Source organism: Streptomyces lydicus, assembly GCF_000717345.1.
Classification (GTDB): domain Bacteria; phylum Actinomycetota; class Actinomycetes; order Streptomycetales; family Streptomycetaceae; genus Streptomyces; species Streptomyces lydicus.
This window is the reverse complement of sequence record NZ_JNZA01000012.1, coordinates 166,717-224,387: the sequence shown is the minus strand read 5'-3', so window position 1 is coordinate 224,387 and position 57,671 is coordinate 166,717. Positions and strand designations below refer to the sequence as shown.

43 protein-coding genes, 1 tRNA gene and 3 pseudogenes (2 of these 47 only partly in view) are annotated in these 57,671 nt (G+C 72.5%); 28 read left to right on the top strand and 19 right to left on the bottom strand.

Features of this window, described 5'->3' with window-relative positions:
* Together OO62_RS36450 and OO62_RS13545 are read right to left on the bottom strand one after the other, a co-directional pair.
* Positions 1-607 (bottom strand): annotated as a pseudogene (locus tag OO62_RS36450) (sigma-70 family RNA polymerase sigma factor) (it extends 25 nt beyond the left edge of the window).
* Positions 608-718: 111 nt separating this feature from the next.
* Positions 719-1,090, bottom strand: a complete 372-nt coding sequence (locus OO62_RS13545) for an ATP-binding protein (protein WP_063739007.1) — start codon at positions 1,088-1,090, stop codon at positions 719-721.
* A gap of 601 nt (positions 1,091-1,691) precedes the next feature.
* Between OO62_RS13545 and OO62_RS13540 the strand changes: the two genes are divergently transcribed.
* Both OO62_RS13540 and OO62_RS13535 read left to right on the top strand, forming a co-directional pair.
* Complete coding sequence (locus OO62_RS13540; protein WP_157850140.1) at positions 1,692-2,192, top strand: RICIN domain-containing protein; 501 nt, start codon at positions 1,692-1,694, stop codon at positions 2,190-2,192.
* A gap of 167 nt (positions 2,193-2,359) precedes the next feature.
* The gene (locus tag OO62_RS13535) at positions 2,360-3,364 is read left to right on the top strand and encodes a YdcF family protein (RefSeq protein WP_033267582.1); all 1,005 of its coding nucleotides are present in this window, start codon (positions 2,360-2,362) and stop codon (positions 3,362-3,364) included.
* Positions 3,365-3,415: 51 nt separating this feature from the next.
* On the opposite strand, the gene OO62_RS13530 is transcribed toward OO62_RS13535, so the two are convergent.
* Positions 3,416-3,712 carry a cupin domain-containing protein gene (locus tag OO62_RS13530; RefSeq protein WP_033267581.1) on the bottom strand — a complete coding sequence of 99 codons (297 nt, stop codon included), beginning with the start codon at positions 3,710-3,712 and terminating at the stop codon, positions 3,416-3,418.
* A gap of 273 nt (positions 3,713-3,985) precedes the next feature.
* Between OO62_RS13530 and OO62_RS13525 the strand changes: the two genes are divergently transcribed.
* Complete coding sequence (locus OO62_RS13525; RefSeq protein ID WP_078617154.1) at positions 3,986-5,491, top strand: sugar transferase; 1,506 nt, start codon at positions 3,986-3,988, stop codon at positions 5,489-5,491.
* A 76-nt stretch (positions 5,492-5,567) separates the two neighbouring features.
* On the opposite strand, the gene OO62_RS13520 is transcribed toward OO62_RS13525, so the two are convergent.
* Complete coding sequence (locus OO62_RS13520; protein ID WP_033267580.1) at positions 5,568-6,512, bottom strand: GDP-L-fucose synthase family protein; 945 nt, start codon at positions 6,510-6,512, stop codon at positions 5,568-5,570.
* Between the two features lie 183 nt (positions 6,513-6,695).
* Here OO62_RS13520 and gmd point away from each other — a divergent pair, with 183 nt between their 5' ends.
* The 3 genes from gmd to OO62_RS13505 are packed head-to-tail and all read left to right on the top strand — an operon-like array spanning position 6,696 to position 9,390.
* Positions 6,696-7,709, top strand: coding sequence for a GDP-mannose 4,6-dehydratase (gene gmd / locus OO62_RS13515; RefSeq protein WP_033267579.1), 1,014 nt, complete (start codon positions 6,696-6,698; stop codon positions 7,707-7,709).
* Positions 7,706-8,275 (top strand): LbetaH domain-containing protein, encoded by a 570-nt coding sequence (locus OO62_RS13510; protein ID WP_033267578.1) that lies wholly within the window; start codon positions 7,706-7,708, stop codon positions 8,273-8,275. Before gmd ends, OO62_RS13510 begins: the two co-directional genes overlap by 4 nt.
* Positions 8,272-9,390, top strand: coding sequence for a glycosyltransferase (locus OO62_RS13505; protein ID WP_033267577.1), 1,119 nt, complete (start codon positions 8,272-8,274; stop codon positions 9,388-9,390). Before OO62_RS13510 ends, OO62_RS13505 begins: the two co-directional genes overlap by 4 nt.
* Positions 9,391-9,425: 35 nt before the next feature.
* Here OO62_RS13505 and OO62_RS13500 read toward each other — a convergent pair whose 3' ends face one another.
* The gene (locus OO62_RS13500; RefSeq protein WP_078617153.1) at positions 9,426-10,694 is read right to left on the bottom strand and encodes a glycosyltransferase; all 1,269 of its coding nucleotides are present in this window, start codon (positions 10,692-10,694) and stop codon (positions 9,426-9,428) included.
* Positions 10,695-10,823: 129 nt separating this feature from the next.
* Here OO62_RS13500 and OO62_RS13495 point away from each other — a divergent pair, with 129 nt between their 5' ends.
* From OO62_RS13495 to OO62_RS13475, 5 genes are all read left to right on the top strand, one after another.
* The gene (locus tag OO62_RS13495) at positions 10,824-12,317 is read left to right on the top strand and encodes a hypothetical protein (protein ID WP_051733115.1); all 1,494 of its coding nucleotides are present in this window, start codon (positions 10,824-10,826) and stop codon (positions 12,315-12,317) included.
* Positions 12,314-13,993, top strand: coding sequence for a polysaccharide biosynthesis tyrosine autokinase (locus OO62_RS13490; protein ID WP_033267576.1), 1,680 nt, complete (start codon positions 12,314-12,316; stop codon positions 13,991-13,993). The genes OO62_RS13495 and OO62_RS13490 overlap by 4 nt, the downstream gene beginning before the upstream one ends.
* The gene (locus OO62_RS13485; RefSeq protein WP_033267575.1) at positions 13,990-15,561 is read left to right on the top strand and encodes an oligosaccharide flippase family protein; all 1,572 of its coding nucleotides are present in this window, start codon (positions 13,990-13,992) and stop codon (positions 15,559-15,561) included. Before OO62_RS13490 ends, OO62_RS13485 begins: the two co-directional genes overlap by 4 nt.
* Positions 15,562-15,680: 119 nt before the next feature.
* Entirely contained in the window at positions 15,681-17,189 is a 1,509-nt protein-coding gene (locus OO62_RS13480) for a PQQ-binding-like beta-propeller repeat protein (RefSeq protein ID WP_099870433.1), read from the top strand.
* Between the two features lie 47 nt (positions 17,190-17,236).
* The gene (locus OO62_RS13475; RefSeq protein ID WP_033267573.1) at positions 17,237-17,665 is read left to right on the top strand and encodes an FAD synthase family protein; all 429 of its coding nucleotides are present in this window, start codon (positions 17,237-17,239) and stop codon (positions 17,663-17,665) included.
* A 58-nt stretch (positions 17,666-17,723) separates the two neighbouring features.
* Here OO62_RS13475 and OO62_RS13470 read toward each other — a convergent pair whose 3' ends face one another.
* Complete coding sequence (locus OO62_RS13470) at positions 17,724-18,452, bottom strand: CDP-alcohol phosphatidyltransferase family protein (protein WP_033267572.1); 729 nt, start codon at positions 18,450-18,452, stop codon at positions 17,724-17,726.
* Between the two features lie 38 nt (positions 18,453-18,490).
* Here OO62_RS13470 and OO62_RS13465 point away from each other — a divergent pair, with 38 nt between their 5' ends.
* Positions 18,491-19,792 (top strand): glycosyl hydrolase family 28-related protein, encoded by a 1,302-nt coding sequence (locus tag OO62_RS13465; protein ID WP_051733112.1) that lies wholly within the window; start codon positions 18,491-18,493, stop codon positions 19,790-19,792.
* Positions 19,793-19,912: 120 nt separating this feature from the next.
* On the opposite strand, the gene OO62_RS13460 is transcribed toward OO62_RS13465, so the two are convergent.
* The 3 genes from OO62_RS13460 to OO62_RS13450 all read right to left on the bottom strand — a co-directional run bounded on the left by OO62_RS13460 (position 19,913) and on the right by OO62_RS13450 (position 22,715).
* Positions 19,913-21,679, bottom strand: coding sequence for a M28 family peptidase (locus OO62_RS13460; RefSeq protein ID WP_033267571.1), 1,767 nt, complete (start codon positions 21,677-21,679; stop codon positions 19,913-19,915).
* A gap of 266 nt (positions 21,680-21,945) precedes the next feature.
* On the bottom strand, positions 21,946-22,272 hold the full coding sequence (locus OO62_RS13455; RefSeq protein ID WP_234386247.1) for a hypothetical protein: 327 nt from the start codon (positions 22,270-22,272) through the stop codon (positions 21,946-21,948).
* A gap of 170 nt (positions 22,273-22,442) precedes the next feature.
* Positions 22,443-22,715, bottom strand: coding sequence for a hypothetical protein (locus tag OO62_RS13450; protein WP_033267569.1), 273 nt, complete (start codon positions 22,713-22,715; stop codon positions 22,443-22,445).
* A 379-nt stretch (positions 22,716-23,094) separates the two neighbouring features.
* Here OO62_RS13450 and OO62_RS13445 point away from each other — a divergent pair, with 379 nt between their 5' ends.
* The 6 genes from OO62_RS13445 to OO62_RS13420 all read left to right on the top strand — a co-directional run bounded on the left by OO62_RS13445 (position 23,095) and on the right by OO62_RS13420 (position 36,166).
* A complete protein-coding gene (locus OO62_RS13445; RefSeq protein WP_078617151.1) occupies positions 23,095-24,486 on the top strand; it encodes an MFS transporter in 1,392 nt (463 codons plus the stop codon).
* Positions 24,487-24,693: 207 nt separating this feature from the next.
* On the top strand, positions 24,694-26,052 hold the full coding sequence (locus tag OO62_RS13440; RefSeq protein WP_033267568.1) for a condensation domain-containing protein: 1,359 nt from the start codon (positions 24,694-24,696) through the stop codon (positions 26,050-26,052).
* Between the two features lie 195 nt (positions 26,053-26,247).
* The gene (locus OO62_RS13435) at positions 26,248-29,430 is read left to right on the top strand and encodes a non-ribosomal peptide synthetase (RefSeq protein ID WP_033267567.1); all 3,183 of its coding nucleotides are present in this window, start codon (positions 26,248-26,250) and stop codon (positions 29,428-29,430) included.
* Positions 29,430-31,358: an amino acid adenylation domain-containing protein gene (locus tag OO62_RS13430; RefSeq protein WP_033267566.1), complete on the top strand. Its 1,929-nt coding sequence runs from the start codon at positions 29,430-29,432 to the stop codon at positions 31,356-31,358. The genes OO62_RS13435 and OO62_RS13430 overlap by 1 nt, the downstream gene beginning before the upstream one ends.
* 1 nt (position 31,359) lies before the next feature.
* Positions 31,360-33,315: a non-ribosomal peptide synthetase gene (locus OO62_RS13425; protein ID WP_051733109.1), complete on the top strand. Its 1,956-nt coding sequence runs from the start codon at positions 31,360-31,362 to the stop codon at positions 33,313-33,315.
* Complete coding sequence (locus OO62_RS13420) at positions 33,305-36,166, top strand: condensation domain-containing protein (RefSeq protein ID WP_033267565.1); 2,862 nt, start codon at positions 33,305-33,307, stop codon at positions 36,164-36,166. The genes OO62_RS13425 and OO62_RS13420 overlap by 11 nt, the downstream gene beginning before the upstream one ends.
* 53 nt (positions 36,167-36,219) lie before the next feature.
* On the opposite strand, the gene OO62_RS13415 is transcribed toward OO62_RS13420, so the two are convergent.
* Positions 36,220-37,437, bottom strand: coding sequence for an AI-2E family transporter (locus OO62_RS13415; RefSeq protein ID WP_078617150.1), 1,218 nt, complete (start codon positions 37,435-37,437; stop codon positions 36,220-36,222).
* Positions 37,438-37,893: 456 nt separating this feature from the next.
* Between OO62_RS13415 and OO62_RS13410 the strand changes: the two genes are divergently transcribed.
* Both OO62_RS13410 and OO62_RS41710 read left to right on the top strand, forming a co-directional pair.
* Positions 37,894-38,355, top strand: a complete 462-nt coding sequence (locus OO62_RS13410) for an ATP-binding protein (RefSeq protein WP_234386246.1) — start codon at positions 37,894-37,896, stop codon at positions 38,353-38,355.
* Positions 38,289-39,062 (top strand): annotated as a pseudogene (locus tag OO62_RS41710) (HIT family protein); the annotation flags it as partial. The gene OO62_RS13410 and the pseudogene OO62_RS41710, both read left to right, overlap by 67 nt.
* A gap of 124 nt (positions 39,063-39,186) precedes the next feature.
* On the opposite strand, the gene OO62_RS13400 reads toward OO62_RS41710, so the two are convergent.
* The 5 genes from OO62_RS13400 to OO62_RS13380 form a co-directional block, all read right to left on the bottom strand.
* Positions 39,187-39,262: transfer RNA gene (locus OO62_RS13400), tRNA-Trp, on the bottom strand.
* Between the two features lie 57 nt (positions 39,263-39,319).
* Positions 39,320-40,060 carry a VOC family protein gene (locus OO62_RS13395; RefSeq protein ID WP_033267562.1) on the bottom strand — a complete coding sequence of 247 codons (741 nt, stop codon included), beginning with the start codon at positions 40,058-40,060 and terminating at the stop codon, positions 39,320-39,322.
* Between the two features lie 474 nt (positions 40,061-40,534).
* Positions 40,535-41,092: a telomere-protecting terminal protein Tpg gene (gene tpg / locus OO62_RS13390; RefSeq protein WP_033267561.1), complete on the bottom strand. Its 558-nt coding sequence runs from the start codon at positions 41,090-41,092 to the stop codon at positions 40,535-40,537.
* An 8-nt stretch (positions 41,093-41,100) separates the two neighbouring features.
* Entirely contained in the window at positions 41,101-43,158 is a 2,058-nt protein-coding gene (gene tap / locus OO62_RS13385) for a telomere-associated protein Tap (protein WP_051733107.1), read from the bottom strand.
* Between the two features lie 173 nt (positions 43,159-43,331).
* Entirely contained in the window at positions 43,332-44,540 is a 1,209-nt protein-coding gene (locus OO62_RS13380) for a carboxylate-amine ligase (protein WP_051733105.1), read from the bottom strand.
* A gap of 428 nt (positions 44,541-44,968) precedes the next feature.
* Between OO62_RS13380 and rox the strand changes: the two genes are divergently transcribed.
* The 5 genes and pseudogenes from rox (at position 44,969) to OO62_RS13355 (ending at position 50,334) form a co-directional block, all read left to right on the top strand.
* On the top strand, positions 44,969-46,414 hold the full coding sequence (gene rox / locus OO62_RS13375) for a rifampin monooxygenase (RefSeq protein ID WP_033267560.1): 1,446 nt from the start codon (positions 44,969-44,971) through the stop codon (positions 46,412-46,414).
* Positions 46,415-46,560: 146 nt separating this feature from the next.
* Positions 46,561-47,107, top strand: a pseudogene (locus tag OO62_RS36445) (GNAT family N-acetyltransferase).
* 150 nt (positions 47,108-47,257) lie between these two features.
* Complete coding sequence (locus tag OO62_RS13365; RefSeq protein WP_033267559.1) at positions 47,258-48,208, top strand: SDR family NAD(P)-dependent oxidoreductase; 951 nt, start codon at positions 47,258-47,260, stop codon at positions 48,206-48,208.
* Between the two features lie 126 nt (positions 48,209-48,334).
* Positions 48,335-49,003, top strand: coding sequence for a winged helix-turn-helix domain-containing protein (locus tag OO62_RS13360; RefSeq protein WP_033267720.1), 669 nt, complete (start codon positions 48,335-48,337; stop codon positions 49,001-49,003).
* Positions 49,004-49,011: 8 nt separating this feature from the next.
* Complete coding sequence (locus tag OO62_RS13355) at positions 49,012-50,334, top strand: MFS transporter (protein ID WP_051733179.1); 1,323 nt, start codon at positions 49,012-49,014, stop codon at positions 50,332-50,334.
* 53 nt (positions 50,335-50,387) lie between these two features.
* Here OO62_RS13355 and putP read toward each other — a convergent pair whose 3' ends face one another.
* Positions 50,388-51,935, bottom strand: a complete 1,548-nt coding sequence (putP, locus tag OO62_RS13350) for a sodium/proline symporter PutP (protein WP_051733103.1) — start codon at positions 51,933-51,935, stop codon at positions 50,388-50,390.
* A gap of 776 nt (positions 51,936-52,711) precedes the next feature.
* Positions 52,712-53,680, bottom strand: coding sequence for a trypsin-like serine peptidase (locus OO62_RS13340; protein WP_051733100.1), 969 nt, complete (start codon positions 53,678-53,680; stop codon positions 52,712-52,714).
* Positions 53,681-54,036: 356 nt separating this feature from the next.
* Here OO62_RS13340 and OO62_RS13335 point away from each other — a divergent pair, with 356 nt between their 5' ends.
* Both OO62_RS13335 and OO62_RS13330 read left to right on the top strand, forming a co-directional pair.
* Entirely contained in the window at positions 54,037-54,396 is a 360-nt protein-coding gene (locus OO62_RS13335) for a hypothetical protein (RefSeq protein ID WP_033267557.1), read from the top strand.
* A gap of 359 nt (positions 54,397-54,755) precedes the next feature.
* Positions 54,756-55,013, top strand: coding sequence for a WhiB family transcriptional regulator (locus OO62_RS13330; RefSeq protein ID WP_033267556.1), 258 nt, complete (start codon positions 54,756-54,758; stop codon positions 55,011-55,013).
* 39 nt (positions 55,014-55,052) lie between these two features.
* Here the strand turns inward: OO62_RS13330 and OO62_RS13325 are convergent, their stop codons facing one another.
* Positions 55,053-56,042, bottom strand: coding sequence for an ornithine cyclodeaminase family protein (locus OO62_RS13325; RefSeq protein WP_033267555.1), 990 nt, complete (start codon positions 56,040-56,042; stop codon positions 55,053-55,055).
* 328 nt (positions 56,043-56,370) lie between these two features.
* Here OO62_RS13325 and OO62_RS13320 point away from each other — a divergent pair, with 328 nt between their 5' ends.
* On the top strand, positions 56,371-57,030 hold the full coding sequence (locus OO62_RS13320) for an NADPH-dependent FMN reductase (protein WP_033267554.1): 660 nt from the start codon (positions 56,371-56,373) through the stop codon (positions 57,028-57,030).
* Between the two features lie 31 nt (positions 57,031-57,061).
* Here the strand turns inward: OO62_RS13320 and OO62_RS13315 are convergent, their stop codons facing one another.
* A protein-coding gene (locus OO62_RS13315; RefSeq protein WP_033267553.1) for an SDR family oxidoreductase crosses the window boundary here: on the bottom strand, positions 57,062-57,671 show its 3' portion. Its footprint extends 128 nt past the window's final position; the window shows 610 of its 738 coding nt (coding positions 129-738); its start codon lies beyond the right edge, outside the window; it ends in the stop codon at positions 57,062-57,064.

Sequence of the window (57,671 nt, the reverse complement as noted above, 5' to 3'; positions counted from 1 at the left end):
CGGAGCTTGGAGAGGGTGCGGCTGAGCAGGCGGGAGACGTGCATCTGGGAGACGCCGAGTTCCGCGCCGATCTGCGACTGCGTCATCTCCTGCCCGTAGCGCAGCTCGATCAGCTGGCGTTCCCGCTCGTCGAGCTTGCGCAGCAGGGGCGCCAGGGTGTGCAGGTCCTCGACCGTTTCCATGCCCGGGTCGTCCTCGCCCAGCACGTCGGCGAGGGCGCGGCCCTGGTCGGAGGGGTCGGGGTCGGTGGGGGTGTCGAGCGAGCCGGCGGTGTAGCCGTTGGCCGCGACGATGCCCTCGATGACCTCGTCCTCCGACAGGTTCAGATGGGCGGCGAGTTCACGGACGGTGGGGTCACGGTCGAGCTGGATGTGCAGCTGTTCCTTGGCCTTCGCCAGCTCGCCGACATGTTCATCTCGATGAGGGTGTTGCGCGCGTACTGGTACTCATGGGTGCCCTCTTCGAGGTCCCGCAGCCGGTCGAAGAACTGCTTGGACAGCTCACGCGCATCGGCCGGCGCCACCGCGCTGGGGCACCGTACTTCTGGCAGCTCTGTCGGTGCTGCGACCTGCGGTGCGGTCACGGTGTCGGTCACGACGGTGGTCATCACGCCTCCCTGCCCGCCCGACCCACGCGGGCGCGACAGCGCGCGCTTACCCAGTACCGGCACAGTCATGCCGGCATGTTGATCAAAAATTTCGCGTGCGCCCGCGGCGGGTCAGCGCAGTTGGAGGACCACGGTGATGGCCTTGCCCTGGCTGGTGGGTGCGATGTCGATGGAGGTGGCGAGCTGACACACCATCGGCCAGCCGTAGCCACCGATGTCGCCGGGGCTGTTGCGTGACGTGTTGGCCGGGTGGCGCGGGCTCGGGTCCTCGACCCGGATCTCCAGTCGGTTCCCCGTGATGCGCGTGGCGAAAGCGGTCACACCGCCGGCGTGACGCCGGGCATTGGTGACCAATTCCGAGGTGATCAGCAGCGCATCGATCAGCATCACCTCGTCGAGAGGCTCGGGATGAGCATGCAGGAGGTCATGGACGCGATTCCGCGCCTCGGCCGCCGTGGCAGGTATCTCCGGCGCCTGTGTCACCGTTTCCCACCTCCCCCCTACGGGTTCGTTCGTTGGCTTCAACCTTTCGACTACCCGGCATCTCCGGGAGTTTGCACGGCGATTCCCGCTTCGCTCTCCTCGCCCCACAGCTCCCCTCCGCCCCGCAGCCGCGGCCCTGCGTGATTCCGGCCAGCCGCCCGCTCCCCGCGGTCCGCCGACAGGGGTGCGGAACGAGACGCCGGGGATGGCTTGATACCACGAAACGCCCCGTCCGGGGCCGCGGGCGGCGTGCCGGGCGCGGCCTTTCCGTATCCCGCCGGCCCCGCGGCCCTTATCGGTGCGCGGTCGCCCCCGCCTACTGACGTCCGGGTAGTGGCCGGAAGTTCCGGGCCTTCGGCCGAACCGACGTCACCGGAAACAGCCATGGCACAAACGGTCCGAATGCCCCCTTGTCCGGGAAAGCCTTTTACGGGAATGCAAGACATTGAACCCGCAACGTCCCGTTCCGTCCCGGGCGTCCGGAATACACCTTCCTGCGGTCCCTTGCCCCCCGTAGATTCCTTCGCGAGGCACATGCCTCGGGTACGTGCACACTCAACCTTTCGCGTGGCTTTCAGAAGCCACAAAGTCAGGAGGAGAAGTGGCAAGTCGCAAGGTCATCGCTGCTGTGGTATCCGCATCGACGCTGCTGAGCGTGGGGCTGCTGACCGCCGGCAACGCCCAGGCAGCGACGCCCTCAACGTTCCGGCCGGACGTGCGCTACACGTTCCAGAATGTCGGAAGCGACCGGAACCTCGACGCCTACGGTAATGACACCGTCAAGGCGTGGTCGGCCGACGCGTCGGGAACGCAGGACTTCTATCTGAGAGTCGGCCGATTCCAGGGTTACCAGCTGGAGAGCGCGCACCACGCAGGCCGGTGCGTCACCGCCAAGGGCATCGGCCAGGCGGTGACGCTGGAGAACTGCAACACCGCGATACAGGCCCAGTACTGGGATTACGCGAACCGGGACGAGGGCTCGACATTCATCAGCCGTAAGTTCTCCCGCGGCTGCATCGCCGACGAAGGCGAGTTCAACACGGTGGCGCTCAAGCCGTGCACCGGATCCGACGAGCAGCGGTGGATCCCGCTGATCGGCTGAGGACGATCTGAGGGGGTGGCGGGCCCTGCGAGCCCCGGCCGGGCCCGCCACCCCCGACCGGCCGGTCCCGAGGAGTGGCCGGCGCGCGAAGTCCGGCGCGGGGGCGACGAGATGGCCGGGTGCCGATCGTGTGAAGAGCACACGATCAATGTGTCTACGATGCAGCCATGCTGGCCTATGTCCCCGCGATTCTCTTCTTCGCCCTCTTCGGCCTCGGCGTGCTGCGCGACCGCCGCAGGTTCGGCAACGCCATCCATCTGGGGCTCGCCGTCACCTTCGCGTTGCTCGCGCTGATCGGCAAACTCGGCCGGTCGCACGCCCTGTTGGGGGAGATCGCGGCCGTCGCGCTCCTGGCGCTGCCGACGGTGGGAACCGTCGTCCTCGCCTGCTTCCTGATCTCCAACGGCGTGAAAATGGTACGCAAGGAGGGCAGGCGCCCCGCCAATCTGCTGTCGCTGCTGGCCGGGCTCGGCATCTTCTCGGTCCTCGGGCTGCTGATCGCGGCGGTGGTCCTGCGGTCGCGCACCCTGCTCGTGATCGGGGGGACCGCCGTCGGGCTGGTCGGCTACGTCTCGTTCCTCTTCCTGTGCTTCGTGGGGTACGCCTTCCTCTACGGACGGCTGCCGGTCCGCCGCGACGCCGACTACGTGGTCGTCCTCGGCTCCGGGCTGATCGGCGGGACCAAGGTGCCGCCGCTGCTGGCCAGCCGGCTGGAGCGGGGCCGCGCGGTGTACGAGCGGATGGCCGCCCGGGGCTCCGCGCCCCTGCTGCTGACCTCCGGCGGGCAGGGGCCCGACGAGCAGCTCCCGGAGTCCCATGCAATGGCGGACTACCTCATCGAGCGCGGGTTCCCCGCGGACCGGATCGTGCGGGAGGACCGCTCCCGGACCACCGAGGAGAACCTCCGCTTCAGCCGGGCGATCATGGAGGCGGCGAAGCCGGACTACCGGTGCGTGGTGGTCACGAACAACTACCACGCCTTCCGGGCCGCCCTGATGGCCCGGAAGACCGAGGTCCGGGGTCACGTCGTGGGCTCCCCCACCGCCGCGTACTTCTGGCCCAGCGCGACGATCCGTGAATTCGCCGCGGTGTTCCTGGCCCACAAGGTGGTCAACCTCGGTGTCTGCCTGCTGCTGGTGCTGGGCGGTTTCGTCATCTGGTGGAACCGCTGAGCGGGGCGGTCATCAGGGGCGCGTGCGGTGGCACGCGCCCCTCTGCGCGCCCTACCCCCGGGATTCCTTGAGTTCGATCTCGACGAACGCCAGCCACCTGTCGCCGGCGTTGACCACTTCGTGCTCGGCCCCGGCCGGGCGCGCGTACGACTCGCCCGCCCGCAGCTCCGACTCGGACACCTCTCCCCCGGGTGTGCGGACGCTGATCCGACCGTCGGTCACCGGCACCACGACGTAGTCGTACGCGTGCACATGGCGGCCGGTGCCGGTCCCCGGCTCGAAGTCCCAGCGGGTGACCCGCACCCGCTCGTCCTCGTGCTGCACGGTCGCCCGGGCCTTCGTCGTCATCGTCTGCTCCTTGCCGTCCGGTCGCCGGTGCGCACGACCTCGTGGGGCGGGCCGCAGGCCCGTCTTCCTTCCGCCGGCCATCATCGCCGCCGGTGGCCGAAGCTGGAGCATGGCTTAGTCGCGCTGTAAACAATGGAACACAAGAACACTCAAAATAGGTAAACCACAGCAGTCGGTTGCCACGTGCTCTAGCGTTCACCCCCAACACGGAGGCGGTTGTGCGCCGGGGGTCCCGACCGCGCCGGAAGTGAGGGGACGACCAAGTGGGGGGCCATGGGGTTGTTCGAAGCTGCCGCATCACGGGGGATCTCATCACCCTCCGCGACGGCAGAACTCGATCGTCGTACGTCGCGACCGCACAGGGAAGGCAGGCACAGAACCGCCGAACGGCGACTCTTACACGGGGTACTGCTCGCGGATCTGCTCGGCATACTCGCGCCGGTAGCCGCCGTCTGTGCCGCGGTGGGACAGCCGCAGCCGTTGCTCGTCGCGGCCCTGGCAGCCGCTTCCTGGCTTGTCGTGAGCGCGGCAAAGAATCGTTACAGCAGGGATGAACTCGGCGCCAGCGGCGCCGTGATGCCGGTCGTACGGGACTGGCTGACCATGCTCGGCGTGCTGGCCGTCATCTGCGTCGTGGCACGGATCGAGGTCGCCACCGCGGTCTGTGTGCTCGCGCTGGTGCCGTGCCTGGCGCTGACCGTGCTCCGTCGCAAGCTCGTGCACCGCTATGTGCTGGCCGTGCGGCGCCGCGCACAGGCGCTGCGCCGGGTGCTGATCGTCGGGGAGGCCGGCGCCGTCGACGTGGTGCTGGCGGAGCTGGCGCACCGCACCGACCACGAGTACGTCGTCGTGGGCAGCTGCCTCATAGGGGACGAGGCCATCGACGCGGCGGTTCCCGTTCCCGCGCGGCTCGCCTCCGACGGCGACGCCCTCGAAGGGGAACTCGACGGGGAGACCGTCCTGCGGTGTGCGGCCGAGCTCGATGCCGATCTGGTCTTCGTGGCGCCCGGCCGCCAGATGTCCGCCGCGCGGGTGCGCCGGCTGGCCTGGGCCGTGCACGACGAGGGGCGGGATCTGGCCATACTTCCGGGGCTGCTCGACGTCTCCCGGCACCGCGTCCGCCTCGCCAAGGCGGCGGGCCTGACGGTGCTGCACATCGCCCCGGCGGCCCGGCGGGGGCTTCCGGTGCTGCTGAAGGAGGCCACCGACCGGGTGGGGGCGCTGCTCCTGCTGGTGCTGCTCGCCCCGGTCTTCGTGCTGGTGGCGGCCGCGATCAGGCTCACCTCCGCCGGTCCGGTGTTCTACTGGCAGACCCGGGTCGGCCGGGACCTGATGCCGTTCCGGATGTGGAAGTTCCGCACCATGGTCGTCACCGCCGACCGGATGCGGGCCGAGCTGGATGCGGCGAACGAGCACGACGGGGCGATGTTCAAGATCCGGCAGGACCCTCGGGTGACCCGGGCGGGCCGGGTGCTGCGCCGCTTCTCCCTCGACGAACTGCCCCAGCTGTTCAACGTGCTGGCCGGGCACATGTCGCTGGTCGGGCCGCGGCCACCGCTGCCCGAGGAGGTCGAGCGGTACGACGGCACGGAGCTGCGCAGGCTGACCGTCAAGCCGGGGCTGACCGGGTTGTGGCAGGTCAGCGGGCGGTCCGATCTCTCGTGGGACGAGACCGTCGCGCTGGATCTGAGCTATGTGGACAACTGGTCCTACGCCCGCGACATCGATGTGCTGGTCCGTACCCTGCGCGCGGTGGTGGACGGGCGCGGTGCGTACTGAGCGGGGCGGGCCCCGGCGAGCGGGCGGCGGCGCCTCGACGAGGGGCGGCCGCCCGCACACCGCGAGCCCGGCGGCGTCAGGCCGGTGCGGGCTGCGACCGCCACGCCCGGTAGGTCTGCGCGATGCCCTCGGCCAGCGGGATGGTCGGCTCCCAGCCCAGGGCGCGCATGGCGGTGATGTCGAGGAGCTTGCGCGGGGTGCCGTCGGGGCGGGACGGGTCGAAGGAGATCCGGCCCTCGTAGCCCACGGCGGCGGCCACGCAGGAGGCGAGCTCGGCGATGGTCAGGTCCTCGCCGCAGCCCACGTTGACCGGGTCGTCGCCGTCGTGGCGGCGCAGCAGCACCTCGCAGGCCGCGGCCAGGTCGTCGACGTGCAGGAACTCGCGGCGTGGGGTGCCGGTGCCCCAGAGGGTGAGGTCGGTCAGGCCGTTCTCCTTCGCCTCGTGGAAGCGGCGGATCAGTGCCGGCAGGACGTGCGAGGTCTCCAGGTCGAAGTTGTCGCCGGGACCGTAGAGGTTGGTCGGCATGGCGGAGACGAACGAGGAGCCGTACTGCCGGCGGTAGGAGCGGATCTGGACCAGGCCGGCGATCTTGGCTATCGCGTATGCCTCGTTGGTGGGCTCCAGCGGCCCGCTGAGCAGGGCGTCCTCCGTGATGGGCTGGGGGGCGTGCCGGGGGTAGATGCAACTCGACCCGAGGAACAGCAGCCGTCGCACGCCCGCCTGGCGCGCGCCGGCGATGACGCTGAGCTGGATGCTCAGGTTGTCCTCCAGGAACTGCACCGGGCTGGTGCTGTTGGCCATGATCCCGCCGACCTTGGCGGCCGCCAGGACGACCGCGTCCGGGTGGGTCTTGCGCAGGTAGGCGGCGGTGGCGGCGGCGTCCCGCAGGTCGAGTTCGGCGCGGGTGCGGGTCAGCACGTCGTAGCCCCGGGCGGACAGCCGCCGGGCTACGGCGGAGCCGACCAGGCCGCGGTGGCCGGCGACGAAGACGCGGGCGGGTGGGGGCAGCAAGTCATTCATGTGCCGGATTGTGGCAGTGAACCCGATACACCCACCGGCTATTTCCGGAAATATCTGCCGCTCTTCGCTCTCGACCCTCGATCACCGAGCGGGTAGCGTCCACGCCCCGCGCCCCGTCTGTCCACGGCACGTGGGGAATTGACCATTCGATCCGAAACACCATCACTTCTCATGGGGGAAGCCATGCCCAAAACCGCCGTGATCACCGGTATCACCGGCCAGGACGGTTCGTATCTGGCAGAGTTGCTGTTGAGCAAGGGCTATGAAGTGCACGGGCTGATGAGACGCTCGTCGAGCTTCAACACCGAGCGCATAGACCACATCTACCAGGACCCGCACACCCCCGACCGGCGGCTGCTGCTGCACCACGTCGACCTGTCGGACGGGGTGGCGCTGGTGAATCTGCTGCGCGACGTGCAGCCCGACGAGGTCTACAACCTCGGCGCCCAGTCCCATGTCCGGGTCTCCTTCGACGCGCCGCTCTACACCGGCGACGTGACCGGTCTGGGCGCGGTGCGGCTGCTGGAGGCCATCCGCGCCAGCGGCATCCGGACCCGGCTCTACCAGGCGTCGTCGTCGGAGATGTTCGGCGCCACCCCGCCGCCGCAGAACGAGGGGACGCCGTTCCACCCGCGCAGCCCGTACGGCTGCGCCAAGGTCATGGCGTACTGGTCGACGGTCAACTACCGCGAGGCGTACGGGCTGTTCGGCGTGAATGGCATCCTCTTCAACCACGAGAGCCCGCGGCGCGGCGAGACCTTCGTGACCCGCAAGATCACCCGCGCGGTGGCCCGCATACAGGCGGGCCTGCAGGACCACCTCTACCTCGGCAACCTCGACGCCGTCCGGGACTGGGGGTACGCCCCGGAGTACGTGGAGGCCATGTGGCTGATGCTCCAGCAGGACGAGCCGGACGACTACGTGGTGGCGACCGGGGTGGCCGCCACCGTACGGGACTTCCTGCAGGCCGCGTTCGAGACCGTCGGGCTGGACTGGGAGCGCAGTGTGCGCTTCGACCCGAAGTACGAACGGCCCAGTGAGGTGGACGCGCTGATCGGCGATCCGTCCAAGGCCAGGAGCCTGCTGGACTGGTCGGCGAAGGTGCAGTTCGACGAACTGGCGCGGATCATGGTCGAGTCGGACGTACGGCAGCTGGAGGACGAGCTCTCCGGCCACCGGGTGCGGGTGGACCGATGAGTCGTTCCGCTGTTCCCCCGGTCCCTTCCGCTCCGTCCGCCGTCACGGCCCGGCGGCTGCGCGGCTTCACCGGCGCCGGCTACGACAAGGGCCGCGGGCTGCTGACCCAGGTCGCCTGGTTCGCCGTCCTGAACGTGGTGTTCGTGAAGTGGTGGTGCCCGCCGCGGCTGCGACCGGCGCTGCTGCGCGCCTTCGGCGCCCGGGTCGGTGACCGGGTGCTCATCCGGCACCGGGTCCGGGTGCAGTGGCCGTGGAAGCTGACGATCGGCGACGACGTCTGGGTCGGCGAGGACGCCTGGCTGATCACTCTGGAGCCGATCAGCATCGCCAGTGACGTCTGCGTGTCGCAGGGCGCGGTGCTGTGCACCGGAAGCCACCAACGCCGCTCGCCCACCTTCGAGTTCGACAACGGGCCGATCCGGCTGGAGCCGGGAGCCTGGGTGGCCGCCCGCGCCATGGTGCTGCGCGGGGTGACCGTCGGCGCGGGCGCGGTGGTCGGCGCGGGGGCGGTCGCCCACCGGGACGTCCCCGCGGGGACCGTGCACACCACCGGAGGCACGCGGTGAGGATCACCCATGTCGTCACCCTGGTCAGCGACGACGGGGCGTACGGCGGTCCGGTGAGCGTGGCGACCGGGCAGCTGGGCGAGCTGGCCGCGCGGGGCCACGACGTCGAACTGGTCTCGCTGTGGCGGGGGCGGCGCGCCGCCCCGCGCGCCGTGGACGGGGTGCCGCTGCGCTCCCGGCGCGCCCGCACGTTCGTCCCGGGGCAAGGGTTCCTCGGCCTGTTCCATCCCGGGCTGCCGTGGCTGCTGTGGCGCCGGACGGGCCGGGCCGACGTCCTTCAGCTGCACGCCGGGCGGGATCTGGTTTCGCTGGCCGCACTCGCGATCGCGGTGCTGCGCCGGCGGCCGTTCCTGGTGCAGACGCACGGCATGGTCCAGCCCCGCCGCGGCGCCGTCGCCCGGGTCTTCGACCGGGTCTACGTCCCGCTGCTGCGCCGGGCGGCCGCCGCGTTGGTGCTGACCGACGAGGAGGAGGTCGGGCTGCGTCGGGTCCTGGGACCGCGCGGGCCGCGGCTGGTGCGGCTCAACAACGGGGTGCGCGCCCGGACGGCCGAGGCGGAGCGCGAGGCGGCCGATGTGCTCTTCCTCGCCCGGCTGCAGGCCCGTAAACGGCCCGAGGCGTTCGTGCGGATGGCGGCGCTGGTGCACCGCAAGCGGCCCGATGCGACGTTCACCGTGCACGGTTCGGACGAGGGGCGGCTCGCCGAGGTGCGGCGGCTGATCGCCGAGGAGGGGCTCGGCGAGGTGGTGACGTACGGCGGCGCCCTGGAGCACGACGCGGCGGTGCGCCGGACCGCGCGGGCCACCGTGTACGTCCTGCCCAGCGTCGACGAGCCGTTCCCGATGAGCGTGCTGGAGTCGCTGGCGGTGGGCACACCGGTGGTCTGCACGGACAGCTGCGGTATCGCCGGCACGCTCCGGCGCCGGGAGGCCGCCGTGGTGACCGACGGCTCCCCCGAGCAGCTGGCCGATGCGGTGCTGCGGCTCCTGGAGGACGACGCGTTGCGCGAGCGGGTGGCGCGGGCGGGCCGGGCGGCCGTCGACGCGGAGTTCTCGCTCACGGCCGTGGCCGACCGGCTGGAGGAGTACTACCGGTCCGTCACGGGAGCCTGGTGAGGAGGGCGGCGGGGGCCCGGCCCCGCCGCCCGGTCCTACCGGCCGGCCGTGGCGAGGCGGAGCAGTCCGGTGATCCGCTCCAGGCCCGCCCGGCTGCTGAGCCGCTCCTCGACGTAGTGCGGGCCGCGGGCACCGAGCCGGGCGGCCCGCGCGGGGTCGTCGGCGAGCGCGCGCACCTCCGCCAGCAGCGCCTTCGGATCTTCCGGGGCGATCACCGTCCCGGCGCCCGAGCGCAGCACCTCCTGGGCGGTGCCTCCCTCGGCGGCCACCGAGGCGATCACCGGCCGTCCCGTCATGAAGTACGACGTCAGTTTGGACGGCAGGCTCATGTCGAGCACGGTGGCCTTCTGGGTCACCGCGAGGACGTCCGCGGCGGCGAGCATGTCGGGGAACTCGCCGGCGCCGGCCGGCGGCAGGAAGGACAGCGCGGAGACGCCGGCGGCGAGCTGCTGCAGGTGCGCGCGCTGGTTGCCGTCGCCCATGAGCACGATCCGTACGGGCGCGGCGTCCTGGTCGGCGAGCCTGGCGGCCTCGACGAGGACCTCCAGTCCCTGCTTGAGGCCCATGTTCCCGGCGTGCAGCAGCACGGTCTCCCCGGGCTGCCAGCCCAGCCGGGCCCGGGTCCGCTCCCGGTCGCCGCTCGGGCCCTGCACATGCGTCCAGTTGGGCACCACGTGCACCCGGGACCGGGGCACTCCCATCGCCGCGACCCGGTCCACGAACGACTCGTGCACCACGCCGACGACCGCGGCGCCGCGCAGGATCCTGCCCTCGACCGCCGCGGCCTGGGCGGCGGCCCGGCCACCGCCCCGGATGCCGCTCTGTTCCGCGGCCGCGCCCATCAGGTCCTGGACGACCACGACGTGCGGGGCGCCGGCCCGCCGGGCCAGCCGCCCGCCCAGCACTCCCCCGGCCAGGGTGGGCATCTGGGTGAGCACCACGTCGGGCCGGATGCGCGGGGGCGCCAGGGCACCGTGCGCGAGGATGCTCGCCTCGAACAGCGCGCGGTGCGCGGCGGTTTGGCGCGGCGGGACGGTGTGCCGGCGACGGTGCACGGTCACCCCGCCGCGCCGCTCCCGCAGCCGCCACCGGCCGCGGTAGCCCTGCGCCACCTCCCACGCCGGGTAGTGCGGCATGCCCGCGAGGACATGTGTGTCGGCGCCCGACGCGGCGAGATGCTCGGCTATCTGCGTCGAGTACGGCCCTATGCCGGTGTGTTCGGGTGCGTAGTTGGTCGAGACCACGAGCACACACCGGCCGGCGAACGAGTCTTCCACGGTTGCTCCCTCTGGCTGTGCCGTCATCGTAGAAGCGGCCTGCCCGGGAGAACTGTGAATTGGGTTGCGATTGTGTCCCGAAGACGACCTTGTTATCGGATGTCCCTTAGATTGTGCTCTCCGATGGGGAGTTGGGGTCTGGGGGGAGGTGGACCGATGGTGCCCGGAAGGCGGTCGGGGGCCGCGCCGCCCCCGCGTGCGGTCGCCGCGCTGTGCTGCTGGGTGCTGGTGCTGGTGGTGCTCCTGCCGTTGCTGGTGCTGCGGTCGCTGGATGCCCGCTTCGGCGCCGCGCTCGCCGTCCAGTGCGTGGTGGTGGTGCACACCGGCGCGGCGCTGGCCCGCGTGCTGACGGGCGTCCGGGCGCGGGTGATCGCGTTCGGCTTCTGGCTCTTCTCCTATGTGTGGCTGGGCCTCGCGCCGCTGGCCATGCTCGCGACGGACGCCTACCCGCGCGGTTTCCTCGTCGACGCGGACACCGCCTTTGTCACAACTGTCCTGGTGGAGACGGGACTTGTGGCCTACAGCGCGGGGTCGGCGCTGGCGTCGTGGCGGTCCTCCCGTTCCTCCGTCGTCCTCGAACCGCTGCTGGCGCGGCGGCTGGCGCCGGGGCGGGTGCTGCTGCTGTGCGGCGTGGCGCTGCTGCTGGCGGTGGTGCTGATCCCCGGTCAGGGCGGGCTCTCGGCGTTCTTCCTCAGCCGCCAGGCCGCCAACGAGGCGGCGGCGCAGGCCGAGCCGTCGGGGTCGGCGGGCCGGGCGATGGCGGCGTGGCTGCTGTCGGTGCCGGCGTTCTGGGCGCTGGTTGCGCTGGTGCACGTGCCGCGGTTCAAGGAGGGCGACCGGGTCCTGCGCGGTTTGCGGTGGCTGCTGCTGCCGCTGCTGCTCGCGGTGAACGCGGTCGTCAACAATCCCATCAGCCAGCCGCGTTTCTGGGCCGGGACGGTGGTGCTGGCGGTGGCGTTCGGGGCGTCGTGGCTGCGGGGGCCGCGGGCGTTCCGGGTCGGTGCGGCGGGCGTGGCGGCCGTGGTGCTGGTGGTCTTCCCGTACAGCGACTACTTCCGCTACGACAAGCGGGAGCCGGTCCGTGTCGTGTCGCTCGCCGAGCAGTTCACCTCCAACGGCGACTACGACGCGTTCCAGCAGATGGAGACGGGTGTGGACTACGTCCGTACCCATGGCTTCTCCCCGTCGGCCGCGCTGGGGCCACCGCTGTTCTTCGTGCCGCGCTCGGCATGGCCGGGCAAGCCGGACGACGCGGGGATCCTGCTCGCCCGGCACGCGGGCTACACCTTCTCGAACCTCTCCGCGCCGCTGTGGATCGAGTCGTACATGTGGGCGGGCTTCCCTTCGGTGATCGCCGTCTTCGGTCTGATCGGCGCGGTGGGGCGGCGCGTCGACGACCTCCGGCACCGGCTGCGGCGGCGTCCGGGCACGCTCGCGGCGCTGCTGGTACCGGCGTTCGGCTTCTACCAGTTGGTGCTGCTGCGCGGCAGCCTCATGGCGATCGTCGGCCCGCTCGCCCTGCTGGTGTGCATCCCGCTGCTGATCACCCGTAAGTCCCGGCGCCCGTCGGCGCCGTCGGTGCAGGAGGCCGTGTACGCGCCGGAGCGCGCGGCCCCCTCGCCCATACCCACAGAAGGAGCACGTACGTGAGCGTCTTCGACGAGCCCGTGGAGGAGCCGGACCAGATCCGCGATCAGCTGCGCCAGCTCTTCCGCTACCGGGCCTTCATCGTGCTCGGGCTGGTGCTGGGCATGCTCGGCGGCGCCGCCGTGTCACTGCTGGGGGGCTCCACCTACACCGCCACCGGCGAGGTCGTGGTGCATGCGATCAGCACCGCGCCCTTCCAGGCCGGCGGCGTCTCGGTGGACAAGCAGATCAGCATGGGCACCGAGCGGCAGATCGCGCAGAGCGCCTCGGTCGCGGCCGGCGCGGCGAAGGCGCTCGGTGAGCGGACCGCCCCGGCCGTCCTCCAGCGGGATCTGCGGGTGAGCAATCCGCCCGAGACCCAGACGCTGATGTTCGAGTACAGCGCGGACTCCCCCGAGCGGGCGGCCGCGCTGGTCAACGCCTTCGTGCACGCGTATCTCGACTACCGGGAGAACGCGGCGAGCCACCGGATCGACACGACGGTCAGCAAGCTCAGTGCCGAACTGAAGCCCCTGCTGGAGCAGCGCAAGGTGCTGGACCAGCGGATCGCGGAGGCGAACGCCGGGTCGGGGAAGACCTCCGACCAGTCCGAGCGCGGCAATCTGGTGACCGAGATCGCGGATCTGCAGGGCCGGATCTCCAGCCTGAAGTCCCTCGACACCACGCCCGGCGACATCGTCCGCAAGGGCGATCCGCCGGCCTTCCCGTCCAGCCCCGGTCTGGCGATGCTGCTGCTCACCGGTGCGGTGGCCGGTCTGGCCCTGGGCATCCTGGCGGCCTGGGTCCGGTCGGTGCTGGAGCCGCGGGTCCGGTCCGTGGCGGACGTCCAGGACAATCTGCGCGCACCGGTGCTGGGCATCCTGCCGCGGCGGCGGGGTGGTGAGCGGCTGCTGGAGGTCGGCAGGTCCGGCCACGGCAACCGCGCGGAGGCGTACCGCACGATCGCCTTCCGGCTGGTGCACGACCGGCGGTTCGCCGGACGGGGCAGCCTGCTGATCGTCGCGCCGCGGGAGAACGCGGACGCCGTGTCGGTGGCGGTCAACCTCGCCGGTGCGTTCGCCGAGATCGGCAACGACATCCTGCTGGTCGAGGCGAATCTGCGGACGCCCGAGCTCGCCCAGCGGCTCCCGTTGCACCCCGGGCACGGGCGGCCGTTGCCGGGCAGCTGGGCGGAGGGCGAGCGGCTCGCGGTGGACGCGGGCGTCGACGGGCGCTTCGACCTGCTGCCGGGCCGGGAGGTGCCCAACCCGGCCCGCGCCCTGACCTCGCCGCAGTTCGCCCGGCTGCTGAACGCGCCGTCGGGCCCTGACGAGCACGTGGTGGTGGTCACCGGGCCGCTGCTCACGCACGCGGACGGGCTGGCGGTGGCCAAGCAGGCGGCGGGTGTGGTGGTGGTCTGCGACCTCAACGAGGTGCGCCGGGACGACCTGGACCGGGTGTGGGAGCTGATCACCGGGGCGGGCGGGCACATCCTCGGAGCGGTCCTGGACAAGGGCAGCCGGGGACGGTCGCTGCGCGGGCTCACGGACAGCGGCCCGGCGCCGCGCAAGCGTGGTCGCAGCCGGCGTGCGCGGGGTGCCGTGGTGGTGCCGCCGGCCAGATCCGGCCCGCCGCCCTCCGGCACGGGCCCGGCGGCCGGAGCGCCCGTCGGCACTGACGCGTCCTCGCTGCGCGGGTGACGGCCATCCACCCGGCGGGCTCCGGGGGCGGGCCGCCCGCGCCGGCGCCCGCCCGGGCCGCGGACGGCGGGCGCGGCGTCGCCTCGACCGCGCGCGGCAGCCTGTTCGCGCTGGCCGGCTCGGCCGCGAACGCGCTCTTCGGGTTCGCCCTGGTCGCCGTGGTCACCCATGGGCTGGGGGCCCGCGGGGCCGGTGCGGTCTTCACCGGCGTCGCGGCCTTCACCATCGTCAGCAACGCCCTGAAGCTGGGCGCCGACACCGCCCTGGTCCGGTTCGTCTCGCGGGATCTGGAGCGCACCGGTGGCGCCGGGGTGCCGGGGCTGTTGCGGACCGCCGTCCTGCCGACGCTGCTGGCGAGCGCCGCCGGGGCGGCCGTGGTGCTGTTCTCCCCCGGTCTCGCCGGCCGGCTGCTGCCGGACCTGGCCACCGGACAGGCGGTGGCGCTGCTGCGGCTGTTCGCGGTGTTCCTGCCGGTGACGACGGTCGCGCTGGTGCTGCTCGGCGCGACCCGGGGGTACGGCTCGGTGGTGCCGTTCGTGGGCGTGGAACAGATCGGGAAGCCGGTGTTGCGGGTCCTGCTCGCGGTGCCGCTGGTGCTGCTCGTGCCGACGGTGACGGCGCTGTCCGCGGCGTGGCTGGTGCCGGGCGTGCTGGGGGCGGTGGCCGCGTACGTGTCGCTGCGCGGGTCGCTGCGCAGGCACCCCGGCACCGGCCGACCCCCGCCGCAGGCACGGGAGTTCTGGGCGTTCGCGGGTCCGCGGGCGGTGTCCTCGGTCTTCGACATCACCGCCGTGTGGCTCGGCGTGATCCTGCTGTCGGTGCTGGGCACCAGCGCCCAGGCGGGGGTGTACACGGCGATCGGGCGGCTGGTCACCGCCGGGACGCTGCTCCAGCTGGCCGTCCGGCTGGCGGTGGCCCCGCAGATCAGCCGGCTGACGGCGGGCGGCGACACGCACGGGGCACACCATCTGCACCGGTTGTCGACGCGCTGGATCGCCCTGTTCTCCTGGCCGGTGTTCGTGCTCCTGGCGGCCTTCCCGCACACCGTGCTGTCGCTGTTCGGCTCGGGGTTCGCCGGTGGTGCGCCGGGGCTGGTGGCGCTGGCCGTGGCCTGTCTGGTCAACGTCGGCGTCGGCAACGCGCAGACGGTGATCCTGATGGCCGGGCGGAGCGTGTGGAACCTCGTGGTGGCCGGCGTGGCGTTCGCGGTCCAACTGGGCAGCGGAATATGGCTGGTTCCGCGCTACGGAGTGCTGGGGGCCGCGGTCTCCTGGGGGCTGGCGATCGTCGTGGACAACGGCGCCTCGGCCTGGCTCGCCCGCCGCCGACTGGGATTCCGGACCGTGGACCACGGCTATCTGCTGGCCGCACTGCTCGGCATCGGGGCGGTGGCGCCCGTGGCGTTCGTTATGCGGACGCTATTCGGCGACAGCGTTACGGGTGCTCTCTTGGGAATGGTTTTGTCAATTGGGGCTTTCGGCGCGCTCGTCTGGCGCTATCGTTTGCCGCTGGGGGTAGGGGAGTTCTTCGGGGTGCTGCGCAAGCGCGGTTCGGATAACCCTCGATGAACGCTGAACTCAATTCTGCACAAAACTCATCTCGTTCAGACTTCCGCTCCCGATAATTCCGATCGCATCAATGCATCCAGGGGGGACCTGTGCGCCAAAGAAGCAGACCCGTCCATCTCTTGCTCGCAGCCGCGGTGCTGGGCACCGCCTCGACGGCCCTCGCCGCCGGGCCTGCCCAGGCCACCGGCGAAGCCACACTCACCGCCGATCCGCTGGCCACCTGGCAGACCGACGGCATCGTGTGGTCCCTGGCGTACGCCAAGGGCATCGTCTACGTGGGAGGCACCTTCGAGCACATCCGGCCGCCCGGCGCGGCCCCCGGCAGCGGTGAGCTCGCCCGGAAGAACTTCGCGGCCTTCGACGCCAAAACCGGCCAACCGCTGCCGTGCGCCCCGGCGTTCAGCGGCGGCTCGGGCACCGTACGGGCCCTGAAGCCGTCGCCCGACGGCTCGCTGCTCTACATCGGCGGCTCGTTCGGCAAGGCGGGCCCGGTGGGGCGCTCCAACACCGCCGCGCTCAACACCGCCGACTGCACGATCGGCGCGGCCTGGCAGCCGACGGTCAGCTCGACCGTGCGGGCCATCGACGTGACCGACGACGCGGTCTACATCGGCGGCGGCTTCGACACGGTCCAGGGCCAGACCCGGGAGCGGATCGCCGCGCTGCGGCCCAACGGCGCCCTGCTGCCCTTCAAGGCGACGGTGCGCGGCTCGTCGATCCCCAACGACCCCACCCCGGGCGTCAACGCCATCACGGTGGCGCCGAAGCTCAACAAGGTCATCATCGGCGGCCGGTTCACCTCGGTGAACGGCAGCCTGTTCGGCGTGCACGCGCTGGCCGGCCTGGACGCGACCACCGGCAAGGTCGTGAACTCCTTCAGCGGCTGGATCCCCCAGCGGTCGGCGGTCAAGACGCTCGTCAACGACGGCACCAACTTCTACCTGGGCGCCGAGGGCACCGGCGGCGGCGTCTTCGACGGACGGGCCGCCGGCCGGCTGTCGGACGGCTCGCAGATCTGGAAGGACACCTGCCTCGGCGCCACGCAGGCCGTGCTGCCCTACAAGGGCGTGCTCTACAGCGGCTCGCACGCGCACAACTGCGGCAGCACCCCGGGCGGCTTCCCGGACATCGGCAACCGTCAGCACTTCCTGGCGCAGTCGATCTCCGACAAGACGATCCTGCCGTGGTTCCCGGACACCAACGACGGGATCGGCGAGCAGATCGGTCCGCGCGCGCTGACCATGGCGGACGGGGTCCTGTGGGCGGGCGGCGAGTTCACCACCGTCAACGACGCGCCGCAGCAGGGTCTGACCCGGTTCGCGGCGGCGCCGGACACCGGCGCTCCGCAGGTGCCGCTGCTCAGCGGTGCGAGCACGGCGCGGGGCAAGATCACGCTGCAGTGGAAGGCGTCGTGGGACCGGGACAACGGCGTGCTGACCTACAAGATCTACCGGGACGGTGAGTATCTGACCTCGCTGACCAAGGACTCGCGCTACTGGGACCGGCCCGACATGAGCTTCACGGACACCGTGCAGCCGGGCGCGCAGCACCGTTACTCCCTGGAGGTCACCGACGGCACCAACGTCTCGGGCCGCAACGGTCCGGTCTACGTGACCGCCAGGAACTGACCGCAGCCCGGACCGGCTGACCAGCGGGGGTGAACAGTGGGGGGTAAATGACGCACCGAGTAGGTTATGCACCCGGGGTCTACGACCTCTTCCACGTGGGGCATCTGAACATTCTCCGGCACGCCAGGAGTCAGTGCGACTACTTGGTGGCCGGTGTCGTCTCGGACGAAATGGCCCTGCAGGCGAAAGGCAAGGCGCCGGTCATTCCGCTCACCGAGCGGCTGGAGATCGTACGCAGTGTCCGCTTCGTGGACGCGGCGTTCGTGGAGACGGTGCCCGACAAATTGGAAACCTGGCAGCAGGTGCGGTTCGACGTCATCTTCAAGGGCGACGACTGGCGGGGAACAAGTAAGGGCGACAAGCTCGAACGGGATTTCGCGACGGTCGGCGTAGAGGTGATCTATTTCCCGTACACCGTGCACACGTCGAGCACCCTGCTGCGTCAGGCGCTCGACGGGCTGGCGAATTCGGCGTGATCCGCGGCGGCCCCGGTGGAATTCCGGGGCCGCCGCGGCCGCGCCCCGTTCCCGGCCCTCAGCGGCCGGGGCCGGACAGCTCGCGGTACCACTTGACGAGAAAAGCCACCATGAAAAGGACGTGGGCGGCGAGCAGGACGCAGTACAGCACCACGAAGAGGTCGCGGCTGCCGAACAGCAGGAACACCGCGCAGAACACCCCGTAGTCGACCGGCAGCAGGGCCACCGAGCGCAGCGTGGAGACCCCGGCGGACGCCGGGCCGGTTTCCCCGTTCCGCAGCCGTTCGGCCCGCTTGAGCTGTTCGGTGAGGATGCCGCCGAAGAAGACCATCACCGCGGCGAATTGGAAGGCGACGGGGACGAACAGCAGGACGGGGTCGGAGAATCCGAAGTGGCGGTGGAACGAGACGAGTACGGCCATGTGGATCGCCAGCATCTTCGCGCAGTCGACCACGTGGTCCAGCCACTCCCCCGCGGCGCTGCCGGTGCCGGTCAGCCGGGCGAGTTGTCCGTCGGCCGAGTCGAGGGCGAATCCGATGACCAGCGCCGCGAAAATGCCCAGCGCCGCGGCGGGTGTGGGTCGCAGCGCGGCAATCATCGCCACACCGGCGAAGGTGAACGCCGCACTGATCAGCGTGATGTGATTGGGCCTCAGTTTGGCGGTGTAGCCGGCGGCGGCCAGCACCCGGCCGGCCGGACGATTCACATACCGCGAGTACAGGGACACTCCCTTCGCGGATTTCTGGGCCGCCGAGAGTTCTCTGATCGCATATCCGAACTGGCTCATATCCCCCACCTGTGAACGGCCCCCGAAGGAGCAACATCATGGCAGGCAGGATCTCTCCGTCAAACGGCGCCGCCACCCGCCGGTCGGTCGTGGCGGGAGCGGCAGCCGCCCTGGCGACGGCGCTCACCGGTTGCGAGTCCGCGTCGCCCGCCGGAGCCGGCGGGACGTCCGACGACGCGAAGGCTCCGGTGGTCTCCGGGCACAAGCCCAAGGGCAAGGACGTCATCGACGTGGTGGCGGACTGCGGCGCCAAGGGGGACGGCCGGACCGACGACAGCCGCGCGTTCGCCCGCGCCTACGCGCGCGCCGCCGGCCGGGTGTGGGACCACGTGGGCCGCACGGTGATCGACATACCGGCCGGCACCTACCTCATCAAGCAGCCGCACGCCCTGCTCGACGCTCCCGGTGGCAAGCTCAAGGCGAACGGCCTGCGGTTCCGCGGGGCCGGCAAGCGCATGACGCAGCTGATCTTCGCCCCGTCCCACGCCGAGGACGCCTATCTGTGCCGCAACGAGGACAGCTGGGCGAATGTGATGTTCGAGCAGATGGCCTTCGCGGCGGGTACGCCCGGTGCCTCGTTCTTCTACTCGTACTCGACCGGTCAGGCGCAGGACTACCGCTTCACCGCGTGCGAGTGGACCGGCGAGTGGACGTACGGGCTCGCCCTGGACGGCAGCAACACCAACTCGGAGATGCGCTGGGACGCCTGCCGGGTCGGCGGGGCGTACCGCAAGGCGTTCCTGTACTCGGGGCTGTCGGAGAAGTCCGCCGACCGGCCGCAGCAGGACCAGTTCCTCAACTACTGGTTCAACGACATGAAGGTCGAATACGCCTGGGGGAACTTCCTGGAGTTCCCCTACGGGGGTTCCATCACCTGCCGCGGGGGTTCGTACATCGTCACCGGCCGGCGCCCGGAGGACACCGATGACTATGGGCGCACCAGCACCTTCTTCCGCTTCCCGCGCGGTCCGCACCACGACTCCGTACAGCGTTTCCATGCCGAGGACATCCGCTTCGAGGTGCGCGACCCGGACACCGTGGTGATCGACTGCGCCTGGGACAGCGGAACGGTGCACTTCAACGACTGCGACGACACGGCGCACGCCTTCAAGTCGTTCGCGGCGGACACCCGTCCGCACCGCTACCGCATCGGGGCCCGGGGGCCGCTGGTGCGCTACGACTCGTGTCAGCTGTCCGGGCAGCACCACTACGAGAGGGACGGCGACGGTACCGGCCCGCGCGCCCGCTACGACATGTGCCTGCTGCGCAACCACTCCCCGCGGGACTTCATCGACGGGGCGGGCGACCGGGTGAGGTTCGTCGACTGTCTGGGGTCCTGACGGGCGGGGAGGGCGTTGCGTGGGATGCCGGACGCTGTGGCGGCGGACTCCAGGGACGGGCGCGGGGAGAACCGGAGGGACGGGCTCGTGGTGTACGCGTCCGTCCCTCCGGTCCTCGGGTCAGTTCACCTGGAGGGCGGCGTCATCGAGGACGAAGCTGGTCTGGAGACCGGAGTCCTCGGTGGCGGTGAAGGTCAGGGCGATGCGCTGTCCGATGTAGGGGGTCAGGTCAAGGGTGCGCTGGACGTAGCCGCTTGCGGCGTCGGTGTTGGACAGGGTGGTCAGCGTGGTGCTGCCCGCCTTGACCTTGAAGGTGTCGTACGCGACGCGGTCCGTCTCGTCCGTGTCGATGTGCAGCCAGTAGGTCAAGGTGGCCTTGGCGCAGCCGGCGGGCACGGTCACGGTCTGGGCGATCGAGTCGGTGGCGGAGTAGCCGTAGCCGCCGAGCCAGGCGAATCGGCTGCCGCTGTGCGCCGACTGGCCGGCATGGGAGCCGATGGCGCCGGTGTCGCCCGTCCAGGGCGAGGTGCCGGTCTCGAAACCGCCGTTGGTGAGCAGTTGCTGACCGCTGCAGCTGCCGGTACCCCGGACCGTCAGGGTGTAGGTGGCGGTGTGGGTGACGGAGCCGGTGCCCGTCACGGTGAGCGGGTAGCTGCCGGGGGCCGTGCCCGCGGCGGTGGCGACCGTCATGGTCGAGCTGTTGCCGGAGGTCACCGAGCCGGGGCTGAAGGAGACCGTCACGCCCGCCGGGGCGCCCGACGCCGACAGCTGCACGGTCTGGGCGGACCCGCTGGTGGTGGCCGTGGCGATCGTGGTGGTGGCCGAGGTGCCCGGGTCGACGGTGCCGCCGGCGGGACTGGCGCTCAGCGAGAAGTCGTTGGCCGGTGTGGAGTCGGTGACGGCGAGCTTCCACAGGGTGGAGGCGATGCCGTCGACGCTGCGGTTGAGGCCGGTGCTGTTGATGTTGCTGGTGGTGTCACAGGACTGGTGGTAGCAGGAGTCGTACGCACGGTTCGCGGTGCCGCCCCACTTCGCCGCCTGCGCCGCGGTCTTCCGGGCACTGGCGCCCATGGCGTATCCGGAGGTCGGGATCCCGGCCTGCTCGAAGGAGTAGTCGTCCGAGCGGCCGGCGCCCTCGGTGTTCTCCTCCGGCTGGAGGCCGAGCGAATCCCAGTACGCCTTCATGGGCTGGGCGGCGGCGGAGGTGAGGTGGTTGATGAAGTAGCCGCCGTTGGTCGAGGCGATCATGTCGAAGTTGTAGTACGCCTTGATCCTCGTACGCTCGGCGGACGACAGGGAGTTGACGTAGAAGTCCGAGCCGTTGAGGCCCTGTTCCTCGTCCGTCCACCAGCCGAAACGCACCCGGGCCGCCATGGCGGGGTGGTGCTCGGCGAGGGTGAGTGCCGTCTCCAGCAGGGCGGCCGAGCCGGAGCCGTTGTCGTTGATGCCCGGGCCGGCCGCGACGCTGTCGAGGTGCGAGCCGAACATGTAGACCTTGGCGGTGTCGCCCTGCGGCCACTCGGCGATCAGGTTCGGTCCGGCCCCGGTGGCGCAGCCGCTGGTGCAGGGCTGCTCGGTGACGGTGTATCCGGCTGCCTGAAGCTTGTTCTTGACGTAGGCGACGGAGTCCCGGTAGCCCTGTCCGCTGGATTTGCGGGTGCCTCCGTTGCGGCTTGCTACGGCGTTCAGTTCGGTCAGATGCGCCTGGACCTTGGTCACATCGACGTCCGGGGCGTCGGCGGCGGGCGCCGATATCGCGCGTACGAGCGGGCCGGGTGCCGGGGCCGCCTGGGGCGCGGCCGAGGCTGTGGGGGCTGCGGTCAGTCCTGCTGCTCCGAGGGTGGCGACCAGGGATATGCCGGCCACCATGAGTCTTCGTAACACCATGGCTCCTTGAGGGGGTGGCGAATGCTGCCGGTGGAGGTTCTGGTGGAACGCCGGGCCGTGACGGCGTCTTGTGAACGACATGTTCATGACCCGAGCGGCCGTACCCTCACACCCTGATGACCCTGACGTCAACGGATGTCCCTGCATGGCGCGGTGTTTGTCGTAAAGCAGCAGATGGTGCCCGATATCCGGGCACTCGGCCGGCAGCGGGCGGGCCCCCGAGCCGGTGGACGGCTCGGGGGCCCGCGAACTGCCGGCCGGTCAGATCAGTGCTTGCGGCAGACCAGGTGCGCCCGGTGCAGGACCCTGGTCCAGTAACCGGGGTGCCGCTTGCCGTGCCGGTCCTTCCAGGCCGGGTGCCACACGCGGGTCCAGTGCCGGTGCAGCACATGGCACCGCTCTCCCCGGTCAATCTGCTGGGTCGCCACGTTTTCGCCGTCGGGCCGCGGTGCGGCCGAGGTCGTGGCCGCCGCGGAGAAGAGGACACCTCCGGCGAGGGCGACGGCAGCCGCGCCCATCGCCAGGGCGCGGCGGAGTCCGCCAGTGGACGACGCTCCGGTCATCGAGGACTCAGCCATCGACGATGCAGTCATCGAGGTCCTGCCTTTCTGCCTTGTCATTCCCGTCCGGCTCTGAGCCGAACGAAACCGACAATGCACCCCAAAGCGCTGCAAAATCCGCCGACATGAACGGCTTTGCCTCATCCGGACGAACCGGTGAACCATCCATAACCCTGAGGTCACCGGGCGACAGGCGCTGCGACTCAGGAAGAGAGTTCCGACAGGCGGAAGGGGCCGGCGGCGCCGGGGCCGAACATGACGGGGAGGTTGCGTCCCAGCGGAACGACGACGATCGGTTCCTCGCGGTACTCGCGCAGGAAGTTCTCCAGCGGCTCCCAGATGAGGCTCCGGTACCCGGATTCGGTCCGCTGGCGTTCAAAGGAGAGGGTCAGCGCCGACCCCGTCAGGGCCACACTTACCGCGCCCACCTCAAGCCACTCCCCGCCGATCCACGCTTCGAGCCTCACATGTGACATGGCGCAAGGGTGCCCGGTCCGGGGTGGTGGCCGCAATTCGCCACGGGACAGACCGGGCAACAAGGACCAGCCGCCGGCGGGCCGGCGCCGCATCGAACCGCATAGCGGATGAACCGATCCGTTCGGTTCATAAACGGACATCGATGGTTGTTTTCGGTCAGGATGCGGACCGTGACGCTGCGTGCGGTCCGGGGGGATCGTGAGCGGAGACGGGCGGCGGACCTGCCACGCACCGGGGCGCAGCGGGGGTACGTCATCCGGTGGTTGCCAGGATCTGACGGAAAATTTCCGGTCTGTGTGCGCAAATGGTGAAGAAAACCGACCGAAAGTGCCCTCTGGCTTTTGACTGCCGATCGGCCGGTACCGGAATGTCATCGCCATGCCCGTCAGACCCCGCGCCGCGACCAGCGGCCCGCTGCGCATGCGCGATTTCCGCCTCCTGCTCGCCGGAGCCGCCGCCGGACAGCTCGGCGCCCAGGTGACCCTGGTCGCCCTGCCCCTCGTAGCGGTCCTCCAGCTCCACGCCCCCGCCTTTCAGGTGGGGCTGCTCACCGCCGCCGAGACCGCCGCGTTCCTGCTGGTCGGGCTGCCCGCGGGGGCCTGGGTCGACCGCATGCGCAAGCTGCCGCTGCTGATCCGGGCCGATGTGGTGCGGGCCGTGGCGATGGCGAGCATCCCGCTGGCCGCCGTCGCGGACGTTCTGACGATGGCCCAGCTGTACGTCGTCGCCCTGATCACCGGCGTGGCCACGGTCTTCTTCGACGTGGCCCACCAGAGCTTCCTGCCGCAGCTGCTGCCGAAGGAGCAACTGGTCGCCGGAAACGGCGCACTGGAGACGATCCGCTCCTCGGCGCAGGTCGCGGGCCCCGGTATCGGCGGCGGGCTGGTGCAGCTGCTGGGGGCTCCGCTGGCCATCGTGGCGGACGCGACCGGCTATGCCGTCTCCGCGCTGTTCCTGTGGCGGATCAAACGTCCCGAGCCCCGCCCGCAGCCCGTACCGGGCGCCTCGCTGCGCCAGGAGGTCGGCGAGGGCCTGCGCTTCGTGTTCGGCCACCCCCTGCTGCGGGTGATCGCCACAGCGACGGGGCTGGCGAACCTCTTCAGCGCCGTCCTGATGGCCACTCAGGCCGTCTTCCTGGTACGGGTGCTCGGGCTGGCTCCCGGCGCGGTCGGCCTGGTGCTGTCCGCCGCCGCGATCGGCGGACTGGCGGGCGCGCTGTGCGCCGGCCCGCTCGCCGCACGGCTCGGCGGGGCGCGGCTCATCTGGCTGTCCGCGCTGGTCACGGGCCCCTTCGCGCTGCTGTGGCCGCTGTCCGGGCCCGGCGCGGGCGCGCTGCTGTTCGCGCTCGGCTCCGGGGTGGTCTTCTTCGGGGCGGTCGTCTACAACGTCGCCCAGGTGAGCTTCCGCCAGACCCTGTGCCCGCCCCGGCTGCTGGGCCGGATGAACGCCACCCTGCGGTTCGTGATGTGGGGCACCCTGCCCCTCGGAGCACTCGCCGGCGGCGCGCTGGCCGACGCGTTCGGGGCCCGGGTGGCGCTGGTGTGGTGCGCGGCCGGGTTCCTCGCCGTACCCCTGCCGCTGCTGCTCTCCCCCCTGCGCAGGATGCGTGAACTGCCCGATGCCCCTTACGACTCGGGGACCGGCACGGACCATGACGCGGGCGCCGGTACGGACCCGGAGAAGGGCCCGGAAGCCCCTGCGGACGAGACGGCGCCCTCCGGTGAGGCGCATCCCGACGGGGACGCCGCGCTGCCGGTGGCGGGCCGGTGACCCGCCCGCGCCGGTCCTGACGCCGCCCGGAACGCGCCACCCGCCGGGCCGGCACGGGCCGTCCCGCCTGCCGCCCGTCCTCCGCCGGCAGTCCTGCACTCCCCCACTCCTGCCCGCCGCCGACTCCGCCCCGGGCCTCCCGAGGGCGCGGTGCGCAACCGACAGAGCGGTCGGCTCCTCCCGGTCAGCTCCTACAGAGAGGTCTCCGTGCTCAGCATCACGAGCCAGTACCTGGCCCGTTTCCGCCGGCTCCACGACGACGGCGGCACGCCGGACGTGCTGCCCGTCACCGGAGCTCAGCGTCGCTTCGTGCTGGTGCGGTCCATGGACCCGGCCGGCCGGCCGGACCTCGTGCCGATGTTCTTCTCCTTCCCACGCGGGACGGTGGACCTCCGGCGTCTCGCCTCGGCCGCCCGCCGTCTCGCGGCACTCCACCCCGTCCTGCGCGCCCGGCCCGACGTGCTGCGGGGCACGCCGGTGCTCCGTCTGACCCGGCCGGACGTACCGGTGGTGCGGGTCGCGCCGGCGCCCGGGGAGAGCGCGGCCACGGCCGTACGGCGGGTGCTGCACGACTGGAGCCCCGAGGGCGCGCCGCTCCGGCTGTTCCTGGTCCCCGACGGGCCGGACCGGGCACCGGACGGACCTGGCACCGCGCCGGGCGGGCCCGACGGCCCGCAGGAGGTGCTCGCCGTCGTACTGGAGCACACCGCGTGCGACGGCCAGTCGCTGGCCCGGATCGTGGAGGAGCTGGGCGCCGCCTACGCCTCCGCGGGGCACGTGGCTGACGAACCGTCACCCACCGACGTCGCCGCCGAACTGGACGCCTACCGGGAGGCCGTGCTGCTCCAGCTGGACGCGGAGGACCGCGCGGGCTCACCGGCGGCCCTGGCGTACTGGGGCGACCGGCTCCGCGCGGTCCGGGAACGGGCCGCCGTGCCCCCGCAGCAGCCGGCACGGCCGGCGGCCGCCGCCTCCGACGCGCTGCCGAGCGGCTCGGCCGAGCGGCGGATCCCCGCACCGGACACCGGGACGTCCTTCCCCCAGCTGCTCGACGCCTGCCGCGCCGCAGCGACCGTGCTCTACGGGAAGGCCCATGTGCTGCCGCTCGGTTATCCGTGGGGCGGCCGCCCGCCCGGCGCCGCGCCGGTCCTGGGCTGCTTCCTGAACACCGTGGTCTTCCCCACCGCCACGGGGGCGGCCCCCGCGGCGCCCGAGGAGACGGCCGGCGCCTGGTGGGACGACCTGGACCACGCGGCCGCGCCCTTCGACACGGTGGTGCACGCGGCGCGGACCGCGGGCTCCGCCTGGACCGGCCGGCTCGACGGACTGCTGACCGTGGACGACGCCCGGCGACGTCCCGCGCTCCGCCTGGGCGGCGTGCCGGGCCGGGAGTTCCACATCGACGGCAGGCCGGTGCGCGGCCCGTTCGCGGTGTCCGTCACCCAGGGGCCCGAACTGGCGCTGCGCATGGTGTGGGACCGCGCGGTGCACTCTGACGGCGCCGCCGAGGACGCCTTCGCCGCGCTCACCGACGCCCTGCGCGCCCCGGCCCTCACCACCGGCTGACGCCCCGGCCGCCGGCCCGCACCGAAGCCCAACCCACTGCCGCCGGCTCCCACCGGGCCGGCCCGGCACAGCACCACCCCGTACACCGCACCCCGCCGACCCGCCGCGCGATCCGCGGCCGGTCCGCAACCCGCGGCCGGGCCCGACCGGGCCCGGCCGTCCACCCCGATCCGACCACCTCATCAGGGACCGCCCATGCTTCCGCTCTCCTCCTCGCAGGAGATCGTCTGGCTGCACGAACAGGTGCAACCGGGCAGCCGCGCCTACAACTTCACCGCCGCACTCGACCTGTGGGGCACCCTCGACACCGAGGCCCTGCGCCACGGGCTCGCCGCCGCCCTCGACCGGCACCCCGGTCTGCGGCTCGAGCTCGTGGCCGTCCCCGGAGCGGTGCCCGGCCAGCGCGTCGCCGAAGGCTGCGCGCCGCGGCTGCACACGGTCGACCTGAGCGGTGCGACCGACCCCGACGGCGCCTTCGAGGAACTGCTGCGCACCGAGGCCGAGACCCCGCTCGACACCTACGAGGCGCCGCTGCTGCGCTGGACCCTGGTCCGGCTGGGACCGGACCGGCACCGGCTCATCCACGTCGAGCACCATCTGATCCACGACGGCCACTCCTTCGCGATCCTGCTGCGCGACGTCTTCACCGTCTACCGGGGCCACGTCCTGGGCGCACCCGTCGAGCTGCCCGCGGCGTCCTCGTACGCCGATCACGTCCGCGCCGCGGACGCCCCCGCCGCCGAGGAGGAGCGCCGGGCCGGCCTCGCGTTCTGGGCCGATGAACTGCGGGAGATGTCCTACGACATGCCGCTGCCCGGGCTGGCCCGGCCCGGCTCGCGGCGCCGGCATCACGGCGGGCAGCTGCGCCAGTCGATCGGCGCGGACCTGGCCGTACGGCTGCGGGAGCACGCCGCCGACCGCGGTCTGACCCCGTTCGCCACGCTCCTCGGGCTGTTCGCCGAGCTGCTGCGCCGGCACAGCGGCCGCGAGCGGATGGTCATCGGCACCGCGGTCGGCAACCGCCCGCGCGGGTTCGAGGACGCGGTCGGCATGTTCGTGAACACCATTCCGCTCGCGCTGCGGCTGGATCCGACCGCACCGGCCGAGGAGTCCATGGACGAGGTCACCGACACCCTGATCCGTGCGCTGCCGCACCAAGAAGTGCCGGTCCAGGAGCTGACCCGGGCGCTCGGCATGCACACCTCCGGCGCGGACAACCCGCTGTTCAGCGTGATGTTCAGCGCACACGACGCCGAGCTGCCCGAGATCGAGGTGCCGGGGCTGGACATCACCCTGTTCGAGGGGTTCAACACCGGCACCACCCGTTTCGACCTGGACGTGGTGCTGCTGCCCGACGACCGGCGCGGCGTCGGCCCCCGGCACGGTGCGGCCGGCATGACGCTGGTGTGGGACTACGACGCGGACATGTTCGGCGAGGACGTGGCGACGCTGCTCGCCGAGCGGTTCCTGGATCTGCTGCGGGCGTATCTCGACGCGCCGGACCGCGCCCTCGCCGACCTGGCGCTGCCGCCGGTGCCCGCCGTCGCCGCTCCCGAGCCCCGGACGCAGGACCGCGACCCGCTCGACCCCGCCGCCGCCCACGACCCCGCGCTCCCGGCGCTCCTGGTCGGCGCCCGCAGGATCACCTACGGCGACCTCGACGCGCAGGTGGCCTCGCTCGCGGAGCGGATGCGTGCGGCGGGGGTGACGGCCGGCCTGCCGGTGGCCGCGGTGCTGCCCCGCGGGGCCGACTCCGTCGTGACGCTGCTGGCGTGTCTGCGGACCGGAGCGGTGTACTGCCCGCTGTCGCCGTCGGACCCGCCGGCCCGCCTCGCGCTGCTGCTGGAGCGGCTGGCCCCGGCGCTCGTGCTGACCTCCGCGGACGCCGCCCCGTCCGTCCCCGCCGGTCTCCCCACCGCCCCGGTCGACGCCCCGGCGTTCCCGCCGGCCCGGGACGCCGCCGTGGTGCCCGGAGCCGCGTACCTCATCCACACGTCGGGCTCGACGGGCATACCCAAGCCGGTCGCCGTCGGGCGCGGGGCGCTGGAGAACCATCTGACCGGCGCGGCCGAGCGGTTCGGTCTGGCGCCGGGCGACCGGGTGCTGCTGTTCGCCCAGCCGTCGTTCGACGTGGCCCTGGAAGAGGTCCTGCCGTCGCTGTACGCCGGGGCGTGCCTGGTCGTTCCCGAGCACGAGGTGCCCACCGGCGCGGAGTTGACCACACTGCTGGCCGCCTCCCGGGTCACCGTGGCGAACCTGCCCACCAGTTACTTCCTCGCCACCCGTGAGGACATGTCCCCGGCGCTGCGCGACGGCCGGTGGACGCCGCGGCTGCTGGTGCTCGGCGGGGAGCGCCTCCCGGCCGAGGTGATGCGCGCGTTCCTCGCCGACACCGAGGCCACCGTGCTCAACGTCTACGGGGTGACGGAGGCCGCCGTCAGCTCCACCGTCCACGAGATCAGCCGCGAGGGGCTCGCCGAGGGCGCGGAGATCCCGCTCGGCACCGAGCTGCCCGGCGAGCGGGTCCATGTGCTGGACGCCGCGCACCGGCCGCTGCCGGACGGCGCGGTCGGCGAGCTGGCCATCGCCGGTGCCGGACTCGCCGAGGGGTACGTCGGCAATCCCGACGCGACCGCCGCGCGGTTCGTCACGGTCGACGCGCTCGGCGGTGAGCGGGTCTACCTGACCGGTGACGTCGGCTACCGGGGCCTGGACGGGCTGCTGTACTTCCTGGGGCGCCGGGACAACCAGGTCAAGCTGCGCGGCTACCGCATCGAGCTGGAGGAGGTGGAGGCCGCCGCCTCGGCCGTGCTGGACGGCCGCTCCTGCGCCGTCGTACTGGACCGCGAGGGTCCCGGCGGGCCCCGGCTGGTCGGCTTCCTGGAGGGCTCGGAGCGCGACGCGGAGTGGGACGAACCGGCGCTGCACGCGGAGTTGAGCCGCCGGCTGCCGAGCGCCCTGGTACCGGGGCAGTGGGTGCGGCTGGAGGTGCTGCCGCGGCTGGCCGGCGGCAAGCCCGACCGGGTGGCGCTGTCCAAGCGGACCCCGGCGCCGGCACCGTCCGCGCCGCTGGTCCCGGCCGGACCTGCCGAGGGTGCGGGCCCGCTGCCGGACGGTCCGCTGGCCGCGCTGCTCGCCGACGGGTGGCACGAGGTGCTGGGCCACCGCCGCTTCGACGCGGCCTCGCACTTCTTCCGGGTCGGCGGTCATTCGCTGCTCGCCGCGCAGCTGGCCGCCTGGCTGGAGCCGGCGCTGGGCGCGCGCCCGCCGCTGCGGCTGCTCTTCAGCAACCCGGTGTTCGCCGACCAGGCCGTCGCGCTCGCCGCCGTCGCCGCCGTGCCCGCCCCCGCCGCTACGACCACTGTGACGGAGTCCTGATGTCCCCGACCGAGACCGCCCCCGCTCCCGCGGCGGGCACCACCACCCGCCCCGCACCGCAGGCCGGCCCGCTCAGCATCGCGCTCGGCGCCGACCCCGGCCCGGCCGGCGGGGTACTCGCCCGCCTCACGGAGTGGACCGCCCGCTCGCCCGAGGCCCCCGCGGTGCTCGACGGGGACCGCACCTGGACGTACCGGCAACTCGCCGCCGCCGCCGACGAGATGGCGGACGTGCTGCGCGACCGGGTCCGGCCCGGGGACCTGGTCGGCGTGTGCCTGGACCGTTCGGCCGCGCTCGTGGTGACCGCGGTGGCGCTGGCCAGGCTCGGCGCGGTCTATCTGCCGCTCGGCCCGCAGCCCGGTGAGCGCCGCGTGGACGCCGTCGCGGAGGACCTGGCCGTGGTCTGTCTGATCGGCGAGCCGGGGCGGCTGCCCACCCGGTACCGGACGGCGGACCAGGTGGAGCTGCCGCTGCCCACGGCGGGCGTCAACGCTCCCGCCGCGGCCGTCGCGGCGTTCGCCGGGCGGGGTGCCGAGGACCGCCGGACCGCGCCCGCCGGCGCGTTCTACGCGGTGCTGACCTCCGGCTCGACCGGCCGACCCAAGGCCGTCGCGGTCGCCGAGGACGCGCTCGGCACGCTGCTCGACTGGTACCGCGGCGAGACCGGGCTGGCCCCCGGGGACCGGCACTCCCTGCTCATCGGGGTGGCGTTCGACCCGCACGTGCTGGAGCTGTGGGCCGGGCTGACGTCCGGGGCGGCGCTGGTGCCGGCTCCGGACGCGGTCCGCTGGGACGCCGAGGTGCTCACCGAGTGGTGGCGCGAGGCCGCCGTGTCGGTGGCGGTCGCGGCGACACCGATGGTCGAACCGCTGCTGGACCGGCCCTGGTCGAGCGGGCTGACGCTCCGTCACCTGACGGTCGGCGGCGACCGGATGCGCCGCCGCCCCGGCCCGGACGTCACCGCCACCGTCCACAACGCGTACGGGCCGGCCGAGGCCACCGTCCTCGTCACCTCGTACGCCATGCGCGGCACGGACCCCGAGGCGGGCGGGGAGGGCGCGCCGCCCATCGGCACGCCGGTGCCCGGTGTGGCCGTCGTCGTCACCGGCGCGGACGGCCGCCCGGTCGCCCGCGGCGAGGAGGGCGAGCTGTGCCTCGGCGGGCGCTGCCTGGCGCTCGGCTACCTGGATCCCGAGCTGACCGCGCGCCGCTTCACCGCGCCGCCCGAGGGCGTCGCGCTGCCGGGCGTGGACCGCCTGTACCGCACCGGGGACCGGGTGCGGATGCGCGCGGACAGCCGGCTGGAGTTCCTGGGCCGGCTCGACGACCAGGTGAAGGTCAGCGGGGTGCGGATCGAACCGGCGGAGGTGGAGGCCGCGTTCGAGCAGGACCCGGCGGTGCGCAGCGCCGTCGTGGTGGCGCCCCGTGGCCAGGAGGGTCACACCCACCTGGTGGCGTACGTGCGGCCGGCCGCCGGCGCCGCTCCGGCCGCGGACGCCCTGTTGTCGGTGGCGCGGGCCTGGCTGCCCGAGCAGGCGGTGCCCTCGGCCGTACGGATCGTCGACGGCTTCCCGCTGGACGCCAACGGCAAGGTGGACCGCGCGGAGCTGCTCCGCCGGGAGTCCGCACAGGACATCGGCTCCGGTGCCGCCGCCACGGACGGGGCCGGGAGCGACGAGGCCACCGCCGGGGAGCGGCTGGTGCTCGGCACGGTGCGTGACCTGCTGGCCCGTCCGCAGACCACGCTGGCGGACAACTTCACCGCGGTGGGCGGCACCTCACTGGCCGCCGCCCGGCTGCTGGCCGCCATCCAGCGGGAGAGCGGGGTGCGGCTGCGCGCCCCCGAACTGCTGCGCCAGGCCGACCTGCGGGCGGTGGCGGCCCTGGTCGACGCCCGGCGCGCGGCCCCGACGTCCGGGGGCGCCTGAGATGACCACCGTTTCCGCCCCGCACGACGCCACCTGGAAGGAAAGCCCCGTGCCCACCGAACGCACCCTGTCGAGCGAGCCCGCCCCGTCCCTCGCGGAGGGCGGGCGCCCCGGGCCCGCGGCCGGCCTGCCGGCGCTGGTGGCGTGGCATGCCGAACGGGCCCCGCACGCCCTGGCGGTGGCGGACGGCGACGCCACGCTGACCTACGGGCAGCTGGTCGGTGCCGCCCGCGCCCTCGCCGGGCATCTGCACCGGCAGGGCGTCCGCCCGGGTGACGCGGTGGCGCTGCTGATGCCCCGCTCGGCCCGTACCGTCGTCGCCCAACTCGCGCTGTGGTGGGCGGGCGCGGTGTGCGTACCGCTCGATCCGGCGCATCCGCGCGCCCGTACCGAGGCGCTGATCGAGGACGCCGGGGTGACGCTGACCGTCGGGGACGGCAAGCTCCTGGACGCGGTCGCGCCGGCCGGGGCGACCCTCGTGCTGCCCGACGCGCCGCTCTCCGAGGCATGGCAGGACGACGAGCCGGGGGCCCCGGCCGGCCGGTTGCTTCCGGACGCCGTCCCGGCACCGGTGCCGGCCGCCGAACCCGCCCCGGACGCCGCGGCGTTCATCATGTTCACTTCCGGCTCCACCGGGCGGCCCAAGGGCGTGGCCCTCGCCCACCGCGGGATCGCCGAGCTGGTCACCGACCCCGGCTACCTCACCCTGACCTCCCGCGACCGGGTGCTGTTCCACTCGCCGATGACCTTCGACGCCTCGACGTTCGAGGTGTGGGCCGCGCTCGCCAACGGCGCCGCGGTGGTGGTGTGCACCGTGGAGCGGCCCTCGTTCGAGGACCTGGCGCAGCAGGCGGAGCGGCACGGCGTCACCGTGGCCTTCTTCACCACCGCGCTCTTCCACCAGCTGGCGGTGCGCCGCTCCCGGATCTTCGCGCCGCTGCGCACCGTGGTGGTGGGTGGGGAGGCCCTGGCCGCCCACCACGCCGGCGAGGTGCTGCGGGCGTTCCCCTGGCTGGAACTGGTCAACGGGTACGGCCCGACGGAGACGACGACCTTCGCCACCGCCCACCGGGTCACCCCGGCGGACTGTGCGGGACAGGTGCCCATCGGCCGGCCGATCGCCGGGGCGACGGCGCACGTCCTGGACGAGGACGGCCGGCCCGTCCCGGACGGCGAGCGCGGCGAACTGTGGGTCGGCGGCAGCCGGCTGGCGCTGGGCTACGCCGGACGGCCGGAGCTGACCGCCGAGCGCTTCACCACGCATCCCGCGTGGGGCCGCCTGTACCGGACCGGCGATGTCGTCTCGCGACGCCCGGACGGGATCCTCGACTTCCACGGGCGTACCGACGACCAGGTGAAGGTGCGGGGCTTCCGGATCGAGCCCGGTGAGGTCGAGCACGCGCTGCGGGAGCAGCCCGAGGTGGCCGACGCGGCGGTGACCGTGCACCGCCCCTCCCCCGACGACGCCCGTCTGATCGCCTTCGTCGTCGCCGCGCCCGGCCCGGTGCCCCGGGCGGAGGTGCTGCGTGACCGGCTGGCCGCGGTCCTGCCCGGCCCGCTGGTGCCGGACGAGCTGACGGTGGTCGACGACCTGCCGCTCACCGCGTCCGGCAAGGTCGACCGCCGCGCACTGACCGATCTGCTCGCCGCGGACACCGCCGACGCGCCGGCCGGTCCGCTGACGCCGCTGGAGCAGGCCGTCGCCGACCTGTGGAGCCGGTCGCTGGGCCGCGAGGTGACCCGCGCGGACGCCGACTTCCTCTCCCTGGGCGGCCACTCCCTGCTGGCGCTGGTCGTCACCGACGACCTCCGCGAGGAACTCGGTGTCGAACTGTCCCTCGCCGACTTCTTCACCGCCCCCACCGTGGCGGACCAGGCCGCACTGGTCGAGCGGGCGCTGCTCGCCGCGCACCCCGAACCGCGCCCGTACGCACCGGAGAACACCGATGACCACTGACCGCTTCACCGCTCCCGCCCGCCAGGAGGAGCTGCTGCGCCGGGCGCGCGCCCGCGCCGCCCGACCCGCGCCCCGCACCGACGCCGGGCAGCACGGTCCCGTTCCGCTCTCCCACGCCCAGCGCCGGATGTGGCTGATGGACCGGCTCGGCCACGGTGGCGCCTCGTACAGCGTGCCGTTCGCCACCCGGCTGCGCGGTCCGCTCGACGTGGACGCGCTGTCCGCCGCGCTGACCTCGCTCGTACGCCGCCACGAGATCCTGCGCACCCGTTACGGGCAGCGCGACGGCGAGCCGTACCAGGAGGTACTGGCCGCGCCCGGGGCCATCGCGGTGCGCGTGGTGGCGGCCGACGCGGCGGACGCCGGGGATCTGCTGGTGGCCGAGGCCCGTCGCCCGTTCGACCTGACCGCCGGGACGCTGCCCCGCGCCCTGGTCGTACGGCATGCGCCGCAGGACCACACCGTAATGCTGACGTTCCATCACATCGCGCTGGACGGACCGTCGTTGGAGACGGTGGCTGAGGAGCTCGGCACGCTCTACGCGGCGGCGGCCGATCCGGGCAGCTCCTCCGGGCCGCAGCTGCCGGAGCCGCCGCAGTACGCCGACTTCGCGCGGCGCGAGCACCGGGCCGGCGACGCGCCCGAGGGGCTGCGCCACTGGGCCGACCGCCTCGACGGCGCCGTTCCGCCGCGGCTTCCGGCCCCCGTCCGCCCGCCCGCCGACGCCGACGCCCGGCCCGCCGGGACGCACACCGCGCCGCTCGACCGCGCCGTGCCGGACGCCCTGCGCGAGCTGGGCCGGCGCCACCGCGCGACGGTGTTCACCGTGGCGCTCGCCGCGGCGTTCGCCAGCCTGAACCGCTGCACCGGCCAGGACGACCTGGTGATCGGCGTGGCCGGTACGCACCGCCGGGGCACGGCCATGCGTGGCCTGGTCGGGCTGTGCGTGAACACCCTTCCGCTGCGCGTCGACGCCTCCGGCGACCCGGCCTTCAGCACGCTCCTGGAACGGGTGCGGGACGCCATGCTCGACGCCCAGCGCCACCGCGAGGTGCCGTTCGACCGCATCCTGGAGCGCCTCGGCGCCACCGCGCGCGGCGCGGACGGGACGGCGCTGGTGCGGGTGACCGCGGACGTCCTCGGGGCGCCGACGGCACTGCGGCTGCCGGGGACCGAGGGCGAACACGTCGAGGTCGGCCTCGGGGAGGCCAAGTTCGACCTGTCCTTCGCCTTGATGGACACCGACCGGCCGGCCGCGCTGGTGCAGTACCGCCGCGCCGCCCTCGACGAGGAGGCGGCCACCGCCCTCGGCGCGGCCCACGCCGCGCTGCTCACCGCGGTCGCGGGCGATCCGGCCCTGCGCCTGTCCCAACTTCCGGGCGCGGCACCGGCCCCCCGCACCGACCCGGGCACGCACCCGGCCGAGGCGCTGCTGTGCGCCCACCCCCAGGTCGCCGACGCAGCGGTGGCGACACCGGCCGGCGGACCGCTGCTCGCGTACGCGGTGCTGCGGGCGACCGGCGGCCCCTCCCCCGCCGCATTGCGCGCCCATCTGCGGGACCGGCTGGCCCCGGACCTGGTGCCGGCCGCGGTGACCCTGCTCGACACCCTGCCGCGCGACGCCGACGGCGCGGTCGACCCGGCGCGGCTGCCCGGCATGCCGTCCCGGTCCGTGCCGGAGGGGCCGTATGCCGAGGCGGTGCGGACGGGCTTCGCGGCGCTCCTGGGCCGGACGCCCGCCCCGGACGACGACTTCTTCGCCCTCGGCGGCCATTCGCTCGTCGCCGTCCAGCTCGCCGAACGGCTGCGCCGGGCGCTGACCCTGCCGCTGACCGGCCTGGACATCCTCCAGGCGCGCACTCCCCGTGCGGTCACCGCCCTGCTGGACGAGCGGGCGGCCCAGCGCGCCGCGGCGCCCGCCAAGACGGCCGCCCGGCCCGTACGGGCGCGGGCCGGCACGGTGCTGGTCACCGGGGCCACCGGCGGCGTCGGCGCTTTCGTGCTGCGCGAACTCGCCGCCCAGGGCCGTCCCGTTCTGGCGCTGGCCCGCCCCGAGTCCGCCCATCTGGTCGCGGCGGAGGGCGTGGACGTCGTCGAGGGCGACCTCTCCGACCTGGACGGGCTGCGGGCGGCCGTGCGACGCGCCGACGCCGTCATCCACGCCGCCTGTACCTTCACCCGGCCCGAGGTCGATGTGGCGGCGATGGCAGCGATGGTCGACGCCTGGTCCAACGGCCCCTTCACCTTCGTCAGCAGCGTGGACGCCTACGGGCACCCCGAGGCCGGGACGGTGGCGGAGGAGTCCGCCTCGCGCGAGCCGCTCAGCCCGTACGGCCGGGCCAAGCTCGACTGCGAGGCGCTGCTGCTGCGGGCGGCCGGCACCGGCGGCCGGGGCGGCGCGAGCGCGGTCCGCTCGCCACTGGTGTGGGGTCCGCACGACCGGCTGCGTGACCAGCTGCGCTGGGGTGCCACCGGTCTGCTCTACCAGGCCGCGCGCGAGGGCCGGCCGCTCGTCCTGCCCCGGCCCGGCGCCCGCGGCCACGACTGGTACGGCGCGGCCTGGGTGCACGCCGCGGCACTGGCGCGGGCGGTGGTCTCGTGCCTGGAGGCGCCGGTGCACGGGGTGGCCAACGCCGTGAGCGGGCACGTCGCCTGGCAGGACCTCGCCACGGACCTGACCGAACTCCTCGGCAGCAGCAGCGAGATCCACGAGTCGGACGAGGTCCACCCGGATCTCGACCACCACTGGCACTACCGCGCCGACCGGCTGGCCCGGCCGCTGCGCCCCGGGCCGGGCGAGGACCGGCGCGCCGTCCTGACGGCCATGACCGGCGCCTCGCCGGAGCGCTGACGTCCCCTCGGGCTCACCGCGTGGCTGCGATTCCGGTGGGATCGCAGCCACGCTCAGCGCGTCGCGACGACGGAGCCCCGGCGCGTGCGCAGCGCGCCGTAGACGGCCCAGAGCACCGAGACCAGCGGTACGGCGACGATCGCGCCGAGCACCCCCGCGGTGACCCCGCCGCACACCACCGCCAGCGCCACCACCACCGGATGCAGACTGACCGCCCGGCTCATCACCAGCGGGTGCAGCACATGCCCTTCGAACTGGCCGATGACCACGATCAGCAGCACCACGACCGCCGCCACCACCGGCCCCTTCGCCGCCAGCGCCACCACGGCCGCCACCGCCAGCGCGACGGGCGAGCCGACCAGCGGGATGAACGCGGCGAAGAACTCCAGCACGGCCAGCGGGACGGCGAGCGGCACCCCCAGGACGAAGAGCGCCACACCGACGAGGACGGCGTTGGTCGCGGCCACCACCACGATGCCGCGGGTGTACCCGGTGAAGGTCGTCCACGCGGTACGTCCGGCGAGATGCACCGAGGGCCGCCCGGCCGATGGCAGCTGTCCGCCGAACCACTGCCACATCCGGTCGCCCGAGTGCAGGAAGAACACCGCGCAGAACAGCGCCAGCGCCACCACCGTCAGCACCTCCACCAGGCGGTCCACCCCGCTGAGCGCGGTGCTGATCACCGTCCCGCGGTGGCTCGACACGAACCGCGAGACCCACTCCTGCAGATGCGCCAGGGTCCCGTCCCGCAGATGGAACGGCGGCCCTTGGAGCCACCGCTCGATCCTGGCCACGCCGCCACTGAATTCCCGGCGCAGCCCTTGCCACTCGCCGGCGACGGTCGCCCCGATCAGGCTCAGCACCCCGAAGAGGAATACCACACTGCCCACCAGCGCCACGGCGACCGCCGCCGGGCGCGGCATCAGGCGCTGGAGCAGGTTGATCGGCGGCCCCAGCAGGGCCGTCAGCACCAGGGCCACGAACAGCGCGAGCGTCACCAGGTGGAACCGCCCGAGCGCGACGAAGACCGCGTAGACGGCCACGCCGACGACGATCAGGCGCCATCCGTACGCCGCCGCCACCCGCAGTGCCGGTACGACCACGTCGCCCCCGCTCGCCGGCCTCCGCGTCCCCGCCCGGCCCGCCGGGCGACGCCCGCCCGCGGCGCGCCGCCCGCCGTACCTGCGCAGCGCGCCGTGCGTGTTCCGCGAGGCCCCGGCCCGGTGAGCGCCGGACGAAGGACCCCGCTGCCTGCCGGACCGATTTCGCATACCAAGACGAGGTATCCCCCACGGGCGGCCTTCGAACGCGGCAGCGCACGCATTCCCCCGAAGGCACGCGGCCATGGACCGCCCCCCGCCACGGGATTGACGCAGTGTGACAGGGGTAGAAAGGCACTGCGACCGGGCGAGATCACTCCGCAGGTCAGCGCGTCGGCCAGACGCTGCATGGCAGTCAGTCGACAGAAGGACATCACACTGCGTGAACAGCATCCGGCCCCATCCCGCCGGCGTCGCCCGGCGGACCCTCCGGCCCTCGACGGGCCCGACCGCCCGCGCTCACGCCGCCGGGCGCGCCCGGGCACCACCCGGCGCACCGGCCCGGCCGCCCGGACGTGGTGGCCGAACACCTGAATGTGGCTCTTCGGGGCGAGCGTGTCGCTGCCCGCCGGTTCCTCACCCGGCGTTGACTCGTCGCCCGTGTCCGACACGAACGAGGTGAAGCGGATGAGCAGTATGACGGGCAGTACCCGCGCCGGGACGACGGATCTGCGGCCGGGCACGACACCGCCGGCGGACCTGCTGACGCTGGACTGCCGCCCCCAGGCGGCGGCCATGGCACGGGACGCCGCCAACCGGTTCCTGACGCGCTTTCATCCCCCGGTGGAGCAGAGCGCCGCGGACGCCGTGGTCCTCGTCGTCTGCGAACTCGTCACCAACTCGGTACGGCACGCGCGCGGCCCCTCGTGCTCGGTGCGCCTGGCCGTCTGCGGCGACGCCATCGCGGTGGCCGTGAGCGACTCCAGTACCTCCCCGCCCGTGGGACGCGTCCCGGACGTCGACGGCGACAGCGGCGGCTTCGGCTGGCCGATGGTCCAGCAACTCGCCCTCGCCACCTCCGTATGCCTCACGCCGCACGGCAAGACCGTGCATGCGCTGCTGCCGTGCCGCCGGCACCCCGTAGGCTGACCGCGTCCGCTCGTCGACGCGGCCCGAACGGCCGGCTCGCCCCGGGAGCTGCTGTGCTCACCCCACCCTCGCCCCGAGTCGTCATCACCTCGTACGGTGCCCGCTGGAACGACCCTCCGCGGCACCCCGCCGCCACGCTGCTCCTGGACGTCTCGGACCGGCTGTGGGACCCGGCGGCGTTCGCGGAGACCGGTGATCTGGTGCCGTTGACCGGCCTGGACGCCGCCGTGCGCGACCATGTGCTCGGCAGCCCCGAGGCCGCCCGGATCGTCGAGGAGACCGGGCACGACGTGCTCGCTCTCCTCGCGGCCCGGGTCCCGGAGCTGCCCGTGCACCTGCACGTCCACTGCTGGTACGGACGGCACCGTGCCGTCGCCGTCTCCGAGGCCGTCGGCGACTGGCTCGCCGCGCGGGACGTCCCGGCCGATGTCCGCCACCGGCACCTGGCGCGGCCGTTCATCCACCGCGACCCGTCGGTCAGCGAGACCTGTGGCTTCTGCCTGATCGTGGCGGGCCGCGCCCCGGCGACCCTGGTCCGCGCATGGGACGACGCCGTCGCGGTGGAGCCGCCGCAGCCCGCCACTGCGGGGCACGTCCTCGTCATCCCGCGCCGTCACGTGGCCAACGCCACCGACGACCCCGTCATCACGGCCGCCACGATGGGCCGCGCCGCGGAACTCGCCGCGGAGGCGCAGCACGGCCTGAGCCTCTCCACGTCCCAGGACGCCCCGGCCACCCACACCACGACACCGCGGCACCTGCACATCGCACTGATCCCGCACGGAACCGCAAGGGCCGGCACGACACGCGTCCATGACGGCACGTCAAACATGGCAGGGGTGACAGGAGTCGAACCTGCGGCATCCGGTTTTGGAGACCGGCGCTCTGGCCTCTGAGCTACACCCCTTCGGCTCCGTCAGCCTCGCACACCCGTCCGCCGCGCTCCACCGATATTGGCTCCGCGTCAGGCCCGGCCGAGGACGCAGAACTCGTGGCCCTCCGGGTCGGCCAGGCACGTCCACGGGACGTCACCCTGGCCGAGGTCGAGGTCGGTGGCACCGAGGGCCCGCAGCCGGGCCACCTCCGCCGCCTTGTCGTCACCGGGGTACGGCAGCAGGTCAAGATGGACGCGGTCCGGCACGGTCTTCACGCCGTTACGGAGAAACTCGAGATACGGGCCGACCCCCTTGGCGGAGCGCAACACCGCGCGCTCGTCGGTCACCTCGTGCAGGGTCCAGTCGATCGCCTCACCCCAGAACCGGGCCATGGCCCGCGGGTCCGCGCAGTCGACCACCACCGCGGCGATCGGCCCGGTGTCCCGGTAGATCTCCCGAGGCTCCAGCACGCAGAACTCGTTGCCCTCCGGGTCGGCGAGCACCGTCCACGGCACGTCGCCCTGGCCCACCTGGGCGGGCGTCGCACCGAGAGCCTGGAGGCGCGCGACCAACTCCGCCTGATGGGCCGCAGAAGTGGTGGCGAGATCGAGGTGCACCCGGTTCTTGGTCGTCGTCTTGGGCTCCGGGACGGCAACGACGTCGATGCAGACGGCGACCGCGTCCGGCCACACGAAGCCGCCGGTGGGTTCAACGTTGGTCACGCCGGGCCCCTCGCTGGAAACACCCCAGCCGAGCGCCTCCGCCCAGAACCGGCCGACCGCCGAGTCGTCAAGAGCCTTGATGTTCACCTGAACAGGTCGCAGTGCCATGCCGGCGATCCTATGCACCCCGCTCCGCAACGACGTCCCCATCGTCGCCAAACAGTGTGACTGAGCGCTTCAGTTGGCCAGTTGAGCGAGAGCGGGCAGGTTAACAGTCAGCCGCTCGCCGGACGCTCACCGCGCGGGGCGAGCGTTTCGATCTGGCATCCTTCCGGCATGGGCGTTGCGTCTCTTGCAGGCCCGCATCTCTGTGAGGAGTGAGTCTGATGGCGAAGCGGGGCACCGATCACTGGAGTGAAACCTACTGTGACCGGCGCTTTCACCCGCCCCACCTGACGGGCCTGCCCTACTGGTTCTTCTGCCGACTTGAACCCGGCCACGACGGAGACTGCGACTGCGAAGCAGCCCACGAAGCAACGAACACGAAGGACTCAGCGCTATGAGCGGCCAACTCATGCGCTCACCGGCCAATTGAAGCGCTCAGTCACAAACAGAGATCAACGCGCTCCTCCGAATGCCGGGTCAGTAGTCGAGTTCCACGTACTCGATGTCGGTGAACTCGACCTGGAGGCCGTCCGCGCGGCGGCCGCGGTCCTTGAAGTAGATCTCCTGAAGACCTTCGGCCGCGATGTCCCGCAGCTGCTGCTCGGTGGCTCCGGCCCTCTCGGCGTCGAAGAGCCGGGCCGCGTAACGGGGCGGCAGGGCCTGGGTGATGAGGCGGATGCGGCCGTCGTCGGTGCTGCCCGGTGCGGCCGTGAAGCCGAAGCGGGCGCGGGTCTCGATGACGATGCCGCCGGTGGTCGCCGCCCGCTTCCGCGCCCGCTCCCGCACCCGGGGCTGCCAGCGCCTGCGCACCTCGCGCTCCATACGGGCGGCCAGCTCCGGGCGGGGCCGCTTGAGCTGTGCCTTGACGTACCGCTCGACCGTACGCTGGGAGACGCCCAGCAGCTCGGCCACCGCTCGGGTGGAGCCCTTCTCCGTCTTGACCAGGAACCGCATCTGCGCCGGTCCGGATCGGGGGGCGGGGCGCGTGACGGTGTGCTCCGCGGCCTTGTCGAGGCTGTCCTGGATGATGCCCATCGCGGCGCCTACTCTCCGTCAGCCACGGCGTCGGTGCCCTTGATGTGCCGGGCGGGATTGAGCTGCTCGTCCTCGATCATCGAGGCGAGCCACAGGAAGTCCTGGGTTCCCTCGTGCTTGACCATCCCGGGATTGACGCCGAGCCGGAACCCGCCGGGCAGCGGTTTGCCCTCGGGGGTGTACGGCAGGAAATCGAGCGGCGACGGGCCACGGGAGACGTACACGGCGCAGTCCGACAGCACGGCGACGGGGTACCGCCCCACGGACGCGAGCTTGGTCATCTTGCGGTGCATGTTGGTGCGGGCCTTGCCGATGAGCTCCGCCCTGATGTGCGGGCTCCAGGTCGGCCGCTGCAGTGCCGGCCAGCCCTCGCCGTAGGTGTGCCGCGCGCTCTGCGGTCGCTCGCGCAGCTTGCCGATCCCGCCCTTGACCGTGGACTTGACCGCCGACAGCACCGCGGCCCGACCCGGGTCGGCGTCCTTGTGGTGTGCCATGGCGGCGAGGAACTCCTCGTCGCTCATGCCGGTGGTGACGCCGAGGTCGGCCATCGTCTCCAGGTAGGCGTCGCGCAGACGCGCGTACCAGGGGTCGAGGTAGGCGCCGTGCTCATGGCGGACGTATGCCTCGACCGGCCGCACCCGGGCCCCGAGCTCCAGCGCGTACGCGACCGTCGACGTGGCGTACCAGCCCGGTCCTTCGGGACGGTCGCCCCGCGGCGTGAAGGGGCTGGGCAGACGCGGGTCCAGGTCGAGGTGGGAGAGGTCGACCAGCCAGGAGCCGGGCAGCTTGGGGTCGAAGGCCGGGGCCCGCACGTGGGTGGCCGGTCCGAGGCCGACGTTGAGGCGGTTGGCGGCCGCGGCGAAGGCCATGTTGACGTCGATACCGACGGCGTGGGTGTAGCCCTGGGTGCACTCCTCGTCGGTCAGCGGCCGGAACCAGTCGTATGCCTCCTCGTCGAGGGCCTCCTCCGGGGTGCGCTCGTGGAAGCGCGGGTAGCGCGCGGCGACGACCGGGTGTTCCATCGGCGCCTCCGGCGGCGCCGGGTCGACCGGCTCGGTCAGCGAACCCGGCAGCGGCCCGGACACCCACGAGCCGGTGGTCTCGTCCCGGACGGCCCGGGTCGGAGGCCGTAGCGCGGACATCAGCTCCAGACCGCACACGGCGGTCGAACCGCGGGGCGTGAGGACCCGGGTCGCGTACGTGCCCAGGACGGCGGCGACCTCGGCCGGCGGCAGCTGCCCGGTGTCGCCCCACGAACGGGCATCGAGCGCGCCCCACGGCAGCACGGCGAGCTGTACGCACCGGCGCCGGCCGCCGTCGGCGGAGCGGTAGATCCGTGCCCACGGGCCGAAGCCGCGCCGGGTCAGCTTCCAGTCCGCCTTCGTCAGCTGCTTGACCGCCTTGTGGTCCTCCGGCAGCCGCAGTCCCCGCCGGTCCTCCAACGTGTCGGGGAGTCCGAGGAGTTCGGCGGCCCCGGCGGTGAGCACGATCAGCGGGTCGGAGTCCTTGCCGCTCTTGTGCAGCCTCGGCGCACCGAGCTTCGCCTCCGCCAGCGTCCACTCCACCAGGGCCGGCAGCGTCGTGGCGGGGCAGTCGAGAACCAACCCGCCGACGCAGTACAGCGACCCGTCACCGTCCAGTACGCCCAACGGCCCGTTGCCGAACCGCGGATCCACATCGGTCGGTACGGGAGCCGGCCGCTTGGGCGCGGCCTTCTTCGCCACCGCCGTCGTCCGGGGCGCCTGCGACGGCTCCACCGCGCGCCGGGGGCGTGATGGTGCGACGGGAGCGGCCACGCCCTCAGCCGGCGCAGCGGCCATTGCCGACGAGGGCGCGGCACTCGGCGCGGTGCGGGCCTCCGACGCCGGCGGCGGGGCCGGGGCGGCGGTGGGCTCGGGTACCGGATGACGCGCGGCGAGCCCCTCCAGGAGCCGGATGTAGGCGGCGCGCTTGGGTGGCCGCGGCTCCTTCCGGGCGGCCTCCCAGTCGGCGACGGTCTCCCGCCGCACCCTGAGCGCCTTGGCGACCTGTGCCTGCGTCAGACTCCCCGCCTCGCGGAGCCGCACCCGCTCCCCCGGTAGGGGCTGTCGTTTGGATCAGGCCGGATCAGGGAGCGGGGTCTGGTGCCGTGCATCGCAAGGCGGAGGAGGGAGTCAGGGCGGAGCCCTGGCGACCGACAACAACGCGGCGAGGTGCGGTGCCAGACCCCGCGAGCCCGGCATGATCCAAACGACAGCCCCTAGGTCGGCCGAGTCGTGTCGCAGGCCCGGTCCGCCGGGCCGGTGTCGACGCCCTGCCGGACCGGCACGCGGACGGCCAGCGCGTCCACCACATCCTCAAGTCGTTCCGTGCGCCGGTACACGGCGCGTTGCCGCGCCGCGCCCGTCCCGTGCCGCTGCAGCCGCACCAGCCACCGCCGTACCGTCTCGAAATCGCCGGCCGCCCGCAGATGCCCCTGCACCCGCCTCATCAGGGCCGCGGTCAGGTCCCAGGCCGGGACGACGCGGAGCGGCCCGGGCAACGCCAGGGTCAGTGCCTCACCTGACATGCCGTCACAAGCCGCGCGCCACACTGCCGCACGCAGGACCGCGTCCTCCACCGGCGGGGCCGGCCGCCCCTTGCGCACCTCGACCAGCGCCGCGGCGACCAGGGCGCGGACGAGCAGCGCATAGGCGACGGTGTCCCCGGCACCGGGGAGCACGTCGGCGATCCTGACCTCCACGGTGGGCACATGCCGCGAGGGCCGGACGGACCAGTACAGCATGCCCGGATCCAGCGCGGCCCCGCTGTCAATGAGCGCCGAGACGACCTGCTCGTAGTGGTCCACCGAGTGGAAGTACGGCGGCGGGGCGGCGGTCGGCCAACGGCCCCACAGCACCGACCGCCAGCTGGCGTGGCCGGTGTCGCGGCCGCTCCAGAAAGGGGAGTTGGCGGTCAGGGAGAGCAACAGCGGTGTCCACGGCCGCAGGTGGTTGACCACCTGCACGGCCTCCTCCGGATCCGGCACCCCTACGTGCACATGGCAGGCGTTGGCGCACTGCTGCTCCACGAGCATCCCGAACCGGGCGGCGATCGCATGATCGCGCGGCTTGTCCAGGATCGGGGGTGGCCCCGTGGTTCCCAGCGGTGCCGTACCGCCGGCCACCAGCAGGCAGCCGGCCTCCCACGCGGCGCGCGCCGCACACCGGCGCAGCCGGGTGACCTCCGCGTACAGCTGCCGGGCGTCGGCACAGACGGCGCTGACGGTCTCCAGCTGGCACAGCGCCATCTCGCCCACTACCTGCCGGGGGTCCTCCGCCAGCCGCCCGGCCACCCCCACCACGGCATCCGCCGCGAGCGCCACCTCGCGCGTCGCCGCATCCGCGAGAACGAACTCCTCCTCCACCCCCAGCGTCAGTTCCGCTCGCCCCGCCCGGACCGCCGCACCCACCGCGTAGGGTTCCCGCACGCCGCCTCCAGCCTCCGCGCCACGCAGCACGACAAAGCGGCTCCCACAGTAGGGAAGACCAGGGCAAGGGGGTGGACGCGAATGAGGCATTCTCGATCACCCGCCCCACCTTGTCCGGAACCATCCGGTCGATCCCGAAGCCTTGGGCATCCCCGGGCACGAGTAAGCGAGAGACCGGAGTGCACGGCCGTCCGGCACACCTGCCGCGGGGGCTACGGGGGAGGTTCTCGGAAGGCCGCCGTACGCGGCGCGCCGCCACTTCGCGGAAGGAATTGTCCCGCCGCAGCGGACGAAAAAGAGAAAGGCAAAGAGCGCACCTGCTCCTTGCCACTCTTAACGTATAGCGCATGGGGGGCCTTGCGGCAAGGCCCTGGTCCTGCCGCAGAATCACCGGCCGAAGCCAGAATCTGCGGAAATGGAAATTGCCCATGATCGACGTGATCGTTGCCGGCGGCGGACCGACCGGCTTGATGCTGGCCTGCGAATTGCGGCTGCACGGCGTGCACGTGCTCGTGCTGGAGAAGGAGGCGGAGCCGACCGTGCAGGCCCGTGCGCGCGGCCTGCACGTACGCAGCATCGAGGTGATGGACCAGCGCGGTCTGGCGGACCGGTTCCTCCCGCTCGGCGAGCAGTTCAGGGTCGGCGGTTTCTTCGCCGGCCTCGGCAAGACGTGGCCCGAGCTGGACACCACGCATTCGTACGTCCTCGCCATCCCGCAGACGGTCACCGAGCGGCTGCTGACCGAGCGTGCCACCGAGCTCGGCGTCGAGATCCGGCGCGGCTGCGAACTGGTCGGGCTGAGCCAGGACGAGGACGGGGTGACCGTCGAGCTGGCCAACGGGGGTGCCGCCAGTGCTGGCGGCACACAGCTGCGCTCGCGCTACGTCGTCGGCTGCGACGGCGGCCGCAGCACGGTGCGCAAGCTGCTCGGCGTCGGCTTCCCCGGTGAGCCTTCCACGGTCGAGACGCTGCTGGGCCAGATGGAGTTGACCGCGTCGCCGGAGGAGCTGGCGGCTGTGATGGCCGAGGTCCGCAAGACCCACCAGCGGTTCGGCGCCACCCCCGAGGGCGACGGGCTGTACCGCGTCGTCGTACCCGCCGAGGGGGTGGCCGAGGACCGTACGACCGCGCCGACGCTTGAGGAGTTCAAGCAACAGCTGCGGACGTACGCCGGCACCGACTTCGGCGTGCACTCACCGCGCTGGCTCTCCCGCTTCGGCAACGCCACCCGGCAGGCCGAGCGCTACCGGGTCGGCCGGGTGCTGCTGGCCGGCGACGCGGCGCACATCCACCCGCCGGCCGGTGGGCAGGGGCTCAACCTCGGCGTGCAGGACGCGTTCAACCTCGGCTGGAAACTGGCCGCCGAGGTGAGCGGCTGGGCACCGCAGGGGCTCCTTGACAGCTACCACGCCGAACGGCACCCGGTGGCCGCCGCCGTGCTGGACAACACCCGCGCGCAGATGGAGCTGATGTCCACCGAGCCGGGCCCGCAGGCGGTGCGCCGGCTGATGGCGGAACTGCTGGACTTCGAGGAGGTGAACCGGTACCTGATCGAGAAGATCACCGCGATCGGGATCCGATACGACTTCGGCGAGGGCCACGCCCTGCTCGGCCGGCGGATGCGGGATGTGCAGCTGAAGCAGGGGCGCCTCTACGAGCGGATGCACGGCGGCCGCGGACTGCTGCTCGACCGGACCGGCCGGCTCTCGGTGGCGGGCTGGGCGGATCGGATCGACCACGTCGCCGACGTCAGCGAGGAACTGGACGTGCCCGCCGTGCTGTTGCGGCCGGACGGACATGTGGCGTGGGTCGGTGAGGATCAGCAGGATCTGCTCAGCCAGCTGCCCACGTGGTTCGGCACCGCCGCCGGCTGAGCGCGCGGCCGGGGCCCCGGACCGGCTGTCGGATGACCGCCGCCGCCGACGCGTCGTCGGCGGCGGTTGCGGTGGCGGTGGCGGTGGCGCCGTTCCCGGTGCGAAAGAGATTGCCTCGGGGCCGGGGTTCACGTTGGCTGGGCAACATGGCCGAACTGCGTACCGATCGCCTCACCCTCCGCCGATGGCAGGACTCCGACCTTGAACCGTGGGCGGCGATGAATGCCGATCCCGAGGTTCGGGAGCACTTGGGCGACCTGCTCACCCGCGAACAGAGCGACGCCTCCGTGGCGCAGTTCCAGGCCGAGTTCGACCAGCGCGGCTACGGGTGGTGGGCGGTTGAGGTGCGGGCCACGGGTGAGTTCATCGGCTTCGCGGGGTTGGATCAAGTAGATGACGACATGCCCTTCACAGGAGTGGAGATCGGCTGGCGGCTCGCCCGCTCGGCCTGGGGCCAGGGCTACGCCACCGAGGCCGCGCGGACACTCCTGGCCCACGGCTTCGACACTCTTGAACTGCCCGAGATCCTTGCCGTGACCACGGCCACCAACCTCCGTTCACAGGCAGTGATGCGTCGGCTCGGGATGACCCCGGGACCCGGCCGACGACTTCGAGGACCCCACAGCACCCGAAGGCCCACTGCGTCCGAACGTGCTGTACCGCATCGCCGGCCGCACCACCCCGCGTCGGTGATCTGTCCCCCGGCGGCCGGGCATCTGTCGGCGTTCTGTCGGTTCTTGCTGCGACCTTGATCAGGGTCGGCGGTCGGCGCACGACCACGGACCCAGCGGTCCGGCCACCCCCACCGACAGCCCCCGCAGCCCCGAGCGCAAGGAGCCTCCCGTGCCTACCGCAATCCAGACCCCGCCCTGGGACGTTCACCGGCTCCCACCGGCCGAGGGCAAGAACTTCCTCGTCACCGGCGGCAACGCGGGTATCGGCTACTTCGTCGCCGAGCAACTCGCCGGCACCGGCGCCACCGTCGTCCTCGGCAGCCGGGACCCGGCGAAAGCCGAGGCGGCCATGGCCTCGATCCGTTCCCGCGTCCCCGGTGCCCGGGTACGCCATCTTCGGCTGGATCTCGCCGACCTGTCCTCGCTGAAGCCCTCCGTGGACAGCCTGGAGCTGGACCGTCTCGACGCGGTGGTGCACAACGCCGGGGTGCTGCTCGACCAGCCGGAGCGCAGGGAAACCAAGGACGGTCACGAGATGACGTTCGGGACCAACCACCTCGGGCACTTCGCGCTGACCCACTGGCTGGCCCCCTTGCTCTCGGCCGCGCCCGCCGGCCGCGTCGTCACCACCGGAAGCTTCGCGGCCAAGTCCGCGCAGCTGGATCTGGACGACCTGCAGACCACCCGCGACTACCGGCCGAAACGCGCCTACGAACGGTCAAAGCTGGCGCAGATGCTCTTCGGCTTCGAACTCGACCGCCGCCTGCGCGCCAGCGGCAGCACGGTGCTGAGCGTCGTCGCCCACCCGGGCGGCGCGCTCGACTCCCTCACCCCCGCACGCCCGCCCGTCCACGCCCGCAGCACCGGCCAACGGTTGCGCGGCCTCCCCCTCGCCCTCGTCGTCCAGGGCAAGCAAGCCGGCGCCTGGCCCGCCGTCCGCGCAGTCCTCGACCCGACCGTGACCGACGGCCACATGTGGGGCCCCCGAGTGGCCGGCCTGCGCGGCGCCCCACGGCTCGAACCCGTACGGGGCCCCCTGGCCGACCCCACCACCGCAGCCCACCTCTGGACCGCCAGCTGCGCCCTGACCGGCGTCAACCCCACCTTCCACCCCGCCTGACCACGCCACGCACCCAGCGCTTTCAGTTTTTCGTGAAGCCCTGGGCACCCGCGCCGCGTTAGACCGCAAAGACTTCTTCGCGAACAAGTCTTTGCGAAGAACTCTTTGCGGTCTACTGTGCACGACATGAGTGACTCGGAAGAGAGGGCGACGACCGACCTGCCCGGTGAGGCAGACGCGGTCGTCCTGGACGCGAAGGGCCTGCGGGCGCTGGCCCATCCGGTACGCGTGCAACTGGTCGGGTTGCTGCGGAAGCACGGACCGTCAACGGCCACCCGGCTCGCCGAGCGGCTGGGCGTCAACTCCGGTACGGCCAGCTACCACTTGCGCCAGCTCGGCGCGGCAGGCTTCGTCGAGGAGGACGCCGAGCGCGGTAACGGACGGGAGCGTTGGTGGCGTTCGGTGCATCAGACCACGTGGTTCAACGACCCGGATCTCGCCGTGCGAGAGCCCGAGGCCGCGATGGCGTATCTGCGGTCCGTCGCCGCCACCTACAATCTGCGCACGCAACGGGCGCTCAACGAGCTGCAGACGATGCCCCGTTCGTGGCGCGACACCTTCGATATGAGCGACTGGCCCCTGCGCCTCACTCCTGAGGAGGCCGTGGCCCTCCAAGAAGAGTTGAGGGCAGTCATCAGCCGGTACCGGCCCGATGTTCCGGAGGAGGCGGCCAAAGCTCCCGAAGGTGCCCAACGGGTCTCCGTGATCACACACCTCCTGCCCGAACTGGACGCGCCCGGAGCGTCGACTGCCACCTCCGCGCCCGAAACGGAGAAGGGGCCGGAGCGGTCGTGACCGATGTCGTGACAGAAGGAGCCCCTGATACGGACGGCGCCTCCAGCCGGCGTTCCTTACGACCTTTGGGTGGGGTACTCGCAGCCATAGCGGTCTCGTTGACCGGCACCAGGATCTCGGCCATCGCCCTGCCCTGGTTCGTACTGGTCACGACCGGCAGTGCCACCCAGACCGGCCTGGTGGCCTGCTGCGAGATGACGCCTTACGTGGTGGTCAAGGCGTTGGCCGGCCCGTTGGTGGACCGGACCGGACCGCGCGGCGTCTCCTGGACCACCGACCTGCTCAGTGCGGCCGCCGCCTGCTCCGTTCCTCTCCTCCATGCCGTGGACCTGCTCTCGCTTCCCCTGCTGCTGGTCCTGGTCGCGCTGATCGGTGCGGCACGCGGTCCCGGTGACCTGGCCAAGGAGGTGATGGTCCCGGAAGCGGCCGAGCGCAGTCGCGTACCGCTGGAGCGAGCAACGGGGCTGGCCGGCGTCACCGAACGGCTCGCCTCCACCATCGGCCCGGCGGCCGGCGGTTCCTTGGTGGCGCTGCTCGGTCCCTTGACAGGACTTCTCGTCAACGCGGGGTGCTTCGCCCTCGGCTCGGTGATCGTCGCGCTGGTCCTGCCACGCGGCATCGGAACGGCAGCTGCGGAAGGCGCTCCACCCGATGACGGGGCGCAGCCGGGCTACTGGCGGCGGTTCGGCGAGGGCTTCGTCTTCCTGCGCGGCGAACCGCTGCTGCTCACCCTCATCGTCATGGTCGGAATCACCAACCTGCTGGATGCGGCGTTCAACACGGTGCTCATGCCCGTATGGGCGAAAGAGTCCGGCCACGGGCCGACCGACATCGGCCTGAACAGCAGTACAGGGGGATTGGCAGCCGTGGCCGGCAGCCTGGCGGCCGCGGCCGCCGCACACCGAATGCGGCGCCGCGTGGTGTTCTTCGCCGGGTTCCTGCTGGCCGGTGCGCCGAGATTCTTGATTCTCGCCTCTGATGCGCCGAGGTGGGCGGTGCTCACCGTATTTGCTGTCGGCGGGTTCGGCGCGGGTTTCCTCAACCCCATCCTGGGTGCGATGTCCTTCGAGCGGGTACCGCGCCGGCTGCTCGGCCGGGTCAACGCGCTGGGTGACGCACTGGCATGGGCCGGGATTCCCCTCGGCGGATTGCTCGGCGGAGCGATGGTGGCCTCCTTCGGACTGGTGCCGGTACTGCTGACCGGTGCAGCGCTCTACTTCCTCACGACAAGCCTGACCGGACTACGGCCGGAGTGGCGCGCAATGGATCGAGGGCGCGGCAGAGGGGAGGGCCGAACTGCTCGCTGTGAAACGGATTCTGACGTTCCATGAAGCGCACGACGGTCGTGGTAAGTGTGCACGGCCGCGGGTCCGGGTGGGTTCGGTCAGTGGAGGGTGGGTGGGGTCAGGCCGGGGGTGGTGGTGTTCTGGGGCTTCGGGTGCATGGGGCCCGACCAGACGCGGCGGGGAGGGCGGCCGACCAGTTTGCCGAAGAGCAGGGCGGCGGTGGTGGCGACGAGCACGCCGGGAACCATCTCGTAGATGCCCGAGTGGAGGGGGCCGAGGAGCGGGTCGATGTGCTTCCAGAGCAGGACGGTTGCCGCTCCGGTGATGATGCCGGCGAGCGCTCCGGCGCGGGTCATGCGCGGCCAGTACAGCGACAGCAGGATGACGGGGCCGAAGGCGGCGCCGAAGCCGGCCCAGGCGTAGGAGACGATGTCGAGGACGCCGCCTCCGCTCAGGGCGATGGCGTAGGCCACCAGGGCGACGACGACGACCGTCGCGCGGGCGGCGAGGACCTTCGAGGCGTCCGAGGCGCGGCGCTTGAGGAACGCGCCGTAGAAGTCTTCGGTGAGGGCCATCGCGGAGACCAGGAGCTGGCTGTCGGCGGTGGATTTGATCGCGGCGAGTACGGCGACGAGCAGGATGCCCGCGATCCACGGATTGACCAGTTGGGCGCACAGGGCGATGAAGACGGTCTCGGGGTTGTCCAGCGGTTGGTCGAGGGCGGCGATCCCGACGAGCCCGATCAGGGAGGCACCTGCCAGGCAGAGCACCACCCAGCTCACGCCGATGCGGCGGGCCCGGGGGATCTCACGGGCGCTGCGGATGCTCATGAAGCGCACCAGGATGTGGGGCTGACCGAAGTAACCCAGTCCCCAGGCGAGCAGCGAGATGACCGCCACCGCGGTGAGGGAATGGCCGGGCGTCCAATGGATGCCGTCGAAGCCCGCCTTGGCGCCGATGTCGAGGAGGGCGTGGCTCTTGCGGGTGAGACCGTCGTGCAGCGCGCCGAAGCCGCCGAGAATGCCGATGGCGATCGCGGGGAGGGCCAGGGCCGCGCAGAGCATCAGGGTGGCCTGCACGGTGTGCGTCACGCTGACGGCGCGGAAGCCACCCAGGACGGTGTAGACGACGATGACGACGGCGAAGACGGTGAGGGCGAATTCGAAACCGCCGCCGAAGATGCCCTCGAACAGCACTCCCCCGGCCAGCAGGCCACTGGCGACGTAGACGGTGAAGAAGACGACGATGACGGTGGCCGAGACCAGGCGCAGAAGTCTGCTGGAGTCCTCGAAGCGTTCTTCCAGGTATGCCGACAGGGTCATGGCGTCGCCGGCGCGTTCGGTGTAGGTGCGCAGGCGTGGTGCGACCAGACGCCAGTTGAGATACGTGCCCACGGCCAGCCCGACGGCGATCCAGGCGGCCCCGAGGCCGGCGGCGTAGACGGCTCCCGGCAGCCCGAGGAAGAGCCAGCCGGACATGTCGCTGGCTCCGGCGGACAGCGCGGCGACCGGCGCGCTCAGCCGGCGGCCACCGAGGGCGAAGTCGGAGAAGGTGAGAGTCTCCTGATACGTCCAGAAGCCCACCGCCACCATGGCGAGCAGGAAGACCCCGAAAGTGATCATGACGGGGACGATCAGGTGCGTCATCGCTGCTCCTCGGTACAGGCGCTGCTGGGGGGGGTGGCGGGGACGGCCCGGCTCCGGGCGAGGCCCGCGGGGTCCTGTGAGGCTTCGGTGTCTGACGCGTCGCGCTGATGCTTCGGTCAGAGGCATCGGGCTGACGCATCGAGCTGACGCATTCGTCTGCGGCATCGGGCTTCTGAGGATCCTGGTGGGACGGCTCAGGCGCGTGAGGATACGGATCCGCGATCGTCCGCGTCACCCCTTTGGCCAGATGTCCCTACCACCGATTTCCGCGTGCCGCCAGCGACTCGACGCACCACGAGTCTTTCAACTCGGTGTGTGCGGTGGAGGTTTGGCCCTGGTGGCGCTCGGCGTTCCGTCGGTGTCCGTCCGGTCACCCCGGACGCGGGTCGGTCGGGCGGGAGGGGAGGAAGCCCTGTCGGGTGGCGGCCTCGGCGGGTGCATACGGGCTGGTGGCGGCCGGGCTCAGGGCGGGCGGATGCGGCGCGTGATGCGGCTGACGCCGGCGGGCGAGGCGGCTTTGCAGGAGTGGCTCGCCGACCCGGCGTTCGTGCCGCGGACGTCGACTGGGCCCCGGGTCCCGGCCTGTCCCTGATCACGATGGTCGGCGGCCTGCTGCTGGCCGGCCTCGTCGGACGCCGGCTCCTGTCCCGGCACCCGCTCCCCAGCCCTGACCCGGCGGACAGCTCTGCCTCGGCGGGCAGTCCTGCGCTCCTGCGACGGCGGGCGCGAGGCGGGGCTGCCCGCCCGTCTCGCCGCGCCCGCGCCGCGCGCGGCGGTCAGCCGCGCTGTGCCTGCTCGTACACCGCCTTTGCCGCGGAGCCCAGCACGGGGCCGTACATGTGGGTGCCGGACTCCGGTCCGTCGCCGTGGCTGTTCACCGAGACCAGCACGCCCTTGCCCGTGGTGGCGTCGAAGTCGGTGAGCCACGGGCCGCCGCTGGCCCCGCCGCCCATGTCACAGGGCAGGGCCTGCTCGCCGGCGGGCGCCGGCTCGGCGGTACCGGTGCAGTGCAGGAGTTCCTCGCCGAGCTGGGGACGGGTCGCCGGATAGCCGAAGGCGACCGTCATCCCGCCCACCCGGCGGTTGAAGGCGACGGGCTGTCCCCCCACCACGTCGACGAGCTTGCGGCCCTTGGAATCGGCGTCCACCACCAGCGCCGCCACGTCGTTGACGGCGTCCTCCGCCCAGGTGCGCGGGGTCACGGCGGCTCGGACCGCGAAGGCGCCGTACGGCTGCCGGCCCTTGCCGTAGCCGGGGACGAAGACCATGTCGAGGTAGGTGTTGACGGGCGAGGCGGGACGCCGCACACAGTGGCCGGCGGCCATCACGACGGAGTGGTTGGCGCTGTTCACGGCGGTCGCCGTGCACCAGGTGTCGGCGCCCGAGGCGTTGACGAAGAAGAGCCGGCCGACGGTCTTCATCGCGGTGCCCCGCCACGGCTGGGACCGGGGGCCGGTCGGGCCCAGGTCCACGGACCTGCCCACGGCCTTGATACGGGCGGGGGTCCAGTAGGCGAGCGCGTCGCGGCGCTCCTTGGCGGTGAAGGTCATGGTGGAGACCGACGGATCGGGCGCCTTGGAGGCGGTGCCCTTCGGAGCGGCGGCTGCTTCCGACACCGGCACGACGCAGACGAGCAGCATGCCGGCGGTGGCAAGAACGGTGCTGCGCCTGCGGCGGGATCGGGATACGCGGGCGGGGATCGCGGACGTCGGCTCCGGTATGCCGGGAGGCGTGGCGGCGGGCATGAGGACGGGCTCCTTGCGACGAGGCGGACACCGGCGACGGTGAGCCCGCCGCAGCGCGGACCGGCGAGCGGGTCCACCATCGATGACGGGCTTTCACCTGATCAGGTTTCCCCCGGAGAAGGACAGATGTCCGAGCTGGGGGCCGGCCCCGGCCCCTACCAGGACGCCCGCTTCCGCGACGGCCCCTGACGCGAAAGCCCCTGACGCGACGGCCTCTGACGCGGGCACGGCGACCCGCGCACGTACGATGCCCCGTCGAGAGTCGAGAGGTGCAGAGCGGATGACGGCGCCCGTGCCCCTTGCCGGGCCACGGCTCCCCTCCCCCGGGCGCCGCCGAATCGAGAAGGGCTGAGTCGATGAGGACGCGCACGCTGAGGTTCGGTTTGTACGCCGACGAGCAGGGGCTGGCGTGGGTCAGGGAACTCGTCGAGGAGGCCGTGGCAGGCTCGGGGAGCGTCCGGATCGTCGCCGCGGGCGTCGCCCGCACCTTTCACGGGAGCGAGCTGTCGACCGCTGATGTGTACGACATTCTCGCGGATCAGTGGGCCTGGGAACATCCCGGTCAGAGCAGCGGCGCGCGGGAATCGGTCGAGCTGCGGGTCCGGTTGGCGTGTTCCCTGCGGGCCTGGCGACGGATCCGCAAGACGGTGATCAGGACGCTGTGTCCGGAGGGCATGGCGCCGCACGCCTGCCGGGTCCCGTGGTTCGCCTCCTGAGCCGGTGCACGGCGCCCGAGCGGTGAGGGAGCACCGTCACCGGCACCGTCAGCGGTAGCACTTCCGCGCCCTCGGCATCAGCTGGCTCAAACGTTGCGGGCAAGGGGGAATTTCGGCAGCGGGACCGGGAACGCGACCCAGTACAACCACAAAGCCGGGGACAGGAATTGACGGGCGGGCGTGCGCACAGTCGTCCGGGTGGCCGGTCTCGTGAGCCGCCCAGGCCCCTCGTACTCGTCGTGAGCCGCCCCGGGCCCCTGGTACGCGGAGTGCCAGGGCTGTCCGGCCGGTCCGGGTCCGTCCGTCCCTGCCGCAGCAGTGATACCGACCGCGTACCGCCGCGGAGAACGGAGCGCACCATGAACTGGCGCAACGAAGCCGCATGCCTCTACGAGGACCCCGAACTCTTCTTCCCCGTCGGCACCAACGGTCCTGCGGTCATGCAGGCGGAGAAGGCCAAGGAGGTCTGCCACCGCTGCCCGGTGATGGGGCAGTGCCTGCAGTGGTCCCTCGAACACGGCCAGGACGCCGGTATCTGGGGTGGCATGGACGAGGAGGAGCGGCGCGCCATGCGTCGCCGGGCCGCACGCAAGCGGGCACGGACCGGCTCCTCGTAGCCGACCCGGCCGGGCGCACGGCGCGCCGCCGAGAGTGGGTCACGCCAGCCGGATCTCCTCCCCGACCGACTGCTTCCGGGCGGCCGCGACGACGAGGGCCGCCGCGGCGGCGTCCTGGGCCGCCACACCGACCGACTTGTACAGCGTGATCTGCTCACGTGACGTACGGCCGGGCCGGCTGCCGGCAAGGAGTTCGCCCAGCTCGGCATGGACGTGATCTTGCGTGATGACGCCGTCGCGGACCGGCTCCAGCAGGTCGTTGCTGCCCGCGGGGAAGGGCGCCAGCGCCGCCTGCCGCGACTCCACGCACACGAGCGCGTCCGCGATCGTGGCATCGTCGATCTCCCGGCCGGCCGGATTGAAGCCCACCGACGTCACATGCACCCCCGGGGTCAGCCAGGCCCGGCGCACCACGGGGTCGACGGCATGTGTGGTGGCCGCCGCGATGTCCGCACCCGCGAGCGCCTCGGCGTACGTGGCCACCGCCTCGACGGGCAGCCGCAGTTCGGCCGACAGGTCGGCCGCGAGAGCCGCGGCTCTGCCCCGGTCGCGGCCCGCCACCCGGATCTCACGTACCGGCCTGACCCTGCACATCGCCTCGGCATGGGAGCGCGCCTGGACGCCGGTTCCCAGCACCGCCAGCACCGAGGCGTCCTCACGGGCCAGCAGTCGCGCGGAGAGCGCCGAAGCGGCAGCCGTCCGCGCGGCCGTGAGCGCCGTACCGTCCAACAGCGCGGTGGGCTCACCGGTGTCCGGGTCGAAGACGACGATCAGCGCCTGGTGAGTCGGCAACGACGTCCCGGCATTCCCCGGGAACACCGACACCAGCTTGCTCGCCAGCGCCCCGGCCGACGGCACGAAGCCCGGCATCGCGGCCACGAAGCCCTCCCGGTCCGGCACGGTGGCGGCGACGCGGTCCGGGGAGGACGCCCGGCCCGCGCTGAGGTCCGCCATCGCCGACGCCAGGGCGTCGATCAGGGCATCCATGTCGAGCAGCGCCGCCACCTGCGCGCGCCCCAGAACCAGCATTCGCCTGCACCTTCCGATCGAAGCCCCACGGCCGGCCGGGAAACGGAGCGCGGAGCCGCACGACCACGGCCCCGCTTCCGCCTCCCGGTCCGTCGCTGGTCCTGTCCCAGCTCACACCGGCCGACGCCCAGCATGCCCCTACCCGCTCTCCGGTCCACCCCACGCACCTCGCTCGTCCCGGCGGGCCCATCCACCCCACGCGCACCCGGCCTCATGGCGCGGCGTACCCGGCGAGGGCCGGGAGCCGGGCCAGACTGGTGCCCGTGCCGCCTCCTGGAGGGCGGACGTCCCTGTGAGGCGGAAGACGGAAGGACGTGACCCGACCGCCATGCCCACCGATGCCCACCCCGAACCGCTGCGCCTGCTCGTCCTGGGCGCCTCGCTGCGCACCGGATCGACCAACGCCCGCCTGGCCTCGCTCGTCGCGCGCATGCTGTCCGACGCCGGGGCCGACGTGGATCTCGCCACCATGCGGGAATTCGACATGCCCCTGTACGACGGCGACATGGAGACCGCGCACGGCCTGCCGGACGGCGCACTCGCCCTGCGGGAACGGCTCGAACGGTGCGACGCCTTCGTGCTCTCCTCGCCGGAGTACAACGCCTCCGTACCGGGAGTGGTCAAGAACGCCATCGACTGGGTCTCGCGCGTCCGGCCTCAGCCGTTCAAGTCCAAGCACGCCCTGCTCGTCTCCGCCTCCCCTTCCCTGGTCGGCGGCAATCGGGGGCTCTGGGCCCTCAGGGTCCCGTTGGAACACCTCGGTACGCGCGTCTACCCCGACATGTTCAGCCTCCCCGCGGCGCACAAGGGCTTCACCGACGATGGGCAGTTGAGCGACGCGGGGCTGCAGGAGCGCCTCGGGGAAACCGTCACGGCGTTCCTCAGCCTCGTCGAGGCCGACGTCCGCTACGTCTGCCTCCAGCGCCGCTGGTACGAATTCCCCGGCGATCGCACCGAGGCTCCCGTGACGCAGCGGGCAGAGGACTGAGCCGTCGCACGGAGGGGGTCGCTCGGCCCGGTCAGCTCTGGGCGGTCGGCCGGACGACGATCTCGTTCACGTCGACCGTGGAGGGCTGCTCGATCGCGAACGCGATGGCCCGGGCGATCGCCTCGGGCGGGATCGCGAGCCGGTCCCGCAGCTCCGTGATCTGCGCTCGGACCTGCTCGTTCGTTGACGCCTCGGCGAAGTCGGTGGCCACGGCGCCGGGAGAGACCGTGGTCACCCGCAGGGACGCGCCGGCCTCCTGCCGCAGGCCCTCGCAGAGGGCGCGGACCGCGAACTTGGTAGCGGCGTAGACCGCCATGTTCGGCACGATGCGGAACGCGGCCGTGGACGCGGTGGTGACGAAGTGACCGGAGCCCTGCGCACGGAAGACCGGCAGTGCGGCGCCGATCCCGTGCAACACACCCTTGATGTTGACGTCGACCATCCGGTCCCACTCGTCGACGCGCAGATCGTCCAGGGGTGAGATCGTGCCGACCCCGGCGTTGCCGACCAGCACGTCGAGCCGGCCGAACCGCTCGCCGGCCAGGGCGACCAGGGCGTGCAGGTCCTCCCGCCGGGTCACGTCCGTGCGGATCTGTACGGCCGCGCCACCCGCCTGCTGGATCCGGGCCACCACCTCGGCC

Coding starts and splice junctions, on each gene's coding strand:
- OO62_RS13535 (WP_033267582.1), top strand. CDS start 2,360: ATGCTGGCCTATGTCCCCGCGATTCTCTTCTTCGCCCTCTTCGGCCTC.
- OO62_RS13530 (WP_033267581.1), bottom strand. CDS start 3,712: ATGACGACGAAGGCCCGGGCGACCGTGCAGCACGAGGACGAGCGGGTG.
- OO62_RS13525 (WP_078617154.1), top strand. CDS start 3,986: ATGGGGTTGTTCGAAGCTGCCGCATCACGGGGGATCTCATCACCCTCC.
- OO62_RS13520 (WP_033267580.1), bottom strand. CDS start 6,512: ATGAATGACTTGCTGCCCCCACCCGCCCGCGTCTTCGTCGCCGGCCAC.
- gmd (WP_033267579.1), top strand. CDS start 6,696: ATGCCCAAAACCGCCGTGATCACCGGTATCACCGGCCAGGACGGTTCG.
- OO62_RS13510 (WP_033267578.1), top strand. CDS start 7,706: ATGAGTCGTTCCGCTGTTCCCCCGGTCCCTTCCGCTCCGTCCGCCGTC.
- OO62_RS13500 (WP_078617153.1), bottom strand. CDS start 10,694: ATGACGGCACAGCCAGAGGGAGCAACCGTGGAAGACTCGTTCGCCGGC.
- OO62_RS13495 (WP_051733115.1), top strand. CDS start 10,824: ATGGTGCCCGGAAGGCGGTCGGGGGCCGCGCCGCCCCCGCGTGCGGTC.
- OO62_RS13475 (WP_033267573.1), top strand. CDS start 17,237: ATGACGCACCGAGTAGGTTATGCACCCGGGGTCTACGACCTCTTCCAC.
- OO62_RS13470 (WP_033267572.1), bottom strand. CDS start 18,452: ATGAGCCAGTTCGGATATGCGATCAGAGAACTCTCGGCGGCCCAGAAA.
- OO62_RS13465 (WP_051733112.1), top strand. CDS start 18,491: ATGGCAGGCAGGATCTCTCCGTCAAACGGCGCCGCCACCCGCCGGTCG.
- OO62_RS13460 (WP_033267571.1), bottom strand. CDS start 21,679: ATGGTGTTACGAAGACTCATGGTGGCCGGCATATCCCTGGTCGCCACC.
- OO62_RS13455 (WP_234386247.1), bottom strand. CDS start 22,272: ATGACTGCATCGTCGATGGCTGAGTCCTCGATGACCGGAGCGTCGTCC.
- OO62_RS13450 (WP_033267569.1), bottom strand. CDS start 22,715: ATGTCACATGTGAGGCTCGAAGCGTGGATCGGCGGGGAGTGGCTTGAG.
- OO62_RS13445 (WP_078617151.1), top strand. CDS start 23,095: ATGCCCGTCAGACCCCGCGCCGCGACCAGCGGCCCGCTGCGCATGCGC.
- OO62_RS13435 (WP_033267567.1), top strand. CDS start 26,248: ATGCTTCCGCTCTCCTCCTCGCAGGAGATCGTCTGGCTGCACGAACAG.
- OO62_RS13430 (WP_033267566.1), top strand. CDS start 29,430: ATGTCCCCGACCGAGACCGCCCCCGCTCCCGCGGCGGGCACCACCACC.
- OO62_RS13425 (WP_051733109.1), top strand. CDS start 31,360: ATGACCACCGTTTCCGCCCCGCACGACGCCACCTGGAAGGAAAGCCCC.
- OO62_RS13420 (WP_033267565.1), top strand. CDS start 33,305: ATGACCACTGACCGCTTCACCGCTCCCGCCCGCCAGGAGGAGCTGCTG.
- OO62_RS13415 (WP_078617150.1), bottom strand. CDS start 37,437: ATGCGAAATCGGTCCGGCAGGCAGCGGGGTCCTTCGTCCGGCGCTCAC.
- OO62_RS13410 (WP_234386246.1), top strand. CDS start 37,894: ATGAGCAGTATGACGGGCAGTACCCGCGCCGGGACGACGGATCTGCGG.
- OO62_RS13395 (WP_033267562.1), bottom strand. CDS start 40,060: ATGGCACTGCGACCTGTTCAGGTGAACATCAAGGCTCTTGACGACTCG.
- tpg (WP_033267561.1), bottom strand. CDS start 41,092: ATGGGCATCATCCAGGACAGCCTCGACAAGGCCGCGGAGCACACCGTC.
- rox (WP_033267560.1), top strand. CDS start 44,969: ATGATCGACGTGATCGTTGCCGGCGGCGGACCGACCGGCTTGATGCTG.
- OO62_RS13360 (WP_033267720.1), top strand. CDS start 48,335: ATGAGTGACTCGGAAGAGAGGGCGACGACCGACCTGCCCGGTGAGGCA.
- putP (WP_051733103.1), bottom strand. CDS start 51,935: ATGACGCACCTGATCGTCCCCGTCATGATCACTTTCGGGGTCTTCCTG.
- OO62_RS13340 (WP_051733100.1), bottom strand. CDS start 53,680: ATGCCCGCCGCCACGCCTCCCGGCATACCGGAGCCGACGTCCGCGATC.
- OO62_RS13335 (WP_033267557.1), top strand. CDS start 54,037: ATGAGGACGCGCACGCTGAGGTTCGGTTTGTACGCCGACGAGCAGGGG.
- OO62_RS13330 (WP_033267556.1), top strand. CDS start 54,756: ATGAACTGGCGCAACGAAGCCGCATGCCTCTACGAGGACCCCGAACTC.
- OO62_RS13325 (WP_033267555.1), bottom strand. CDS start 56,042: ATGCTGGTTCTGGGGCGCGCGCAGGTGGCGGCGCTGCTCGACATGGAT.
- OO62_RS13320 (WP_033267554.1), top strand. CDS start 56,371: ATGCCCACCGATGCCCACCCCGAACCGCTGCGCCTGCTCGTCCTGGGC.